Annotated in this window: 49 protein-coding genes and 1 pseudogene (1 of these 50 running past the window's edge); 25 read left to right on the top strand and 25 right to left on the bottom strand. The window is 60.6% G+C overall.

The features are described from left to right. A protein-coding gene (locus PMI35_RS24385) for a glucosyltransferase domain-containing protein (protein ID WP_008056661.1) crosses the window boundary here: on the top strand, window positions 1-1,467 show its 3' portion. The gene continues 42 nt to the left of window position 1, outside the view; 1,467 of the gene's 1,509 nt are visible here — the last part of the coding sequence; the start codon falls outside the window, past its left edge; it ends in the stop codon at window positions 1,465-1,467. A 24-nt stretch (window positions 1,468-1,491) separates the two neighbouring features. Here the strand turns inward: PMI35_RS24385 and PMI35_RS24390 are convergent, their stop codons facing one another. Both PMI35_RS24390 and PMI35_RS24395 read right to left on the bottom strand, forming a co-directional pair. Further along, complete coding sequence (locus PMI35_RS24390; protein WP_008056660.1) at window positions 1,492-3,111, bottom strand: FMN-binding glutamate synthase family protein; 1,620 nt, start codon at window positions 3,109-3,111, stop codon at window positions 1,492-1,494. 160 nt (window positions 3,112-3,271) lie between these two features. Beyond that, window positions 3,272-4,072, bottom strand: a complete 801-nt coding sequence (locus tag PMI35_RS24395; RefSeq protein ID WP_008056659.1) for a helix-turn-helix transcriptional regulator — start codon at window positions 4,070-4,072, stop codon at window positions 3,272-3,274. Between the two features lie 118 nt (window positions 4,073-4,190). Between PMI35_RS24395 and PMI35_RS24400 the strand changes: the two genes are divergently transcribed. The 4 genes from PMI35_RS24400 (at window position 4,191) to PMI35_RS24415 (ending at window position 6,796) form a co-directional block, all read left to right on the top strand. Further along, window positions 4,191-5,012 carry a carbon-nitrogen hydrolase family protein gene (locus PMI35_RS24400; protein ID WP_008056658.1) on the top strand — a complete coding sequence of 274 codons (822 nt, stop codon included), beginning with the start codon at window positions 4,191-4,193 and terminating at the stop codon, window positions 5,010-5,012. A 186-nt stretch (window positions 5,013-5,198) separates the two neighbouring features. Further along, window positions 5,199-5,633, top strand: a complete 435-nt coding sequence (locus PMI35_RS24405) for an NUDIX hydrolase (RefSeq protein ID WP_008056657.1) — start codon at window positions 5,199-5,201, stop codon at window positions 5,631-5,633. Between the two features lie 24 nt (window positions 5,634-5,657). After that, window positions 5,658-6,296, top strand: coding sequence for a LysE family translocator (locus PMI35_RS24410; RefSeq protein ID WP_008056656.1), 639 nt, complete (start codon window positions 5,658-5,660; stop codon window positions 6,294-6,296). A gap of 2 nt (window positions 6,297-6,298) precedes the next feature. Further along, window positions 6,299-6,796, top strand: coding sequence for a GNAT family N-acetyltransferase (locus PMI35_RS24415; protein WP_008056655.1), 498 nt, complete (start codon window positions 6,299-6,301; stop codon window positions 6,794-6,796). Window positions 6,797-6,915: 119 nt separating this feature from the next. Here the strand turns inward: PMI35_RS24415 and metR are convergent, their stop codons facing one another. Beyond that, entirely contained in the window at window positions 6,916-7,833 is a 918-nt protein-coding gene (gene metR / locus PMI35_RS24420) for a transcriptional regulator MetR (RefSeq protein WP_008056654.1), read from the bottom strand. A 108-nt stretch (window positions 7,834-7,941) separates the two neighbouring features. On the opposite strand from metR, the gene metE reads away from it, so the two are divergent. After that, the gene (gene metE, locus PMI35_RS24425; protein ID WP_008056652.1) at window positions 7,942-10,254 is read left to right on the top strand and encodes a 5-methyltetrahydropteroyltriglutamate--homocysteine S-methyltransferase; all 2,313 of its coding nucleotides are present in this window, start codon (window positions 7,942-7,944) and stop codon (window positions 10,252-10,254) included. A 41-nt stretch (window positions 10,255-10,295) separates the two neighbouring features. Here the strand turns inward: metE and PMI35_RS24430 are convergent, their stop codons facing one another. Continuing rightward, window positions 10,296-15,455: a dermonecrotic toxin domain-containing protein gene (locus PMI35_RS24430; RefSeq protein ID WP_238543149.1), complete on the bottom strand. Its 5,160-nt coding sequence runs from the start codon at window positions 15,453-15,455 to the stop codon at window positions 10,296-10,298. Between the two features lie 254 nt (window positions 15,456-15,709). On the opposite strand from PMI35_RS24430, the gene PMI35_RS24435 reads away from it, so the two are divergent. Next, window positions 15,710-16,744: an alpha/beta fold hydrolase gene (locus PMI35_RS24435; protein WP_008056649.1), complete on the top strand. Its 1,035-nt coding sequence runs from the start codon at window positions 15,710-15,712 to the stop codon at window positions 16,742-16,744. 25 nt (window positions 16,745-16,769) lie between these two features. Here the strand turns inward: PMI35_RS24435 and PMI35_RS24440 are convergent, their stop codons facing one another. The 11 genes from PMI35_RS24440 to PMI35_RS24490 form a co-directional block, all read right to left on the bottom strand. Further along, window positions 16,770-17,099 (bottom strand): GlpM family protein, encoded by a 330-nt coding sequence (locus PMI35_RS24440; protein WP_177325069.1) that lies wholly within the window; start codon window positions 17,097-17,099, stop codon window positions 16,770-16,772. Window positions 17,100-17,107: 8 nt separating this feature from the next. After that, window positions 17,108-18,436, bottom strand: coding sequence for a sigma-54-dependent transcriptional regulator (locus PMI35_RS24445; RefSeq protein ID WP_008056647.1), 1,329 nt, complete (start codon window positions 18,434-18,436; stop codon window positions 17,108-17,110). Continuing rightward, window positions 18,433-20,334: a sensor histidine kinase gene (locus PMI35_RS24450; protein WP_008056646.1), complete on the bottom strand. Its 1,902-nt coding sequence runs from the start codon at window positions 20,332-20,334 to the stop codon at window positions 18,433-18,435. The genes PMI35_RS24445 and PMI35_RS24450 overlap by 4 nt, the downstream gene beginning before the upstream one ends. A gap of 167 nt (window positions 20,335-20,501) precedes the next feature. After that, entirely contained in the window at window positions 20,502-21,236 is a 735-nt protein-coding gene (locus PMI35_RS24455; RefSeq protein ID WP_008056645.1) for an amino acid ABC transporter ATP-binding protein, read from the bottom strand. Further along, window positions 21,233-21,904, bottom strand: a complete 672-nt coding sequence (locus tag PMI35_RS24460; protein WP_032831453.1) for an amino acid ABC transporter permease — start codon at window positions 21,902-21,904, stop codon at window positions 21,233-21,235. The genes PMI35_RS24455 and PMI35_RS24460 overlap by 4 nt, the downstream gene beginning before the upstream one ends. Then, entirely contained in the window at window positions 21,904-22,650 is a 747-nt protein-coding gene (locus PMI35_RS24465; protein WP_008056637.1) for an amino acid ABC transporter permease, read from the bottom strand. The genes PMI35_RS24460 and PMI35_RS24465 overlap by 1 nt, the downstream gene beginning before the upstream one ends. Before the next feature lie 193 nt (window positions 22,651-22,843). Continuing rightward, window positions 22,844-23,758 carry a glutamate/aspartate ABC transporter substrate-binding protein gene (locus PMI35_RS24470; protein ID WP_008056636.1) on the bottom strand — a complete coding sequence of 305 codons (915 nt, stop codon included), beginning with the start codon at window positions 23,756-23,758 and terminating at the stop codon, window positions 22,844-22,846. 326 nt (window positions 23,759-24,084) lie between these two features. Further along, on the bottom strand, window positions 24,085-25,623 hold the full coding sequence (glpD, locus tag PMI35_RS24475) for a glycerol-3-phosphate dehydrogenase (protein WP_008056634.1): 1,539 nt from the start codon (window positions 25,621-25,623) through the stop codon (window positions 24,085-24,087). Between the two features lie 320 nt (window positions 25,624-25,943). Next, a complete protein-coding gene (locus PMI35_RS24480; protein WP_008056633.1) occupies window positions 25,944-26,699 on the bottom strand; it encodes a DeoR/GlpR family transcriptional regulator in 756 nt (251 codons plus the stop codon). A 95-nt stretch (window positions 26,700-26,794) separates the two neighbouring features. Beyond that, the gene (gene glpK / locus PMI35_RS24485) at window positions 26,795-28,300 is read right to left on the bottom strand and encodes a glycerol kinase GlpK (protein ID WP_008056630.1); all 1,506 of its coding nucleotides are present in this window, start codon (window positions 28,298-28,300) and stop codon (window positions 26,795-26,797) included. A gap of 91 nt (window positions 28,301-28,391) precedes the next feature. Further along, window positions 28,392-29,243 (bottom strand): MIP/aquaporin family protein, encoded by an 852-nt coding sequence (locus tag PMI35_RS24490; RefSeq protein ID WP_008056629.1) that lies wholly within the window; start codon window positions 29,241-29,243, stop codon window positions 28,392-28,394. A gap of 351 nt (window positions 29,244-29,594) precedes the next feature. Between PMI35_RS24490 and ybaK the strand changes: the two genes are divergently transcribed. Beyond that, window positions 29,595-30,065, top strand: coding sequence for a Cys-tRNA(Pro) deacylase (gene ybaK / locus PMI35_RS24495; protein ID WP_008056627.1), 471 nt, complete (start codon window positions 29,595-29,597; stop codon window positions 30,063-30,065). Window positions 30,066-30,072: 7 nt separating this feature from the next. On the opposite strand, the gene PMI35_RS24500 is transcribed toward ybaK, so the two are convergent. Together PMI35_RS24500 and argF are read right to left on the bottom strand one after the other, a co-directional pair. Next, window positions 30,073-31,182: an ABC transporter ATP-binding protein gene (locus PMI35_RS24500; RefSeq protein WP_008056626.1), complete on the bottom strand. Its 1,110-nt coding sequence runs from the start codon at window positions 31,180-31,182 to the stop codon at window positions 30,073-30,075. Continuing rightward, complete coding sequence (argF, locus tag PMI35_RS24505; RefSeq protein ID WP_032831452.1) at window positions 31,179-32,099, bottom strand: ornithine carbamoyltransferase; 921 nt, start codon at window positions 32,097-32,099, stop codon at window positions 31,179-31,181. The genes PMI35_RS24500 and argF overlap by 4 nt, the downstream gene beginning before the upstream one ends. 407 nt (window positions 32,100-32,506) lie before the next feature. On the opposite strand from argF, the gene PMI35_RS24510 reads away from it, so the two are divergent. The 8 genes from PMI35_RS24510 (at window position 32,507) to PMI35_RS24545 (ending at window position 39,636) form a co-directional block, all read left to right on the top strand. Beyond that, window positions 32,507-32,797 carry a hypothetical protein gene (locus tag PMI35_RS24510; RefSeq protein ID WP_008056623.1) on the top strand — a complete coding sequence of 97 codons (291 nt, stop codon included), beginning with the start codon at window positions 32,507-32,509 and terminating at the stop codon, window positions 32,795-32,797. 134 nt (window positions 32,798-32,931) lie between these two features. Next, on the top strand, window positions 32,932-35,040 hold the full coding sequence (locus PMI35_RS24515) for a molybdopterin oxidoreductase family protein (RefSeq protein ID WP_008056621.1): 2,109 nt from the start codon (window positions 32,932-32,934) through the stop codon (window positions 35,038-35,040). Between the two features lie 97 nt (window positions 35,041-35,137). Beyond that, window positions 35,138-35,479 carry a Grx4 family monothiol glutaredoxin gene (gene grxD / locus PMI35_RS24520; protein WP_007938922.1) on the top strand — a complete coding sequence of 114 codons (342 nt, stop codon included), beginning with the start codon at window positions 35,138-35,140 and terminating at the stop codon, window positions 35,477-35,479. A 254-nt stretch (window positions 35,480-35,733) separates the two neighbouring features. After that, on the top strand, window positions 35,734-36,393 hold the full coding sequence (locus PMI35_RS24525; protein ID WP_008056620.1) for a FadR/GntR family transcriptional regulator: 660 nt from the start codon (window positions 35,734-35,736) through the stop codon (window positions 36,391-36,393). Continuing rightward, window positions 36,383-37,690 carry a CynX/NimT family MFS transporter gene (locus PMI35_RS24530; protein WP_008056619.1) on the top strand — a complete coding sequence of 436 codons (1,308 nt, stop codon included), beginning with the start codon at window positions 36,383-36,385 and terminating at the stop codon, window positions 37,688-37,690. Before PMI35_RS24525 ends, PMI35_RS24530 begins: the two co-directional genes overlap by 11 nt. 100 nt (window positions 37,691-37,790) lie before the next feature. Then, complete coding sequence (locus PMI35_RS24535; RefSeq protein ID WP_008056618.1) at window positions 37,791-38,261, top strand: nuclear transport factor 2 family protein; 471 nt, start codon at window positions 37,791-37,793, stop codon at window positions 38,259-38,261. Between the two features lie 40 nt (window positions 38,262-38,301). After that, a complete protein-coding gene (locus PMI35_RS24540; RefSeq protein WP_008056617.1) occupies window positions 38,302-38,613 on the top strand; it encodes a GIY-YIG nuclease family protein in 312 nt (103 codons plus the stop codon). A gap of 87 nt (window positions 38,614-38,700) precedes the next feature. Next, on the top strand, window positions 38,701-39,636 hold the full coding sequence (locus tag PMI35_RS24545; RefSeq protein WP_008056616.1) for a glutathione S-transferase family protein: 936 nt from the start codon (window positions 38,701-38,703) through the stop codon (window positions 39,634-39,636). A gap of 8 nt (window positions 39,637-39,644) precedes the next feature. Here PMI35_RS24545 and PMI35_RS24550 read toward each other — a convergent pair whose 3' ends face one another. Beyond that, window positions 39,645-39,995, bottom strand: a complete 351-nt coding sequence (locus PMI35_RS24550) for a glutaredoxin family protein (protein WP_008056615.1) — start codon at window positions 39,993-39,995, stop codon at window positions 39,645-39,647. Then, a complete protein-coding gene (gene yejK / locus PMI35_RS24555) occupies window positions 39,995-40,999 on the bottom strand; it encodes a nucleoid-associated protein YejK (RefSeq protein WP_008056614.1) in 1,005 nt (334 codons plus the stop codon). The genes PMI35_RS24550 and yejK overlap by 1 nt, the downstream gene beginning before the upstream one ends. Window positions 41,000-41,394: 395 nt before the next feature. Between yejK and PMI35_RS24560 the strand changes: the two genes are divergently transcribed. Next, complete coding sequence (locus tag PMI35_RS24560; RefSeq protein ID WP_007905514.1) at window positions 41,395-41,676, top strand: HU family DNA-binding protein; 282 nt, start codon at window positions 41,395-41,397, stop codon at window positions 41,674-41,676. Between the two features lie 62 nt (window positions 41,677-41,738). Here the strand turns inward: PMI35_RS24560 and rlmF are convergent, their stop codons facing one another. The 5 genes from rlmF to PMI35_RS24585 form a co-directional block, all read right to left on the bottom strand. Beyond that, on the bottom strand, window positions 41,739-42,770 hold the full coding sequence (gene rlmF, locus PMI35_RS24565; protein ID WP_008056613.1) for a 23S rRNA (adenine(1618)-N(6))-methyltransferase RlmF: 1,032 nt from the start codon (window positions 42,768-42,770) through the stop codon (window positions 41,739-41,741). 231 nt (window positions 42,771-43,001) lie between these two features. Further along, window positions 43,002-45,848 (bottom strand): valine--tRNA ligase, encoded by a 2,847-nt coding sequence (locus PMI35_RS24570; RefSeq protein WP_008056612.1) that lies wholly within the window; start codon window positions 45,846-45,848, stop codon window positions 43,002-43,004. 222 nt (window positions 45,849-46,070) lie between these two features. Beyond that, window positions 46,071-46,460 carry a hypothetical protein gene (locus PMI35_RS24575; RefSeq protein ID WP_008056611.1) on the bottom strand — a complete coding sequence of 130 codons (390 nt, stop codon included), beginning with the start codon at window positions 46,458-46,460 and terminating at the stop codon, window positions 46,071-46,073. An 8-nt stretch (window positions 46,461-46,468) separates the two neighbouring features. Then, the gene (locus PMI35_RS24580) at window positions 46,469-46,897 is read right to left on the bottom strand and encodes a DNA polymerase III subunit chi (RefSeq protein WP_008056609.1); all 429 of its coding nucleotides are present in this window, start codon (window positions 46,895-46,897) and stop codon (window positions 46,469-46,471) included. A gap of 60 nt (window positions 46,898-46,957) precedes the next feature. Next, a complete protein-coding gene (locus PMI35_RS24585; RefSeq protein WP_008056608.1) occupies window positions 46,958-48,448 on the bottom strand; it encodes a leucyl aminopeptidase in 1,491 nt (496 codons plus the stop codon). Window positions 48,449-48,756: 308 nt separating this feature from the next. Here PMI35_RS24585 and lptF point away from each other — a divergent pair, with 308 nt between their 5' ends. The 8 genes from lptF (at window position 48,757) to pdxJ (ending at window position 57,174) form a co-directional block, all read left to right on the top strand. Continuing rightward, window positions 48,757-49,875: an LPS export ABC transporter permease LptF gene (lptF, locus tag PMI35_RS24590; protein WP_008056607.1), complete on the top strand. Its 1,119-nt coding sequence runs from the start codon at window positions 48,757-48,759 to the stop codon at window positions 49,873-49,875. Further along, a complete protein-coding gene (lptG, locus tag PMI35_RS24595) occupies window positions 49,868-50,929 on the top strand; it encodes an LPS export ABC transporter permease LptG (protein ID WP_008056605.1) in 1,062 nt (353 codons plus the stop codon). Before lptF ends, lptG begins: the two co-directional genes overlap by 8 nt. Window positions 50,930-51,100: 171 nt before the next feature. Then, window positions 51,101-52,900 (top strand): translation elongation factor 4, encoded by a 1,800-nt coding sequence (gene lepA / locus PMI35_RS24600; RefSeq protein ID WP_008056601.1) that lies wholly within the window; start codon window positions 51,101-51,103, stop codon window positions 52,898-52,900. 5 nt (window positions 52,901-52,905) lie between these two features. Further along, window positions 52,906-53,760, top strand: a complete 855-nt coding sequence (gene lepB, locus PMI35_RS24605; protein WP_008056599.1) for a signal peptidase I — start codon at window positions 52,906-52,908, stop codon at window positions 53,758-53,760. A gap of 184 nt (window positions 53,761-53,944) precedes the next feature. Further along, a complete protein-coding gene (gene rnc, locus PMI35_RS24610; protein WP_008056598.1) occupies window positions 53,945-54,634 on the top strand; it encodes a ribonuclease III in 690 nt (229 codons plus the stop codon). Further along, on the top strand, window positions 54,627-55,529 hold the full coding sequence (era, locus tag PMI35_RS24615; protein WP_008056597.1) for a GTPase Era: 903 nt from the start codon (window positions 54,627-54,629) through the stop codon (window positions 55,527-55,529). The genes rnc and era overlap by 8 nt, the downstream gene beginning before the upstream one ends. Window positions 55,530-55,694: 165 nt before the next feature. After that, window positions 55,695-56,378: a DNA repair protein RecO gene (gene recO, locus PMI35_RS24620; protein ID WP_008056596.1), complete on the top strand. Its 684-nt coding sequence runs from the start codon at window positions 55,695-55,697 to the stop codon at window positions 56,376-56,378. A 49-nt stretch (window positions 56,379-56,427) separates the two neighbouring features. Further along, complete coding sequence (pdxJ, locus tag PMI35_RS24625) at window positions 56,428-57,174, top strand: pyridoxine 5'-phosphate synthase (RefSeq protein ID WP_007973957.1); 747 nt, start codon at window positions 56,428-56,430, stop codon at window positions 57,172-57,174. Between the two features lie 125 nt (window positions 57,175-57,299). Here the strand turns inward: pdxJ and PMI35_RS34575 are convergent. Next, window positions 57,300-57,473, bottom strand: a pseudogene (locus PMI35_RS34575) (membrane-bound lytic murein transglycosylase MltF); the annotation flags it as partial.

The following is a 57,473-nucleotide window of genomic DNA, read 5'->3' as shown; positions in this document are numbered from 1 at the left end:
CGCCAGGCCTGGCTGTTTATTCTGCCCGCGACTTTCATGTACGTCCTGCCGATCATCCTCGCGGATTTTCCCTACATCGATGACAACTGGCGCTCGCTGTCGGCCGGCATGGCCTGGGCACAGGAAGGGCGGTTGTTCGCCGAGTTGTTCTACAACGCGCTGACCTTCAGCACTGGTGCACCGAACATCTTTCCACTGCCGCTGTTGATCGCCACTCTGGCCATGTCCTGGGCACTGACCAGCCTGACCTTTCATCACTTCCGCGCGCCGACCATCAGCTGTTGCCTGGTGCTTTTGCCGCTGTGGTACAGCCCGTTCTTCCTGCAAAACCTGACCTATCAATACGACGGCCCGGTCATGACCCTGAGTGTGGTGGCGGTGATCTTCGCCATCACCTTTCATCACCCTTCACGCATTCTGCAATGGCTGGTGCCTTCCTTGCTGATTGCGCTGGCGCTGGGCCTTTATCAAATCAGCATCAATGTATTTCTCGGCCTGTGCTGTCTTGAAGTATTCAGGGCGGTCAATAACCAAGTGGCCTGGTCGCGGTGGGGCGCTTTGATCGGCTGGCGTATCGCTCAGGTGTTTCTCGGGTGGCTGATCTACTGGGTTAGTGCATTCCCTTTTATGGGACAAGGTCGAACGGTGTTGCTTAACTGGGCGGCGCAGCCTTTGCTGCAAATCCACATCAACATCAGGCGAGTCCTGGAAAAAGTCGTGCTGCTGTTCCATGGCGGATTCGCCTGGGTGTCCGTCGGGTTGCTGCTATGTGCCATTGCCGGTGCCGTTTGCCTGGGACTGAAGATTGTCGAGCGCACGGACAGCGGGCCGAAGAAACTCCTGATCGGCCTGCTGTGTCTGCTGACAGTGCCGGTGGTGGTGGTGTTGGTGTCCGGTGTCGCGCTGTTCTTCCGCGACTTCAATGAAGGCGCCAGGACCCTGATGGGGTTCGCGGTGTTGCTGGTGCTGTTGTTCTATTTGAGTCATCTGGCACTGGCAACGCTCCACCAACGCTTGCCGCTGCTGTTGCTGATACCGCTGCTGGCCATGTTGTCGTTGTGTTTTGCCTATTGCCGGGTCCTGACGGTGCAGAAAGCCTTCGCCAGCAGTGCGCTGAACAGCCTTGAACGTGACATCGCCAGCCATCAACCCTTGCGTGACGCCAAGCGCATCTACATGTCGGTGACCTACTCCGATCACTGGCTAATGGGGGCCGCGGGTTCGTTCAAGCAGCTGCCGGTGTTGCATTATCTGCTGAACGTCGACTTCTACATACTGGCGGAAAGCCTGCCGAAAGCCGGCATCACCAACGTGGTCGCGGAGAAGGAGCGACGCAACGCGACACGGGTGGGTTATCTGGACTACCCGCCACTGGTAGAGACCCAGTTCTACCGGATTTACCTGATTGGCGATTACGGATTCATCGTCATGAAAGAACCGGCCCCGATCAAATCGCTGCGTTGGTGACACGCAATGTCGGGGCCGTGACGGTCAGGCCGCCGCCACTTCATTGGGCTCGAAACTGTCCGCCCGCGCCATCTGCCACATCCGCGAGTAGAACTCGCCATTGATTTCACCGGTCAGCAATTCCCCTGGTTTGAGGAACACATGCAGCTGTGAGAACAGTTTGATCTCGGTCGCGGACATGCGTCGCACCAGGTGCTTGGCCGACAGTTGCGATGGGTGTTCAAGGCCCGCGGCGGCGAGCATCTCGGCCAGGCCCTTGAGGGTGTTGCGGTGGAAGTTGTAGACGCGCTGGGCCTTGTCTGGCACCACCAGCGCGCGCTGGCGCAGGGTGTCCTGGGTGGCGACGCCGGTCGGGCATTTGTTGGTGTGGCAGCTTTGCGACTGGATGCAACCGATGGCGAACATGAAACCGCGCGCCGAGTTGGCCCAGTCGGCGCCGATGGCCAACACGCTGGCGATATCGAACGCGCTGACAATCTTGCCGCTGGCGCCGAGCTTGATTTTGTCCCGCAGGTTCAAGCCCACCAAGGTGTTGTGCACGAACAACAGGCCTTCGCGCATCGGCACGCCGATGTGGTCGGTGAACTCCACGGGCGCGGCGCCGGTGCCACCTTCCTTGCCGTCGACGACGATGAAGTCCGGGAGGATGCCGGTATCCAGCATGGCCTTGGCGATGCCCATGAACTCCCACGGATGACCCAGGCAAAATTTGAAGCCCACCGGTTTGCCGCCGGACAGCTCGCGCAATTGCTGGATGAAATGCATCAGCTCGATCGGCGTGGAGAAGGCGCTATGGCGTGACGGCGAGATGCAGTCTTCGCCCATGCTGATGCCGCGGGTGTCGGCGATCTCCTGGGTGACCTTGTGCTTGGGCAGGATCCCGCCGTGGCCCGGCTTGGCGCCCTGGCTCATCTTGATTTCGATCATGCGCACTTGCGGTGTCTGTGCTTGCGCGGCGAAGCGTTGCGGGTCGAAGCGTCCGTCGGCAGTGCGGCAACCGAAATAGCCGCTGCCCAGTTCCCAGGTCAGATCACCGCCGTGTTCGCGGTGATAGGGGCTGATGCTGCCTTCGCCGGTGTCATGGGCAAAGTTGCCGAGCTTGGCGCCCTGGTTCAACGCGCGGATGGCGTTGGCGCTGAGCGAGCCGAAGCTCATGGCCGAGATGTTGAACACCGACGCCGAATACGGCTGGGTGCACTGCGGGCCGCCGACGGTGACACGGAAAGAGCTCGGGTCGCTCAAGGGGGCCGGGCGCATCGAGTGGCCGATGAATTCGAAGCCGGACTGGTACACGTCGATCAAGGTACCGAAGGGTTTATCGGCGCTCTCATTCTTGGCCCGGGAATAGACCAGCGAACGCTGGGCGCGGGAGAAGGGCAGGGCGTCGCTGTCGGATTCGAGCAGGTACTGGCGGATTTCCGGGCGGATGGCTTCGACCAGGTAGCGGATGTTGCCCAGGATCGGGTAGTTGCGCCGTACCGCGTGGGGGCTTTGCAGCAAGTCGCCGATGCCGATCAGGCTGAGGACGCCGGTGACGGCGGTGAATGGCCACAGCCAGTCGTGTTCGAGAAAGGGCAGGCTGGCGAGGGTGAAGATCACGCAGGCGGCAAAGAAGGCGTAGCGGCTCAGGAGTGACAGGCTCATACGGTTTCCTTGGGTTCGGACGGGCTAAAGGCACAACACTGTAGGAGCGAGCCTGCTCGCGATGGTCTTCAACGATAACGCGTGCTATCTGAATGCTCGCGTTGTCTTGGCGTTTTTCGCGAGCAGGCTCGCTCCTACAGAAAGGCATTTCAGCGCTATGTCAGGCGTTTTGTGCCTGGAGAAAAATCGAAAACAGCTCGGACTGGGACTTGATCCCCAGCTTGCTGTACATGTGTTTCTTATGGACTTTCACGGTCTCGATGGAAATTTCCAGTTTGCGGGCGATTTCCTTGCTGGAGCAGCCGCTGAGCATCAAGCGCCCGACATCCAGCTCCCGCGCGGTCAATTGCGCGCCCATGAGTTGCTGCACCGAGGCTTCCAGTTGCACTCGCCAGTCACCTTGTACCGGCACTGGGGCAAGGGCCACCCCTTGGTTGATCTCGTAGGGCAGGCGCTGGCGCAACAATCCGAGCACCCACGGCTGGATCAGCGAAAGCAGGGCAATCTGCTGGGCGCTGAAGCGTTGCTGGCTGCCCAGTGACAGGCACAACGTGCGGTCGCCCTCCAGTTGGCAATTAAACTGTATTTCGTCGGCCACGACATTTACACGAAAGTATCGTTGATAGTACTCGGTGAGTTCGAAATGCTCCGGCGCCACTTCCGACAGGCGATACAAACCGCTGCGCGACTGCTCGCGGCAGGCGATGTAGAACGGATCGAGCAGGTACAGGCCGCGCAGGTAATCCTGGAACAGCGGGTCGGGGCCGCCGTCAATGCCTGGGCATTCGGCGAATACTTGCGGGTGCTGATCGGCGCTGAACAGCAAGGCCACCCAGCTGTCGCAGGGCACGTATTGATCCAGCAGGCGCACCAGCTGGGTCCAGAAATTGGGCTTGTCCAGGGCATCGATCAATTGCCCGACCGAACGGTGCCAGGCGATGTCGTCCAGCGAGAGTGTCATGCCTCTACCCCTATCGTGTTACCCCAGCGGCGTGATTTCAGGCCGCGTGCTTGCTGCGCATACTGGCTCACACACAACCACCGGGCAATCTTTCCGGTGCGCCGAACAAGGACTATTCATGAAAGTCGAACTCGCCCAATTGGCGGGCCGTGACAACGACACGGCCTACAACCTCGAACGCGCCCTGGCGGCGATTAACGCCTGCGCTGCCGACACGCAACTGATCATGTTCCCGGAAAGCCAGCTGATGGGCTTCCCCTCTGCCGAGTCCGTGGCCGAGGTCGCCGAGCCGCTGGACGGTCCGACCGTCAGCGCGATTGTCGCCGCCGCCCGTGAACGCAATATCGCCGTGGTCATCGGCACCAGCGAGAACGACAACGGCCGCTTCTACAACACCACGTTGCTGATCACCCCCGAGGGTATCGCGCTCAAATACCGCAAGACGCACCTGTGGGCGTCGGATCGTGGCGTGTATGAGGCTGGAGATCGCTACGCCACCTGTCTGTGGAACGGGGTGCGCGTCGGCCTGCTGATCTGCTACGACATCGAGTTCCCGGAAACCGCCCGCGCCCTGGCGCAACTGGGTGCCGAGTTGCTGTTGGTGACCAACGGCAATATGGACCCCTACGGTCCGACCCACCGCACCGCGATCATGGCCCGCGCCCAGGAAAACCAGGCGTTTGCGCTGATGGTCAATCGTGTGGACGCGGGGGATGGCGGGTTGTGGTTCGCCGGTGGCAGCGCGTTGGTCGATCCCTTGGGCACGCTGTTGTTCGAGGCCGGGCGTGACGAGGGGCAGTTTGCGGTGGAACTGGATCTGAAACGGTTGACGGCGGCGCGTCAGGATTATCGATACCTGGATGATCGGCGGCTGAAGTTGCCGGGAGAATGGGTTGAGCATGCGAGCGGGCTTCGGGAATTGCTGATTCCTGCGCGTTAAGTGATCGTTCCCATGCGCAGCAAAGGAATGCATCAACGGACGCTCTGCGTTCGGCTCTTGATTTTGGGACGCGGAGCGTCCCTGGCTGCATTCCCACGCGGAGCATGGGAACGATCAGTGCGGGGCCTTTGATCATCGGTGGCGGACATGTGATCCTTGCCGCTTTTGAGTCAAAGGCCTTTGTTCATGTCGACGTTTACAGCCCAACCCACCGGACTTATCCACATCGCCGCCGCCCTGTTGATCGGCCCCGACGGCCGTACCCTGCTGGTGCGCAAGCGCGGCACCCAGGCGTTCATGCAGCCGGGGGGCAAGATCGAAGCCCATGAACAACCGGTCCACGCTTTGGCCCGTGAGCTGGAAGAAGAGTTGGGGCTGGTCATCGACCCGGCGCATGCCACCTTTCTCGGCCAGTTCTCGGCGCCGGCCGCCAATGAGCCGGGTCATGTGGTGAAAGCCGAGATTTTTCTGCTGGGCATTGATTCAGACGTCACCCCGGCCGCCGAGATCGAAGAGGTGCTCTGGATCGATCCGAACACCGACGGTGGTGTCGTTCTGGCGCCATTGACACGGGACCTGATCCTGCCGTTTTATCGAGCTTCGCTGACTGCGACCGCCTGATCATTCACGCAAAGGACTTCGCCCATGATCCCGCTTCAGGACCTGCTGATTTTCGCCGCTGCCGCATTGTTGATGGTGCTGACGCCGGGGCCGAACATGATTTACCTGATCTCTCGTTCGATCTGCCAGGGGCGCAAGGCCGGGGTGACATCGTTGCTCGGCGTGGTCGCGGGGTTCTTCGTGCATCTATTCGCCGCGGCGGCCGGTTTGACCGCTGTGTTCCTGGCGGTGCCGATGGCTTATGAAGTGTTGAAGTGGGCCGGTGCGCTGTACCTGTTGTGGTTGGCCTGGCAGGCGGTCAAGCCGGGTGCGCGGTCGCCGTTCGAAGCCCAACAATTGCCACCGGATTCGTCGCGCAAGCTGATCACCATGGGTTTTCTCACCAGCGCCCTGAACCCGAAGATTGCGGTGTTCTACCTGTCGGTGTTTCCGCAGTTCATCACCCCCGAGCACGGTTCGGTGTTCACGCAAAGTATCGTGCTGGGCCTGACCCAGATCAGCGTCAGTTTCTGCGTGAATCTGATGATCGCCCTGTTCGCGGCGGGCATCGCTTCATGGTTTGTCAGCAATCCGGCCTGGCTGGCGATGCAGCGTTATTTCATGGGTTTTGTGTTGTCGGCGCTGGCGCTGCGCTTGATGCTCGAGCAAAAACGGATGGCCTGAACATGTGGATTCAGCGGCTGGATGCCAGCCATGCGCTGGACTATCGGGCGATGACGCTGGAAGCCTGTGACCTGCACCCCCAGGCGTTCACCTCCAGCGTGCGCGAGCGCTCGGCAATGCCCTTGAGCTGGTGGGAGTCGCGCCTGACCGGCAAGCTCGAAGTAGTGCTCGGTGCTTTCGACGAGGACCGGTTGGCGGGCATCGCCGGGCTGGCCTTCGAGCCCCGGGAAAAGGCCCGGCACAAGGCGACGTTGTTCGGCATGTACGTGTCCGCCAACGTGCGCCAGCGTGGGCTTGGATATCAATTGGTGCAAGCGGTGCTGGCCGAGGCGCGGACCCACCCGCATCTGCGGCTGGTCAAATTGACCGTCACCGCCGGTAACGATGCGGCGTTCAACCTCTATCGGCGCTGCGGCTTCGTCCAGTTCGGCCGGGAGCCGATGGCGGTGCGGGTGGGGGAGCAATACTTCGACAAGATCCACATGTGGCGCGAAATCTAAAGATCACTGGGTTACTTGTGGGAGCGGGCTTGCCCGCGATGGCGGCGGTAGATTCAACATTGATGTATCAGTTATACCGCTATCGCGGGCAAGCCCGCTCCCACAGGGGATGTGTTCTCCTAACGAACGGCGCTGACCCCATCCAGCGTCGAAAACGACGTGTCCTTGGCCGTCAGCAAAAAGTCGCGCATGTACGGCGCATCGAGCATGTCGGCGCGAATGGCCGCGTACAGCGTCGCAAACAAGCCTTTCTCGCCCAGACGCTTGGCCTTCACGTAGCCCCGTGAGCTGTATTCATGCAACGCCCAATGGGGCATGCCACACACACCGCGCCCGCTGGCCACCAGTTGCATCATCATCACCGTCAGTTCCGAGGTGCGGACCTGGGCCGGTTCGACGTCGGCAGGTTCCAAAAAGCGCGTGAAGATATCCAGCCGGTCACGTTCCACCGGGTAGGTGATCAGGGTCTCGGTGAGCAAGTCCTGCGGGACGATGTAGGCCTTGCTGGCCAAGCGGTGCTGGTTTGCCACCGCGAGCATCGCTTCATAGGTAAACAGCGGCACGTAGGTGATCCCTACCAACTCCACCGGGTCGGACGTCACCACCAGGTCCAGGTCGCCACGGGCCAGGGCGGGCAGTGGGGCGAACGAGAAGCCCGAAGCCAGGTCCAGCTCGACTTCCGGCCAGGCGTCGCGGAACTGGTCGATGGTCGGCATCAGCCACTGGAAGCAACTGTGGCATTCGATGGCCATGTGCAGGCGCCCGGCGGTGCCGCCGGCCAGTCGCGCGATGTCGCGCTCGGCGGCGCGCAGCAGCGGCAAGGTGGCATCGGCCAGTTGCAGCAGGCGCAAGCCGGCGCTGGTGAAACGCACCGGCTTGGTCTTGCGCACGAACAACGGCATGCCCATGCGTTCCTCAAGCTCCTTGAACTGATGGGACAGCGCCGACTGGGTCAGGTGCAGGCGGTCGGCCGCATCGACCAGGCTATCGGCTTCGCGCAAGGCGTGCAGGGTCTTCAGGTGACGGATTTCAAGCACCGGGGGCTCCATGAGGAAAACTTGTGATCAACACGAAAAGGTTGAGTTTGTCTCATGATGGGTCGGATGTCGACAATAGCGCCATCTTTTACCCAGGAGCAATTCGACATGGCCGTAGCCCACACCCTTGGTTTTCCCCGCATCGGTGCCGACCGCGAACTGAAAAAAGCCCTCGAATCCCACTGGAAGGGCGACCTTGACCAGCAGGCGCTGAAAAGCGTCGGTCGCCAATTGCGCGCCACCCATTGGCAATTGCAGAAAGACGCCGGCATTGACCTGTTGCCGGTCGGCGACTTCGCCTGGTACGACCAGGTCCTGACCCATTCCCTGGCCTTTGGCGTGATCCCCGAACGCTTCGACGGCACCCGGGACGCGTGTGGCCTGCCAACCCTCGACACGCTGTTCGCCATGGCCCGTGGCGCCACGGCTAGCTGCTGCGGTGTTGAGCATGGCCAGGCGCAATACGCCCAGGAACTGACCAAGTGGTTCGACACCAATTACCACTACCTGGTCCCGGAATTCAGCGCTGATCAAAATTTCAAGCTGAGCTGGGAACAGCTGTTCGATGAAGTCGACGAAGCCAAGGCATTGGGTCACACCGTCAAACCGGTGATCATCGGCCCGCTGACTTACCTGTGGCTGGGCAAAGTCAAAGGCGAGGAATTCGACAAACTCGACCTGTTGGAACGCCTGCTGCCGGTCTACAACGAAATCCTCGTGCGCCTCGCTGCCCAAGGCGTGGAGTGGGTACAGATCGATGAACCGATCCTGACCCTCGACTTGCCTCAGGAATGGAAAAACGCCTTTGAGCGCGCCTACCACATCCTGCAGTACTCGCCGCTGAAAAAGCTCCTGGCCACCTACTTCAGCGGCCTGCAGGACAACCTCGGCCTGGCCGTCGGCCTGCCGGTGCAAGGCTTGCACATCGATGCGGTGCGTGCGCCGGATCAACTGCTGCACGTGCTCGATCGCCTGCCAACCTACAAGATCCTCTCGGTGGGTCTGGTCAACGGCCGCAACGTCTGGCGCTGTGAGCTGGAACCGGTGCTGGCGCAACTGCAATTTGCCCAGGAGCGTTTTGGCGACAACCTGTGGGTCAGCAGTTCCTGCTCGCTGCTGCACAGCCCGGTGGACCTGGAGCGCGAAGACAAGCTCGACCCGGAACTGAAAAGCTGGCTGGCGTTCGCGGTGCAAAAGTGTGGCGAAATCGCCGTGCTGCGCGATGCCCTGAACGACCCGCAAGCGCCCAAGGTGCAAGCCGCTCTGGCCGAAAGCCGCGCCATCGCCGCCAGTCGCGCCGAATCGCCGCGCATCCACAAAATCGACGTGCAAGCGCGCATCGATGCCATTGGCACAGCCGACAGCCAACGTCATTCGCCGTTCGCCAAACGCATCGAGCAGCAGCGAGCGCGCTTGAAGTTGCCCGCGTTCCCGACCACCACCATCGGTTCTTTTCCGCAGACCGGTTCGATTCGCCTGGCGCGCCAGGCCTTCAAGCAAGGCAAGCTGTCGGCCAACGATTACACCGATGCCATGCACCACGAAATCCGCCACGCCGTGCAGATTCAGGAGCGCCTGGGTCTGGACGTGCTGGTGCACGGCGAAGCCGAGCGCAATGACATGGTCGAGTACTTCGCCGAGCAGCTTGATGGGTATGCCTTCACCCGCTTCGGCTGGGTGCAGAGTTACGGTTCGCGTTGCGTGAAACCGGCGATCATCTACGGCGACCTGAGCCGTCCCAAAGCCATGACGGTCAACTGGATCAGCTATGCGCAGAGCCAGACCGACAAGGTCATGAAAGGCATGCTCACCGGTCCTGTGACCATGCTGATGTGGTCTTTCCCCCGCGAAGATGTGTCGCGCAAAGTCCAGGCGCAGCAACTGGCCCTGGCCCTGCGCGATGAAGTGTTGGACCTGGAAGCCGCCGGCATCAAGATCGTGCAGATCGACGAAGCGGCGTTCCGTGAAGGCCTGCCGCTGCGTCGGGCGCAATGGCAGGAATATCTGGACTGGGCGGTAGAGGCGTTCCGCTTGAGCGCCAGCGGTGTGCGCGATGAAACCCAGATCCACACCCACATGTGCTACAGCGAGTTCAACGATGTGATCGAGGCCATCGCAAAGATGGATGCCGATGTGATCACCATCGAAACCTCACGCTCGGACATGGAGTTGCTGCAAGCCTTCGAAGCCTTCGATTACCCGAACGACATCGGCCCGGGCGTCTACGACATCCACTCGCCACGGGTGCCGGACACCGCCGAGATGGTCAAGTTGATCAGCAAAGCCGTGAAACGGATCCCGGCCGAGCGGCTGTGGGTCAATCCCGATTGCGGTTTGAAGACCCGGGCGTGGCCGGAAACCGAGGCCGCCCTGGTGAACATGGTTGCCGCGGCACGACAACTGCGCAGCCAACTGGCTTGAGATTGCAAACGGGAGTGGGTCAACCGCTCCCGTCTTGCCTGTCAAAGTTGCTCGAAATGGCGCAATGCCGGTGACCTTTTGCCGATGTCGGCATAGGGAAGGGCGGCATCATCGGCGTGGGTCAGATAGCGGTACTGCGGCAGCTTCAGGTGCGCCTTTTCGAACTCGGCGAAGGCAGGTGCCGCCTTGGTGTAATGAAAATGGGCGTACCACAACACCTTGGGTGGGACCTCGGTCTGGTCCCAGATTTCGTATTCCTGCAGGTAATCGGTTCGTCCGTCAGAACGTTTATTCAGACGTTTGATCGGGCTGGTTTTACGTATCTCCACGGCGTTTTGGCTGATCAGATCGTCAAGCATTCCATCCGTAGGGTTTTTGCTGCGCAGTGACTGCCGCGTGCGCATCTGCCGTCCGATGGCAATCAGTTCCGTGGCCTTGTTGCGCAGTTGCTCGATGACGGTGCTCTGCGGGGCAACGACTTCGATATCGAGCGCCCGGCGCATCAGTTCGCTGGCCTCGGTGACCATCATGTGCTCCAGGTCGACCGGGAGCATGTCCTGCGCTGCATAGGCTTGTATCTTCGACTGGTAGGCGGGCTGCGCCTGCAGGCGGTTACGCGCGTCTGCAATCATGGCAGTCGGGTCCCTTTGCGCGGGGCGAGCGCTCGGCGCGGGTGGATTGAGCAAGCGAAACTTGCCGTTTGCACCCTGTTCCCATATTTCCTCGACGCCGCCGCGACCGGTCAGGATGTATTGCTGCTTCTGCGTCGTCGGTTCCCAGCGTTCCACCCCGATCAGCAAGTGGTCGTCTTCAGTGGTGAAAACTTTCTTGCTGCGTTGCCCGCCTGGCATGGCTGGGGCTGGCAGGTCGATGGTCTTGCGGGCCCGTTCGGCCATTTTCTCGATACCCTCCAGCAAGGGCGCTACGGCGTCGAGATGAAAGTGCTGGGGATAGCTGGCGGTCCAGGCATTCATGCCGCGCCGGAATTGCCAATAGTGCTCAAGGCACTCCTGAAGAATCTGATTGCGCTGGGCTCGGGTGACAGTGACCTCCGGCAGGCTGTATTGGACGAGCATTGCGCGGTAGACCTCGGTGCGCAGGTTATACGCTTGGGCCTGCAGGTCGAACCAGGAGAGATCCTTTGTCGTGTCGAAGCGGTTGACGGCTTCCAGCAGATGACCGGTTTTCAGGTAAAGCAAATTGGTTTCGCTGAGGCGTCCGTTCAACATCGTTACGTCGGCTGTCAGTTCTACCCTGTCGGCCCTGACCGTAATGCGTTCGTACCATAGATTGAGATCGCGCATTGCCGTTTCTATCTGTTCCAGGTGGCCGATGAGTTCCTCGCGCAGCTTGCGGATGTCGTGCAGGGTCTGAATGCGTTGGGCGAGCGCATCGTCCGGTAGTCTGTCCAGTTGGTCGACCAAAGCGTCGATCCGATCCACGAGCGGATCAGCCCGATGGTTGGCAAAATACACACGGTGCTTTTGCCTGTCGGCGATAACCTGTGCGTCATGACTTTGCATTCTCCTGATTTTTTGCAGTTTGTTGCCATGGCTCAGTGGCGCCAGTTCGGCCAGCGTCTGATATTGCATGCTGACCAGTTTGATGTCGCCGATGCAGGCTGCTTCGGTGGCCGATAGCAGGGCCGGACGGGCTGCTATGGAACTATCGTTGTACGCTTGCAGGGCTGCGTCGGTGCGCAGGACCCGGGCATCGACTTGCGGCGCAAAGTTGTCGGCGGCTGCAGTCAAAGCTTGCTGATGGCGAAACACCCGATCGCCCCACCACCGTGGCAATCGTTCGCGAATGGCGACCGGCCAGATCGGGTCGAGGGTGTCCGCCAGATGCCCGAGCACGCCACCGCCACCCAGCCCGCCGCCTTCGAAAGTCGACCCGTAGACACCGAACCAGGTGTCCCAGCGACCTGCTTCATCGAGAGCGATGGGTTGCTTGTAGGTTTTTTGATGGGTGCCGCTCAGGCGCCAGCCGCGTGAGTCCGTGCTCGGTTCAACCTGGAAGATGCGGCCCTGGCGGGTGATGAAATCACCATCGGCATGCCGGTAGACATTGCGATAGACACCGTGCTCGACCGGTTGCAACAAGGCGAGGGAGATCGGTTTTTCATACTCGTAACCGGCGAAGCGTTCGGCGATGTGCCGCGCCTGGTATTTAGAGGTCGGCGGCAAGGCCTGGGCGCCTTTGCCGAGCGCCCGCAGCTGACGAGCACGGGTCAACGCGCGTGCACCCGTGGCGGATTTGCTGCCCACGGCAGCGGGAAGTAGGTCCATGGCGGCATCGATCAGGGACAATAGCACCGACTCTATCTCTGTCAGGCCTTCACCCACGTCAGCGCGTAACAGCGCTGCGACGGCCCGATTGGCACTGCTCCAGGCATCGTGCAGGGCAATGCCTGCGCCAACGAAGGGCACAAGCCCCATGGCCATTTTTATGTAGTTCAACGCTTTCGGTCCGCTGAGCGCGTTGCGTTCCAGGAATAACGCGGCGTTGGAGCGCGATGTGCCGCGATGGGCTTCGATCAGGCGTCCCATCTGGGTATTGAGCAGGTGCGCGGCCAGCGAAGTGATGGCCGGCCAGCGCACCCCGACACCGATCATGGCGTCGAAGTGTTTGAGGACAGCCTGGTTGATCCGGCTTTCATGCGCCCGCACGTCTCCCTGCAAAGCGCGACCGGCCAGGTAGCTGACCATCTCGCTGCGCAGGCACAGATTGAACAGGGCCATGCGCGCTTCTTCGAGGCTGTCGTAGCGGCGCAGGGACTGACCATCGGGACTGTCCGGCAGGTACAACAACGTCATGCCGCCGACCTGTTCCTGAATGAACGTCACGCCGGACAACGTCACCGGGCCTTCATTGGGCGTGTCCGTGCCGCCCGCGCTCAGGTAGGCCGGCAGCAGCTCGATGCGCTTGCCGCCCGCTTGCCAGGCTTGCGCGGTAGTGGCGTCGATGGCGGTGTTAAGCACTTGCAGGTCGTCGAGGCTGATCTGCCTTTGCAGGCGCGCGCACTCACCTTGCAGTTGGAGGGTCAGGCGCCAAGGCTCGATCAGGCATTCCCGGCGATGCTCCCGTACAAACAGCGGTTCGCCTTGATCGCCCATGAAGGTGTCGTAGATGAGCTTTTCGTAGGCCTTGGGCAGGTCCAGCTGTGGCAGCGTCTTGCGCAGGTAGGCAGGGGTGATGCCGGATGTCAGGGCCTGGCGTTCGCGGTCGTCCGCCGTCGTGACTTCCACGCGCATGAAGCCAAGGCGCAGGGACAAGGGCTCAAGCTGCATCGACGGCGTGTTGTCGATATTGAGTTGGGCCAGCTCCTGGAGTGACATCTTGCTTCTGGTGGTACTGGGCACTGCCACCAGTTTTTGCGGGGTGCCGGGGGCTGCACCGTCGGAGAGTTGTTTTTGCAGCGTGACGGAGTCGGGCAGGTCCAACTGGATGTCAAAGTCGCCTTTGAGTGAGAAGTCTTCGCGAAGCTGGGCTTGAAGGTGTCGACGGGTGAACACATCGCGGGGCACCAGGGTTGTTTGCAGTTGCTCATGGCTGCGCTGCATGGCCTGGATGTAGGCGCTGGTCAGGCTTTTGAGCCTGGCACCATCGGGCGCTGCCAAGGTGGCCAGCCAGGTGGGAAGACGGCCAACCATCGAGGCACTCAGGCGTTGTTCCTGTAAGTGCATGAGGGCCAGGCTTCTCGCTGGGTTCACCGGGACCTGCAGCAACGCCTGGGTTTGTCTGCGCAGCTTTTCCAGTTGCTGCGCACGTTGTGACGCTTGGGTGTCGTCAGGATAGCGCTGGCGTATTTGCGCGGCCTGTTCTTCGAAAAGGCGGGTCTGTTGATTGAGGCTGTATAGCAAAGGATCAGTGGTGATGGCCTGCAGTTGCAGGATCAGCACGGGGTCCTGTCCCTGGATTTTCAACAACTGCTGTTCCAGGTCTTTGCGGTTGGCGAATCGCTGCAAGCCGCCGCCGATGCCGGGCCAGTAAAGCAGCAGACTGTCAGCTGAGCCTGGATCGGACAGCGCTTGCGGTCGGGCGATGACAAACACCCCGTTGAGCTCCTGGCCCAAGGTTTCGCCAGTGTCTGTTTTCATGCTCAACGACAGGCTGGCGAAGGCAACCTCAGCGGCGTGCTCGGTGGCGTCAGGCGGGTCCAACAAGACCTTGAGCAAATCAAGTTCCGTGCTATCGAGCGGGTTGAGCGTGCGTTGAAGTTCAACCTCGGCCTTCAATCCGTCCTTGTGTGCCTGGTAAAGCGCGTTGAAAGCACGATTGAACGTTTCCAGGTCCAGCGTGCGCGATCGGTAAACCAGGTTGGAGGCGGCCGTGTCTGCAGCAAGCTCAGCGGTTTCCAGCGCCTTGAGTGTGTCGTCGAGCGCCTTTTGACGGTCACTGTCCGGTTCCTCACCCAGCAGCGTTTCCAGCGCCGCGCGTTGTTTGCCGAGCGAAGCCTTGCGCAACGCCAGTGGAATATCGGCAGCCAGGCTATCGAACAGCGATGATTGACCTTCATCGGCAAAGCCTTCGGTCAGCTCCAGGTCCTCAAGGGTGGGCGCCGGGGCAAACACCTCGGCGGGGCGGGCTTGCAGTGCGGGCGAAAACAGCGCCTCGATGCCTGTCGTCAACGACCCGGTCTTGCCCGTGTATTCAAAACTGTAATGGCTGGGTAGCGCTGGCGGAGCGAGTAATTGCGTGGATAACCAATGCTCCATGTCGCGACGTTCTTTGAAGGCCTGGATGGCAACCGGTCGAGAGGGCAAATACAGCAATTGCGTGACCGGTTGCTGGTTGCCCGCGCTGATCACCCAGGCCGCCGGGAGTTTCAGGATGCTGTTGTCGCTCAACTTCAGCGCCAGCTGTTCGCAGTGGATCGGCTGATCGTCCAGGCGCACTCCCACAGTCCCGGAATCCAGAACCAACCACAGCGGTTTCAATTGTTCGGCGTTCAGGGTTCCCAGGGCGAATGCCACTTGAGCCGTCGCTTCGATATGCCCGCGGTACAACTGCGTGGCCCGATCACGGCGCGACAGCGGTGTACCGGGGGCGCGGGCATCCCAATAGGCATTGGTGTCTTCGTTTAACGGCTTGCCTGTGAACAGCGCCTGCACACTTTCCTGGCAGGCTTGCCAACGGGTCAAGGCGCTTTGCAGCAGGCTCTGATCGATGTTGTTTGGCAGCGTTGAAAACTCAGGCATGTCGATTAGCGAGGGAGCGGGGAGGGTAGGGAGCAGTCTTTCGGTCATGGTGATGGGGCTCATCCAAAGGGAGCGGCGGGTCCACTCCTGATCAAGCGCCATTTAAAAAAAATCCCCTTTGCCTGTGGTACTACATAGTTATCGCACCGACCACTGAGCGGCATTCATGAAACTGTCATGCAACTGTGGCAGCGCGCTTGAACAAACTTCATCAGACTCGCGCTCTACTGGGGTTCTGCGTTTCGGTGTTTTTCATGTGTGCACGATTTTTATCGACAGCGGTCTTGTTGATCGCGTTGTTGTTTGGTTTTCCCTCTTTTTCGGCGTCTCGCTGTGACGTCAATGTGGCGACCGAACGGGTCGACCTGGATCAGGTAAGCCTGGCGTACCAGAGCATCGGTCGTGCCTCCGACCCGGCGTTGCTGCTGGTGATGGGCCTGGGTGGGCAGTTGATTCACTGGCCTGACGAAGTGGTGGTCGCGCTGTGCCAGCAAGGGTTTCGGGTGATTCGCTACGACAACCGCGACGTTGGCCTGTCGACCTGGCGGCAAGCCCCGGTGGAGGCCAACCTGACGTTTGAGGTGTTGCGCTACAAGCTGGGGTTGCCGGTCTCGGCCCCCTACTCATTGACCGATATGGCGGACGACGGGCTGAGCCTGATGGGCGCACTGCACATCGAGCAATTCCATGTGCTGGGCGCCAGCATGGGTGGAATGATCGCCCAACACATGGCGGCGATGGCGCCACAACGGGTCGAGAGCCTGACCCTGATCATGAGCACTTCGGGAGCCGAAGGTTTGCCCGCGCCGAGTGCGGCGCTGCTGCAATTGCTGGCGCGTCGGGGTGCACCCAACCGTGAAGTCGCACTGGAACAGCAGGCTGACCTGCTGGCGGCACTGGGCAGTCCGGCGGTGACTGACGATCGACAGGCATTGCTGCAGCAGGCGGCCGTGGCGTATGACCGGGCCTTCAATCCCGAGGGGGCCAAGCGGCAGATCCTGGCGATTTTGGCCGAGCCGAGCCGGGTGGCATTGCTCAACCAACTGCGGGTGCCGGCGCTGGTGGTGCATGGCACGGCCGACCCGTTGTTACCGGTGATGCACGGCGTACACCTGGCGGCGCATCTGCGAGGCAGCCAGTTGAAGTTGATACCGGGCTTGGCGCATCGTTTCCAGGAAGCGTTCAAGGCGCCGTTGCTGGCGGCCGTATTGCCGTACCTGCGAGCCCATCGAGAGGACACTTCGCATTGGGCGCAGATTGAGCCCGTGGCTGAACACAACCTTCTTTAACGCACGGGCATTCAGGGGATTTTGCTCAGCCGTGCAGGCGAACCCAGACACTGACCAGCGCCGTCGCCGCGATCAACCATGCCACCGCCGCCACGGCCAGCGATGCCTCGAGGCGCATGCGGTCGACCATCACATAGAGGGTCGCCAAGTAGATGAAGTACGGAATGATCGACCACATGCCAAACACGATGGTGGTCTTCAAGTCATCCAGCGAACGGCCCTTGCCGACGATGTAATGCGCAATCAGCGCAAAGGTCGGAAACAGCGGCACCAGTCCGGCAATGTAGTAGTTCTTCGTCTTGGCCAGGGCGGCGAGGATCACCACCACCGCCGCGCCCAGGGTTGCTTTGAGAATCAGATCCATCAGTGGCTTAGCCCATACTTTTTCACTTTGTCGAACAGTGTGGTCTTGGCCATGCCCAGTTCCTGGCTGGCCTGGGTCAGGTTGCCGCCGCTGCGTTGCAAGGCGTCGCTCAGCAGGTTGCGCTCGAAAGCCTCCACCGCTTCAGCGAAGGCCAGGCCTTGGGCGCTGCCGCCAGCACCCGCTTTCTTGAACGCCGGCAGGCCCAGGGCAAATCGCTCGGCGACGTTGCGCAGTTCGCGCACGTTGCCTGGCCAGTCGTGGCTCATCAGGTTCGACAGGGTCTGGTTATCCAGTTCCGGTGCGGCGCGGTCGAAACGCAACGACGACTGCTGCAAGAAGTACTCGAACAATTGCAGGATGTCTTCGCGGCGCTCGCGCAGGGGCGGCAGTTCCAGGGTCACCACGTTGAGGCGGTAATACAGGTCGCTGCGAAATTCACCGGCCTTGCTCGACTCGTCGAGATCGGATTTGGTGGCCGCGATCACCCGGCAGTCCACCGCCACGCTCTGGTTCGAACCGAGGCGTTCGAGGGTGCGTTCCTGCAACACCCGCAGCAGTTTGATCTGCAGGGGCAGGGGCATGCTTTCCACTTCGTCGAGGAACAGCGTGCCGCCATCGGCGTGCTCGATCTTGCCGATCCGCCGTTTACCCGCGCCGGTGAAGGCGTTGGCTTCATGGCCGAAGATCTCGCTTTCGAAGAGGTTTTCCGGCAGGCCCCCGCAATTGAGCGCGACGAATTGCCGGGTGTGCCGACGACTGAAGTCGTGCAGGCAGCGCGCGACCAGTTCCTTGCCGGTGCCGGTTTCGCCTTCGATCAGCACGTTGGCCGACGTATCGGCAACATTGGCGATCAGCTCGCGCAGGTTCTGCATGGCGGGCGAGCGGCCGATGATCCGGCCTTCGAGGGAGTCGCGCTCGGCCAGCTGCCGGCGCAACGACGAGACTTCCCGTGCCAGGCTGCGCTGCTCCAGGGCTCGGCGGGCTACATCCACCAGGCGTTCGGGCGAGAAGGGTTTCTCCATGAAGTCGTAGGCGCCTTTCTGCATGGCGCCGACGGCCATGGAAATGTCGCCGTGGCCGGTGATCAGCACCACCGGCAGGCTGCGATCGCGGGCCTTGAGTCGGTTCAGCAGTTCCAGGCCATCGATGCCCGGCAGGCGAATGTCACTGATGACGATGCCGGCGAAGTTCTCGCCCACCCGTTCCAGGGCTTCCTCGGCACTGCCGACACCGATGCAGGGAATGTCCTCCAGGGTCAGCGCCTGCTGGCATCCGAGCAGCACATGGGGGTCGTCTTCGACGATCAATACACTAAGGTCGTTGTTCATATTGGCTCAGCGGAAATGGGGCTTACCAACGGTAAACTGAGGACGAAAGCGGTACCACCGCTGGCCGGGTGCTCGACACCCAGGTGACCGCCAGTGGCGGCGGCCAGGCTCGCGGAGAGGGTCAGGCCCAGGCCCAGGCCTTGTTCGCCGGGTTTGGTGGTGAAAAACGGTTCGAACAGGTGCTTGCGCGCTTCGGCGTCGATGCCGTGGCCGTTGTCCCGAACACGCAGTCGATACTTGCCATCGTCCGTTTCGCCTTCGAGCCACAACACCGGCTGCGGCTGCGCCTGCATGGCATCGAGGGCGTTGCCGATGAGGTTGACCAGAATCTGTTCCAGGCGGGTCTGGTCTATCTGCACCTGGACATCCTTGAAGTGGCGGTGCAGTTGCAGATGCGCGGTTTCCACCCGGGCGCCGAGCAATTGCAAGGCCGCCTCCACGGCTTTACCGAGACAGGCCTGGCCCTTGTCGTCACCGCGCCTGGCGAAGGAGCGCAGGCTGGCGGTAATCCGGCCCATGCGGTCGATCAATTCGTTGATGGTCTTGAGATTGGTGCTGGCCACGTCCAGTTGACCGCGCTCGAGAAAACGCACGGTGTTGCCGGACAGGGTGCGCAGCGCCGCCAATGGCTGGTTCAATTCATGGGCGATGCTGGTGGACATCTGGCCAATCGCCGCGAGTTTCCCGGCCTGCACCAGTTCATCCTGGGCGCGGCGCAGCGTCTCTTCGGCGTGCCGGCGTTCGCGGATCTGCCCCTTGAGCCGCTCGTTGCTGGCGCGCAGGTCGGTGGTGCGTTCGGTAATCCGACGCTCCAATTGGTTGTTGGCTTCCTGCAAGGCTTCGCGGGCAGCGAGGCGGGTGGCGATCACTTTGCGCCGCTCGTTCCAGGCGATCAGCAGGAACGCCACGAGGGCAAAGGCCACGGCGACCAGGATCCCCTGGTTGATCGCTTCGCGGCGCAGATCCTGCAGTGGCGTGAGCAGGGTGAAGTTCCACGGGGTATCGCTCAAGGGGCGGGTTTGCGACAGGTAGCTGATGTTTTCGTCATCGGAAACCAGTTCGCTATTGGCGGGGAAGGTGAGTTTTTCCACGCCTTCGGACAGGGTTTCCCGGGCCAGCGGTTGCAGTTCGTTGAGCGGGAACCAGTAGTACTGGAGACTGCGGGCGAGCTTTTCCTTGGTTTCTTCGCTCAGCGGCACCACCGATTTCAGGCGTCGCGCGGGGTCACTGGAAAGGATGATGATGCCGTTCTCGTCACTGACGAAGGCTTCCAGACGCGCGCGCTGCCAGCGTTCTTCCATGGCTTCGAGGCGGACCTTGACCACTGCGACGCCGATGATCTTGCCGTGTTCTTCCAGGCCGTGGGCCAGGTAGTAACCGGGTTCGCCGTTGGTACTGCCGATGCCGTAGAAACGCCCGGGCTGGCCACGCACGGCGTTCTGGAAATAGGCACGGAAGGACAGGTCTTCACCCAGGTAACTGTCGACATCGCGCCAGTTGCTGGTGGCCATGACACGGCCGGTGGTGTCCATCACGTAGATGGCCCGGCTGCGGCTACGCCGGTTCAGGCCTTCGAGGTAATCGTTGACGGTCTGCCGGTGTTCCGGCGTTGGGTCGGCCAGCAGTTTCGAAACACTGGTTTCGAGTTCCAGCAGGCTGGGCAGGTAGGTGTATTTGCTGATTTCGCTTTCGACGGCGCGAGCGTGCAGTTCCAGCTGGCGCTGGCCGTTTTCGCCGAGACTGCGGATTCCATAGTGCTCACTGGTCCAGAAGCCGATGTAACCCAGTCCGATCATCAGGGCGATGATCAGCGGCGGCAGGAACAGATGGCGAATCAGGCGAGGTTTCACGGCGAGTGATGGCGACGTGGCGCGATAGAGAGTGGGGTCGCATTTCATCACAGATGCCTTGGGTCAACCACAACACTTGCAGGTGAGTCACCGCGGGCCCCTGTGGGAGCGAGCCTGCTCGCGATAGCGGACTGACATTCAACATCGCTGTTGACTGTCAGGGCCTCATCGCGAGCAGGCTCGCTCCCACAGTGGATTGGGGCGGCTTCGAGCTGTCAGTGCTGTAGAATCTTGTTGAGGAAGTGCTGTGTACGCTCGGCACGGTGGCTGATGTCGCCGAAGAACTCCTCTTTCTTGCAGTCCTCGATGATCTTGCCCGCGTCCATGAAAATCACCCGGTCGGCCACTTTACGGGCGAAGCCCATTTCGTGGGTTACGCACATCATGGTCATGCCTTCGTGGGCGAGTTGCACCATCACGTCCAGCACTTCGTTGACCATTTCCGGGTCCAGCGCCGAGGTCGGTTCGTCGAACAGCATGACGATCGGGTCCATCGCCAGCGCACGGGCAATCGCCACACGTTGCTGCTGGCCACCGGACAATTGGCCCGGGTGCTTGTGGGCGTGGGCCGAGAGGCCGACACGTTCCAGCAATTGCAGGCCTTTCTTGGTGGCCTCTTCCTTGCTGCGGCCCAACACCTTGATCTGCGCGATGGTCAGGTTTTCGGTGATGGTCAGGTGCGGGAACAGTTCGAAATGCTGGAACACCATGCCCACGCGCGAGCGCAGCTTCGGCAGGTTGGTCTTCGGGTCGGCAATGGAGGTGCCGTCGACCACGATGTCGCCTTTCTGGAACGGTTCCAGGGCGTTGACGCACTTGATCAGGGTCGATTTGCCGGAACCGGACGGCCCGCACACCACGATCACTTCGCCTTTTTTGACCTCGGTGCTGCAATCAGTCAGCACCTGGAAGTCCCCATACCACTTGTTGATGTTTTTGATAGAGATCATACGGCGAACCTTTTTTGCAGACGCTTGACCAGCTGCGAGGCGGCAAAGCTGATGATGAAGTACACGAGACCTGCGAAGATCAGGAACTCATTGGAGCGACCAATGATGTCGCCACTGGCGCGCGAAGCGTTGAGGAAGTCCACCAGGCCGACGGCGTAGACCAGCGAGGTGTCCTGGAACAGGATGATGCTCTGTTGCAGCAACAGCGGGGTCATCTTGCGGAACGCTTGCGGCAGGATGATCAGGCGCATCATCTGGCCATAGTTCATGCCCAGCGCTTGCGCGGCACCCATCTGGCCCTTGGGAATCGACTGCACGCCAGCGCGGACGATTTCACAGAAGTACGCCGCTTCGAACATCATGAACGCCACGATGCACGAGGTGAACGCGCCGATCGGTGTGTCTTCGCCGGTGATCCAGCGCAGCACGAACGGTACCGCCAGGTAGAACCAGGTGATCACCAGCAGCAGCGGGATCGAGCGGAAATAGTTGACGTACGCGCCGGCCAGGTTCGACAGCAGTTTGTTGTGCGACAGGCGGCACAGCGCCAGGATGGTGCCGAGGATTATCCCGCCGACCACGCCCATGGCCATCAGCTTGAGGGTCATGATCATGCCGTTCCACAGGCCCGGCAGGGACGGGATGATGCCCGAGAAGTCGAATTCCATCATTTACCCCCTACGGAAATCAGGCCCGGTACAGCGACTTTCTTCTCGACCATGCGCATCAGCAGCATCAGGCTCATGTTCAGGGTGAAGTAGATCAGCGTGGCCAGGGTGAACGCTTCGAACAGGTTGGCGGAGAACTCAGCGGTCTGTTTGGTCTGCGCGAGCAGCTCCATCAGGCCGATCAGCGAAGCCACGGACGAGTTCTTGAAGACGTTGAGGAATTCCGAGGTGAGCGGCGGAATGATGATCCGGTACGCCTGGGGCAGCAGCACGTTCCAGTAGATCTGCGGCAGCTTGAAGCCCATGGCGCGGGCCGCGGATTCCTGGCCTCTTGGCAGCGCCTGGATACCGGTGCGCACCTGTTCGCAAACACGCGCGGCGGTGAACAGGCCCAGGCACACGACGACGCTGAGGAAGGCCGAGGTGGTGGGGTTCAGGTCCTGCTTGTACCACTCTTGCAGATCCGGCGGCAGCAGGTCGGGCACCAGGAAGTACCAGATGAACAGCTGAACCAGCAGCGGCACGTTACGGAAGAGTTCGACGTAGCAGGTGGCGATGCCCGATACGATGCGGTTCGGCACGGTGCGCATGACGCCCAGGATCGAGCCCAGTATCAGGGCGATGATCCAGGCCACGACGGCGATGCCAATGGTCCAGCCAAGTCCCGAGATGAACCAGTCGAGATAAGTCTCGCTGCCCACGCCAGTGGACTTGAAAAACACGCCCCAGTCCCAGTTGTAATTCATTAGGGTCTCCCCTCAGATCGATCGATGTACAGGTACCCGCTTGGGGGAAGCTCCGTTCCCGCCTGAACGTGATGCTCAGGCACACGCGATCGGCTCGACAGCCACCGGTCCGAGTGTTTCCAAAAATGCCAGCAGGGAGTGACAACCTCCCGAGAGGGCATGGGCCCTCTCAGGAGATAAGGTTAGTCAGAAATCAGGATTTCTTGTCGTCAGCCGCTTTATCGGTCGGATTGGCGATCAGGGCCTTGAGCTCGTCGCTCATCGGGAAGTTCAGGTTCAGGTTTTTCGGCGGGATTGGCTGCATGAACCATTTTTCGTAGATCTTGTTGATCTCGCCCGATGCGTAGGTGGCCTTGATGGCGTCATCCACAGCCTTTTTGAACGGCTCGTCGCCTTTGCGCACCATGCAGCCGTAGATTTCGTAGGACTGTGGGGTACCGGTCACGGCCCAGTCACTGGCTTTCTTGGCCTTGGCTGCTTCACCGGCCAGCAGGGCGTCGTCCATCATGAAGGCTACGGCGCGGCCGGTTTCCAGCATCTGGAAGGACTCGCCGTGGTCTTTGGCGGAGATGACGTTCATGCCCATCTGCTTGTCGGCGTTCATCGCCTTGAGGATGCGCTCGGAGGTGGTGCCGGCGGTGGTCACGACGTTCTTGCCGGCCAGGTCCGGGAAATCCTTGTACTTGGAGTCTGCCTTGGACAGCAGGCGCGTGCCGATTTCGAAGATGCCAACGGAGAAGTCAACTTGTTGCTGGCGCTCGACGTTGTTGGTGGTGGAGCCGCACTCCAGGTCCACGGTGCCGTTCTGCACCAGCGGGATACGGGTTTGCGAGGTGACCAGGTTGTACTTGACCTGCAGGTTCGGCAGGTCCAGGTCTTTTTTCAGGGCTTCGACGACTTTCAGCTGGATGTCGTGGGAGTAGCCGACCGGTTTGCCGGAAGCGTCCGCGATGTAGGAGAAAGGAATGGAAGCGTCACGATGCCCGAGGGTGATGACACCGGACTCTTTGATCTTCTTCAGGGTGCCGGTGAGTTCGGCGGCGAACACTGGCGTGCTGATCAGAGCGGCAGCAATGGCTGCGCCCAGGATATGGGGAACGATGCGCATCAAATTTTCCTCGACATTGTTTTTTTTATGGAGCCAGTTCGTCGGCCCTTTTGTGCTTCGAATGCCCTGACGGCTCCTGAAGTGTCGTGCAACAGGCATTCGTCCAAGAGTGTAGAGCATGACTCGTGCCAGGCCAGGCTGAATGGCACAATCTATTGATATATAAGGATATTAAATATTTATTGAGGTTTTTTTTGGCAGAAGAAATCCGGTTAACCGAATCGACCAGCAAGTCGCGTTCGGAAAACCGAATGCCGCCGGCGGCGCAGAATGCAAAATGCCCCTGAATCGGAAGATTCAGGGGCATTGCATTACCTGGGTGGAGATCAGGCCGCTTCGATCTTGCTGCGGTTCTGCTCGACCTTGCTCAAGTAATCGGCGAGCCGTTGCTGTTGCTCGGGGGTGGTGAACAAGCCGAGTTTGCTGCGACGCCACAGGATGTCGTGGGCGCTGGTTGCCCACTCTTCGCTGCACAGGTAATCGACCTCACGGGTGTAGAGGCCGCCGCCGATGTGTTCGCCCATGTCGTTGAGATTCTGCACGCCTTCGAGCATGCGCCAGGTGCGACTGCCGTAGGTGGTGGCCCAGCGGCGCGAGATTTCGCTGGGGATCCAGTCGAACTTGTCGCGGATCAGCGAGCTCAAGGCCTGTGGTGTGCTCATGTCTTCGCCGCCCGGCAGGGTGGCGTTGGCAGTCCAGCTTGGCAAAATATGCGCGAAGTGCGACGCCAGTTGCGCCAGTGCCGATTCGGCCAGCTTGCGGTAGGTGGTCAGTTTGCCGCCGAACACCGACAACAGGGGCGCTTCCTCGCCGCTGCCCGACAGCGCCAGGGTGTAGTCGCGGGTGACGGCCGACGGGTTGTCGGATTCGTCGTTGCACAGCGGGCGAACGCCGGAATAGCTGTGCAGGATATCGTCACGGCCGATCTGCTTCTTGAAATGGGCGTTGACCACTTGCAGCAGGTAATCGGTTTCGACCTCGGTGATCGCCACTTTTGCCGGGTCGCCTGTGTACTCACGGTCGGTGGTGCCGATCAGGGTGAATTGATTGAGGTAAGGAATGGTGAACACGATGCGCTGATCTTCGTTTTGCAAGATGTGCGCGTGATCGCCTTCGTACAGCTTGGGTACGATCAGGTGGCTGCCCTGGATCAGGCGGATACCGTAGGGCGACTCCATCTTCAGGTCGTCACGAATGAACTTGGCGACCCAGGGGCCGGCTGCGTTCACCAGCGCCTTGGCGCGGATCGAAAACAGGCTGCCATCGGCGCGTTCCAGGTGCAGGTGCCACAGGCCTTTGGTGCGACGCGCGCTGACGCAGCGGGTCTGGGTGTGAACGTGGGCGCCTTTTTCCCGGGCCGCCATGGCGTTCAATACCACCAGGCGCGCATCGTCGACCCAGCAGTCGGAATACTCGAAACCCTTGGTGATTTCGCTTTTCAGCGCGCTGTCGGGGCCGAACTTGAGGCTTTTGGAACCGGCCAGTTTTTCCCGTTTGCCCAGGTTGTCATAAAGGAACAGGCCGGCGCGAATCATCCAGGCCGGGCGCAGGTGCGGGCGATGCGGTAGCACGAAGCGCATGGGCTTGACGATGTGCGGGGCCTTGGCCAGCAGCACTTCGCGCTCGGCCAGGGCTTCGCGTACCAGGCGGAATTCGTAATGTTCCAGGTAGCGCAGGCCGCCGTGGATCAGCTTGCTGCTGGCCGATGAGGTGTGGCTGGCCAGGTCATCCTTTTCGCAAAGGAACACCGAGAGGCCGCGACCGGCGGCATCTGCCGCGATCCCTGCACCATTGATGCCGCCACCGATGACGGCGATATCGTAGACCTCGGCGAGAGGTGGCGTAGGTGAAGTAGAAGTGGGCATCGGCTAAGGCCTCGGAATTCTTTGATTTTCTGTATTTGAATTCGAACATTAATGTTCATTTGCGAAAATCTTAGCCCATAAAGACGCGCACAGCCAGTCGACTTCGATTGAAAAAACTCATCGAAGGGCGGTTAAAGGAAAATATTCGAACATTTAATGCGCGGTAGACCGCAAGGAAGATGTTCCCTGTGCTGACGCCTTCGCGGGCAAGCCCGCTCCCACAGGTTTTGCGACCGCCACCAAACTTGTGGCGGTCATCAATCACTGTGGGAGCGGGCTTGCCCGCGAAGGCGTCGGTACAGGCGACGAAGATATGAGGGTTAAACGACCTCGAGCCGAATCTTGTGCTGATTCAACAACTGCGTCAGCGCCGGCACCGGCTGCTGGTCGGTGACCAGGCAATCGATCAGGCTGATCGGCCCCAGGCGGATCATGGCGTTGCGCCCGAACTTGCTGGAGTCGGCGGCGAGGATCACCTTGCGGGCGTTGGCGATGATCGCCTGGGATACCCGCACTTCCTGATAATCGAAATCCAGCAGGCTGCCGTCTTCATCGATGCCACTGATGCCGACCAGGGCAAAGTCGACCTTGAACTGGTTGATGAAATCGACGCTGGCCTGGCCGACCACGCCACCGTCACGCCGCACATTGCCCCCGGTCAGCAGGACGTCGAAGTCGTCCTTGGCGCTGAGCATCGAGGCCACATGCAGGTTGTTGGTGATGATCTTCAGGTGATTGTGGTTGAGCAGGGCGCGGGCAATCGACTCGGTGGTGGTACCGATATTGATGAACAGCGAGGCGTGGTCGGGGATCTGCGCGGCAATGGCTTCGCCGATGCGCTGTTTCTCATCGCGCATCTGGTCGGCGCGCATGGCGTAGGCGGTGTTTTCAACACTGGAATCGTAAGCCGCGCCGCCGTGGTAGCGGCGCAACAGATTGGCTTCCGCCAGTTGATTGATATCGCGGCGGATGGTCTGCGGAGTGACAACGAACAGCGTGGCCATTTCCTCGATGCTGACATAACCGCGTTCACGGACCAGTTCGAGGATTTGCTGCTGACGGGGAGGCAGATTCATGGGGCGTCCTTTGGGCTGCCGTGCAAAATTTGCCCATGATGCCGCAGGAATCTGCTCCCTACCAGTTACATACAGATACGAGCTCGTATCCCGGTTTATTCGGCCTCGTCTTCAGCTGCCCAATCGCGGGTACGGCTGACCGCTTTTTTCCAGCCGGCGTAGAGTTTTTCTTTCGCCGTTTCATCGAGTGTCGGTTCGAACTGGCGTTCGATCACCGCCTTGCCGCGCAACTCGTCCAGGCTGCCCCAGAAACCGCAGGCCAGGCCCGCCAGGTAAGCGGCGCCCAATGCCGTGGTTTCACGCATCTGCGGACGCTCGACCTGGGTGCCGAGAATGTCGGCCTGGAACTGCATCAGGAAGTTGTTTGCGACTGCACCGCCGTCGACGCGCAGGGCCTTGAGGCGTTCGCCAGCATCCTGCTGCATGGCGTCGAGCACGTCGCGGGTCTGGTAGGCAATCGATTCCAGCGCAGCGCGGATGATGTGGTCGACACGCACGCCACGGGTCAGGCCGAACAGCGCGCCACGGGCGTAAGGATCCCAGTACGGTGCGCCAAGTCCGGTGAAGGCCGGTACCAGGTACACGCCGTTGCTGTCCTTGACCTTGTTGGCGAAGTATTCGGTGTCGTGGGCGTCGTTGATGATCTTCAGTTCGTCACGCAACCATTGCACGGTGGAGCCACCGTTGAATACCGCGCCTTCCAGCGCGTAGGCCACTTCACCACGTGGGCCGCAAGCGATGGTCGTGAGCATGCCGTGGTTGGACTTCACGGCTTTGTCGCCGGTGTTCATCAGCAGGAAGCAACCGGTGCCGTAGGTGTTTTTCGCTTGGCCGGCTTCGACGCACATCTGGCCGAACAGGGCGGCCTGCTGGTCGCCGGCGATACCGCCGATGGCGATGCCGCTTTTGGTGTGCCCGTAGATTTCCGAGGAGGATTTCACCTGGGGTAGCATTTCCCGCGGGATATCCAGCAGCTCCAGCATCTTCGCGTCCCACTCCAGTGTGTGGATGTTGAAGAGCATCGTGCGCGAGGCGTTGGTGTAGTCGGTGACGTGCACCTTGCCACCGGTAAATTTCCAGATCAGCCAGCTGTCGACGGTGCCGAACAATAGCTCGCCGTTGCGTGCGCGTTCGCGGCTGCCTTCGACGTTGTCGAGGATCCACTTGAGCTTGGTGCCGGAGAAGTACGGGTCGGTGACCAGCCCTGTGGTTTCGCTGATGTATTGCTCATGGCCATCGCGCTTGAGCTGTTGGCAGATCTCGGTGCTGCGTCGGCACTGCCAGACGATCGCGTTGTAGATCGGGCGACCGGTGTTCTTGTCCCAGACCACGGTGGTCTCACGCTGGTTGGTGATGCCGATGGCCGCGACCTGGTCGTGATGCAGGCCGGCTTGCGCCAGGGCCTCGACCATCACCGCGCTCTGGGTGGCGAAGATTTCCATCGGGTCGTGTTCGACCCAACCGGCTTGCGGATAATGCTGCGCGAACTCGCGCTGTGCGGTGCAGACCACATTGGCGTCGCGGTCGAAAATGATCGCGCGGGAGCTGGTCGTACCCTGATCGAGGGCAATGATGTAGTTCTTGTTCTGTGTGTCGGTCATGTCGATTGCCTTGGACGAAAAAGGGGGGGTGGGGGGTTGAGGGATGAAGCCTGGTGCGCGAGCAAACGGGCAGGGTCGCGCACCAACGCTATCAAGAAATTCTGGGCTTGCCGTCAATGGCAGGTAGTGCATCCTTTGTAGCAGGTGCGGCGCCAGGCAGGTGACGGGCAATCAAGCCGCGGTAGGCAGCAGCACCCAGGCAGGCACCGACAATCGGTGCAAAAACCGGAACCAGGAAGTACGGAATATCGCGGCCGCCAGTGAAGGAAATTTCACCCCAGCCAGCGAAGAAAGTCATCAGTTTGGGGCCGAAGTCCCGTGCCGGGTTCATCGCGAAGCCGGTCAGCGGCCCCATCGAACTGCCAATCACCGCAATCAGCAGGCCGATCAGGATGGGCGCCAGCGGGCCGTTGGGCAGGCCATTGTTGTCGTCGGTCAGCGACATGATGACGCCCATCAGGATGGCGGTGATGATCACCTCGACCAGGAACGCTTGGGCCGTGGACAGGCTTGGGTTGGGGAAGGTAGAGAACACCGACGCCAGTTCAAGGCTGGCTGTGCTGCCGCGAACCATTTGGTGAGTTTGTTCGAAATCGAAGAATAGGTTGCTGTAAAGCGTGTAAACCAACAAGGCGCCGCAAAAAGCACCCGCCACCTGCGCGAAGATATAGAAAGGCAGTTTGCGCTTTTCGAAGTCGGCAAAAATGCTCAGCGCGATACTGACGGCAGGGTTCAGGTGGGCGCCGGAAACCCCGGCGGTCAAGTAGATCGCCATGCTCACGCCGACACCCCAGATAATGCTGATTTCCCAGAGGCCAAAGCTGGCACCCGCGACCTTGAGCGCGGCAACGCAGCCCGTACCGAAGAAGATCAGCAGCGCAGTGCCCAGGAACTCGGCCATGCATTGGCTCGACAGTGACGGTTGTTGTAAAGCAGTTGTCATTGAAACCTCATTGTTTTTCTTGTGTGACGCTTCCATTCCATCATGGTCAAAGCGCGTTTCTCATTGAGCCAGGATCCCCATCCTGTTCCCGTTTTACAGCAGGGCACTGCGGTAAGACATTTCATACAGTTTCAGAAACGAAAAAATATAGACAAGAAACGCTGCTGTCAAAGGTCGAAAGTGAACCGTTGGTCACAAATAAACTATTAGTCACGTGAATGATCGCGCGTCGCAGGGGGTGAAGGCGGGAGCTGGGCGCCTTTTGAATCGGCGCCGCGATAGAGCCTTTTGTGGGTCAATGTCCTAGAATCCGCCGCAGGATTTTCTATTGCCACCCAGTCTGGAGCTGTTATGACACCCGCATTGGATCTGCTGAAAAAGGTTCGGGCCGAACACCGTGTGCACAGTTATGAACATGACCCGAAGGCAGCGTCCTATGGGCTGGAAGCCGCGGAGAAGCTCGGACTGGACCCGGCGCAAGTGTTCAAGACCTTGCTGGCGGCCAGTGAAAAAGGCGAGTTGCTGGTGGCGGTGGTGCCGGTTGGCGGCAGCCTGGATCTGAAGGCCTTGGCCCAGGCGGCCAAGGTGAAGAAAGTCGAAATGGCCGATCCTGCGGCGGCCCAGCGCTCCACCGGGTATCTATTGGGCGGTATCAGCCCGCTGGGGCAGAAGAAGCGCTTGCGGACGTTTATCGACAATTCGGCTCAGCCGTTTGCGAGCATTTTTGTCAGCGCGGGACGGCGGGGCCTTGAAGTCGAATTGGCCCCCGCCGTGCTGGCCGAACATACCCAGGCGACATTCGCCGATATCGGCCGTCCCTAGGGGTTGATCAGTGCGCGCTGCTGTAGCGCCGAACACCTGATTCAACCACCGGAATCTGCGCCGCCATGCTGCCGGATGCCTGGAACAGCACCAGGTGTTCCGCCGCGACACGAATGCCGACTTCCGCGCCGATCAGGTGATCGACATGGCTCGGGAAAATCGCTTCCAGTTGCGCGCCAGTGAGCATTTGCAGGCGATAAAGCGTCGAGGCGCCCTGGAAAGACTTGCCGACGATCCGCGCCTTCAATGCACTGTCTGGCGCATAAACGATATCGTCCGGACGCAGCAAGACATCCACCGCACCGCCGACCGGCCAGGTGTAGGCGCGGTTGCCGCGCAGTTCACCCAATTCGGTCTGCACCGACTCCGGGCTGCTCAGCTGGCCGCGAATGAAATAACCCTGGCCGATGAAGCTGGCCACATAGGGTGTCAGTGGTTCGTGATAGAGGTTGTAGGGCGTATCCCATTGCTCAAGCCGGCCTTCCTTGAACACGCCGACGTGATCGCTGACCGCGAAAGCTTCTTCCTGGTCGTGGGTCACCAGAATCGCACTGGTGCCGCGGGCCTTGAGGATGTCGCGCACCTCGTGGCTGAGCTTGCGGCGCAATTCACCGTCGAGGTTGGAGAACGGTTCGTCCAGCAGCAGCAATTGCGGTTCCGGCGCCAGGGCGCGAGCCAGGGCGACCCGTTGCTGCTGGCCGCCGGAAAGCTCGTGTGGGTAACGCTTGCCGAGGTTTTTCAGGTTGACCAGTTCGAGCAACTCTTCGGTGACACGATCCTTGTCCGGATGTTTGCGAATGCCGAAGGCGATGTTGTCGGCCACGCTCAAGTGCGGAAACAGGGCGTAATCCTGGAACACCATGCCGATGCGACGTTTCTCCGGCGCGAGGGTGAAACCGGCGCTGGAGATGGTCTCGCCAGCCAGCTGGATGTCACCTTCGTGCACCGGTTCGAAGCCGGCAATGGCGCGCAGGGTGGTGGTCTTGCCGCAGCCTGAAGAGCCCAGCAGGCAACCGATGTCACCGGCGTTCAGATGCAGGTTGAGGTTTTGCACCACGCGCTGGTCTTGATAGCCGCAGGCGAGGTTGCGCAGGTTAAGCAGTAATGGCTGGCTCATGCGTGGTGATACGCCGCTTCGACCAAAAATTCGAGCAGGGCCTTTTGTGCGTGAAGCCGGTTTTCAGCCTGGTCCCAGGCCACCGAGCGCGGGTCGTCGAGCAGGTCGAGGCTGATCTCTTCGCCGCGGTGAGCCGGCAGGCAATGCATGAACAGAACGTCCGGAGCGGCCAGGTCGAGCAGGGCGCGGTTGACCTGGTACGGAGCGAACAGCTGCAGGCGCTTGGCGGTTTCTTCTTCCTGGCCCATGGAGGTCCAGACGTCAGTGCTCACCAGATGCGCACCGCGCACGGCGTCCTGCGGATCACGAACGATGGTCACCCGATCCCCGGCCTTGGCCACGAATTCAGGATTGGGTTCGTAACCTTCCGGGCAGGCGATGCGCAACTGGAAGTCGAACTGGATCGCCGCTTCTATATAGCTGTTGCACATGTTATTGCCGTCGCCGATCCAGGCCACGGTCTTGCCCTGGATGGAGCCACGGTGTTCGAGGAACGTCTGCATGTCGGCCAGCAACTGGCACGGGTGCAGGTCGTCGGACAAGCCGTTGATCACCGGCACGCGGGAGTTGGCGGCGAATTCGGTCAGGTTGCTGTGGGCAAAGGTGCGGATCATCACGGCGTCGAGCATGCTCGACATGACGATCGCGCAGTCGCCGATCGGCTCGCCACGGCCCAGCTGGGTATCGCGGGGCGACAGGAAGATCGCCTGGCCACCGAGCTGGATCATGCCGGCTTCGAAGGAAATTCGGGTGCGGGTCGAGGATTTTTCGAAAATCATCCCGAGCACGCGGTTTTTCAAAGGCTCGAACAGTACGCCGCGGTTACGCAGGTCTTTGAGCTCAACGCCTCGACGGATCACGCTGACCAGCTCTTGGGGCGTGCAATCCATCAGGGAGAGAAAGTGCCTTGCGCTCATCATTGACTACCTTTTTGCTACAAACCGCAGATGCTCAAAGCCTTGTTTAACGGAACAACGGGCGAGACCTGCGGCGTAAGCCGCACGGGGCGACGAAATAGGGGAAGGCGCGATCTTATAATTAAATGTCGCGTCTTACCAATAGGGCTACGGTTATTAGGGGATTTCAGAGAGGCTATCGGATGACTGCGATAACGCTTTTTGAAGCCTTTTTCCTGACAGCAGCCAGGCATTTGTACACCGGCGCCGTGGAACTTGGCAATCCAGCGGGGCGGGGATGGCGAGCAGACAGTCGGTTTTCGACCTGTCGTTCCGGGTCTTGGCGCCGGGCGCAGCCGATCTGAAATACTTGCGAATGCAAAGTGCTGGGTTATAACTAATTCACGAGTGACGCAGGAAGCTCAGCGATGGAATCGAAAGAACAGCAGCTTATGGAATTGCTTGGCCTCACGGCCCGCTCCCTGACTCACCTGACCGCCTCCATGACATCGATGTCTTTCGAACTGCTGCGCAGTGACGACCAGGTTACGCGGGATGCAGGACGGCGCATGATCGACCGCATGGTCACCATCAGTGCCGGGCTTGACGAACACTGGCGCCTGATCGGCGAGCTGACCGGTGTGAACGGCACCCATGGGCCGGTCGAACCCCTCCAGGAAATCCAGTTGCACACGCCGCCGAGGCTGCCTTCGAGCTGATCGTGCGCGGTTATCGGCAAGCCTGATGGCCACCGATTCACAAGACGAACGTCGCTGGCGCGGTGGTAGGGCAGGCGCCATAGTTTTGTTCCCGCGGTCGCTATTGTCCGCCCAGAACAAGACAGAGACTGGCCATGACCAAGACTCTCCATCACCGTGCGTGCCATTTGTGTGAGGCCATTTGTGGCCTGACCATCGAAACCACCGAGCTCGAAGCCGGTAATCTGCAGATCACCTCTATCAAGGGTGATTCCCAGGACACCTTCAGCCGCGGGCACATCTGCCCCAAGGCGGTTGCCCTGCAAGACATCCAGAACGATCCGGATCGCCTGCATCAGCCAATGCGGCGGGTGGGCAGCGAATGGCATCCCATCGAGTGGGAAGACGCCTTCAACCTGGTCGCTGAACGCCTGACCGCGATTCAGGAGCGCCACGGGCAAAACGCGGTGGCGGTCTATCAAGGCAATCCCAGCGTGCACAACTATGGGCTGATGACCCACAGCAATTATTTTCTCGGCCTGCTGAAAACCCGCAACCGGTTTTCCGCGACGTCGGTCGACCAGCTGCCCCATCACCTGACCAGTCACTTGATGTACGGCCACGGTTTGCTGCTGCCGATACCGGACATCGATCACACCGACTTCATGTTGATCCTGGGCGGCAATCCGCTGGCCTCCAATGGCAGCATCATGACCGTGCCGGATGTGGAAAAACGCTTGAAGGCGATCCAGGCCCGGGGCGGCAAAGTCGTGGTGGTCGACCCGCGTCGCAGCGAAACGGCGGCGATCGCCGACCAGCATCTGTTCGTGCGCCCCGGTGGCGATGCGGCGCTGCTGTTTGGTCTGCTCAATACCCTGTTCGCCGAAGGCCTGACCCGCGACAGTCATTTGCCAGTGGACGGCCTGGATCAGGTGCGCGAAGCCGTGGCCGCTTTCACCGCCGACGTCATGAGCCCATTGTGTGCGGTGCCGGCGGAACAAATCCGCCAATTGGCACGGGATTTTGCCGCCGCACCCACCGCGGTTTGCTACGGCCGCATGGGTGTCTCGACCCAGGCATTCGGCACGCTGTGCCATTGGCTGGTGCAGTTGATCAACCTGGTCACCGGCAACCTCGACCGCGTCGGCGGCGCCTTGTGCACAGAGCCTGCGGTTGACCTGGTGGCTTCGACGTCGGGCGGGCATTTCAATTTGTGGCAGAGCCGGGTGTCCGGGCGCCCTGAGTACGGCGGCGAACTGCCGGTCTCGGCGCTGGCCGAAGAGATGCTCACCGAAGGCGACGGACAAGTTCGTGCACTGATCACCGTGGCGGGCAACCCGGTGCTGTCCACACCCAATGGCCGCCAGCTGGAGCAGGCGCTGGACGGGCTGGAGTTCATGGTCAGTGTCGACCTGTACATCAATGAAACTACGCGCTATGCCGACCTGATCCTGCCGTCTACCTCGGCGCTGGAAAACGATCATTACGACACCACCTTCAATATGTTTGCGGTGCGCAACGTCAGCCGCTTCAACCGCGCCATCCTGCCCAAGCCAGAAGGTGCCTTGCACGACTGGGAGATTTTCGTCGGGTTGGCCAAGGCGTTCGCGACGAAGACTGGCAAGGAGCTGAAGCCCACCATCGCCCCGGCGCAGATGATCGACCGCGGTTTACGTATGGGACTGTACGGCGACGTATCGCCGCATAAGCTATCGCTCGCAACCCTGTTCGATCATCCCCACGGGGTTGACCTCGGCGCCCTGAAACCCAACCTGGCGCCCCGTCTGAAAACCGCCAATCAGCGCGTCCAGGCTGCCCCCGCCGCGATCCTCGCCGACCTGGCGCGCTTCGCGGCGTTGCAGGCGCCGGCCAGCGATGAGTTGTTGATGATCGGCCGGCGCCATGTGCGCAGTAATAACTCGTGGATGCATAACTATCACCGTCTGGTGAAGGGCAAGCCCCGTCACCAGTTGTTGATGCACCCGGATGATCTGGCCAGTCGCGAGTTAAGCGACGGGCAAAAAGTGCGGGTCAGTTCGCGGGTCGGGGTGATCGAAGTGGAAGTGCTGGCCAGCCCGGATATGATGAAAGGTGTGGTCAGCCTTCCGCACGGTTGGGGCCATGCCCGGCCGGGTGTGCACATGAGCATCGCCAGTGGTCAGCCAGGCGCCAGCGCCAACGACCTGACCGACGAATGTCAGCTCGATGAATTGTCGGGTAACGCGGCGTTGAACGGCGTACCGGTGACTGTGGAAGCGGCCTGATCGCATCTGACGGAGAGACCGAGCAGGGCGCTCGGCTTTCCGTTACAATGCGCCACCGTGCCGACCCATGAGTCGGAAAGTTCAGCCGAGGTGCTCCATGGATATCATCGAAACGATTAAAGAGCAGATTGCCAACAACACCATTCTGCTTTACATGAAAGGCTCGCCGAATGCCCCGCAGTGCGGCTTCTCCGCGAAAGCCGCGCAGGCCGTGATGGCGTGTGGCGAAAAATTTGCGTACGTGGATATCCTGCAGAACCCGGAAATCCGCGCCAATCTGCCAAAATACGCCAACTGGCCAACCTTCCCGCAATTGTGGGTAGCTGGCGAGCTGGTTGGCGGTAGCGACATCATGACTGAAATGTCCGCTGATGGTTCGTTGCAGGCGCTGATCAAGGATGCCGCGGCCAAGGCAGCAGCAGCCAAGACCGAAGCCTGATACTCGGGCGTCAAAAAAGGCCCTTCACGGCAAACCGTGAAGGGCCTTTTTTTTCGCCTGAACATTAACTGTGTAGGAGGAGCATGCTCGCGATGAACCTGAGAACCCCGCGGGGCGTCAGGCCTCCAGCGTTATCGTTGACGACCATCGCGAGCAGGCTCGCTCCTACAGGTTACGGGGAGGTTGTCCTTTGGCGTGAAGCTGACTAAGATGTCAGAAAATTCATCCTATGATTGGATGAAAGGACGAATCCCATGTCAGACACTTCTCCGTTAATCAAGCGTTCCCTGGTCGATCAGGCTCTGGAGCAGTTGCGACTGCGCATTAACCAAGGCGCCTGGGCGGTAGGGCAGCGCTTGCCCACCGAGCCCGAGTTGTCCGCAGAACTGGGCATCAGCCGCAACACGGTGCGCGAAGCCATGCGCGTGTTGGCGTTTTCCGGGTTGATCGAAATCCGTCAGGGCGACGGCAGTTACCTGCGCGCGGTGGTCGATCCGCTGGACACCCTCAAGGCATTGTCCCGCTGCTCACTCGAACAGGCCCGCGAGACCCGGCACATCCTTGAAGTCGAGGCCATCGGCCTGGCGGCCATGCGCCGTACCGATGAAGACCTGGTGGCCTTGCGTGAGGCGCTGGGCGTCAGCGGCAGCCACTATCACGGCGATCTCGACACTTATATCGCCTGTGATCTGGTGTTCCACCGCCGCCTTGTGGACGCCGCGCACAACTCGACCCTCAGTGAGCTGTATCGCTATTTCTCCAGTGTTGTCGGTGAGCAATTGCGCCACTGTCTGAACATCACCCCCCGGCGCCAGGAGGTCTTCGACCTGCACGTCGAGCTGCTCGATGCCGTCGAGCAACGCGACCCGGAGCGGGCCAAAGCCCTGTCGAGGCAGTTGATCAATGAACCTTGAAACCGAGAACACCATGTCCAGCCAGCCCACCGATGTCACCTCACCCAAGCGCACGGCGGAGCTGGAAGAGCTGCTGATCGACGCCGAGGCCGATGACGAACAGGTCCAGCAGACCCAGCCGATCCTGCGGCGACCGTGGTTGTTGCTGCTGGGCCTGATCCTGGTGGCATTGAACCTGCGTCCGGCGCTGTCGAGCATGGCGCCGATGCTGAGCGAGGTGTCGAAAAACCTGGGATTGTCGGCGTCACAGGCCGGTTTGCTGACCACGTTGCCGGTGCTGTGCCTGGGCCTGTTCGCCCCGCTGGCACCGGTGCTGGCGCGCCGCTTCGGGGCAGAGCGCGTGGTGTTGGGTATTCTCCTGACGCTGGCGGGAGGGATCATCCTGCGCAGTTCCTTCGGCGAAATCGGTCTGTTTGCCGGCAGTGTGCTGGCAGGTGCCAGCATTGGCGTGATCGGCGTGTTGCTGCCGGGCATCGTCAAGCGCGACTTCGCCAAACAGGCCGGGACCATGACCGGTGTCTATACCATGGCCCTGTGCCTGGGCGCGGCCATGGCGGCGGGTGCCACGGTGCCGCTGAGCGAACACTTCGACAACCGCTGGAGCCTCGGCCTCGGGTTCTGGGTGATTCCAGCCTTGATCGCGGCGATGTTCTGGTTGCCGCAAACCGGGCAGAAACATGGCGCGCACAACGTTGCCTATCGTGTGCGGGGGTTGCTGCGCGACCCGCTGGCCTGGCAAGTCACCTTGTACATGGGCCTGCAATCGTCCCTGGCCTACATCGTGTTCGGCTGGTTGCCGTCGATCCTGATCGGTCGTGGCTTGAGCGCAACCCAGGCCGGCCTGGTGTTGTCGGGTTCGGTGATCGTGCAATTGATCAGCTCCCTCGCCGCGCCATGGCTGGCGACGCGCGGCAAGGATCAGCGCTTGGCGATCGTGATCGTCATGGTGCTGACCCTGGGTGGTTTGTTCGGTTGCCTGTACGCCCCGATCGAAGGCTTGTGGGGGTGGGCGATTGTATTGGGGCTGGGGCAGGGCGCTACTTTCAGCCTGGCATTGACCCTGATCGTATTGCGCTCGCGTGATTCCCACGTGGCGGCGAACCTGTCGAGCATGGCCCAGGGTTTCGGCTACACCCTGGCATCCATGGGACCGTTCGCGGTCGGCATCGTGCACGACTGGACCGGCGGCTGGAGCGCCGTGGGCTGGATCTTCGGAGTGATCGGCCTGGGTGCGATCATCGCCGGGCTCGGTGCGGGGCGGGCACTCTACGTACAAGTCGAAAGCGAAAAGGTCTGACGCTTACGCACTGTCGGTATTCGCCCTGCGAATGCCGATAGTGTTCGGCGTCTTTGGAGACTATCGTGCAGGCAATCCAACAATCGTACGGAGCCTGCCCATGAGTGATGCCCATAACGCATTGATCACCCAGTTCTACCAAGCCTTCCAGCGGCTGGATGCCGAGGCCATGAGCGCCTGCTATACCGATGATGTGGTGTTCAGTGACCCGGCGTTTGGCGAGTTGCGTGGCCAGGAGGCTGGCGACATGTGGCGCATGCTCACCACCCGGGCAAAGAGTTTTTCCCTGACATTCGACAATGTGCGCAGCGATGAACGCACCGGCGGTGCCCATTGGGTAGCGACGTATCTGTTCAGCCAGACGGGCAACACCGTGGTCAACGATATCCAGGCGCGTTTTGTCTTCCGCGACGGCAAGATCTGCGAGCATCACGACAGCTTCGATCTATGGGCCTGGTCACGCCAGGCGCTGGGTTTCAAAGGCCTGTTGTTGGGCTGGACGCCACTGGTGAAGAACGCTGTTCGCGCTCAAGCCTTGAAGGGCCTGAAGGCTTTCCAGGCCAGTCGCTGATAAGATCGCCGCTTGTTTCCTTTCAAGTCTTGATCGTGACGTGAGCACCCTCAACGAAAAACCTGCCGACGCCGAGTCACAGGTGACCAAGCCGTGGTTCGTCTATCTGGTTCGCGCGGCCAATGGTTCGCTCTACTGCGGAATCAGCGATGATCCTGTGCGTCGCTTTGCCACTCATCAAAGTGGCAAGGGCGCGCGGTTCTTTCTTTCCAGCCCGGCCGTCGCGCTGGTCTACACCGAACTCTGCCGCGATAAAAGTGAAGCGCTGCGTCAGGAACGGCTGATCAAAAAACTCAGGAAGAGCGCCAAGGAATGCCTGGTGGCGAGCGCGGCTGCCGGCTTATCAATCTGACTGATCAGTTCCCATCAGGCAGATCGGTAGGCTGCCTGCCGATTGCGCGTTAAGCTGAGGGTTCCTATTCGCGCGGCGGAGCCGAGCATGTCCGAGTTGATCCTGCATCATTACCCGACGTCCCCTTTCGCCGAAAAAGCCCGTTTGCTCCTGGGTTTCAAAGGGTTGTCCTGGCGTTCGGTGAAAATCTCACCGGTGATGCCAAAGCCTGATTTGACGGCGTTGACCGGCGGCTATCGCAAGACGCCGGTGCTGCAGATCGGTGCGGATATCTATTGCGACACGGCCTTGATTGCCCGCCGTCTGGAACAGGAAAAAGCCCTGCCGGCGTTCTTTCCGGAAGGCCAGGAAATGGTCGCCGCGACCTTCGCGGCCTGGGCCGATTCGGTGGTGTTCCAGCATGCGGTCAGCCTGGTGTTCCAGCCGGAATCGGTAGCGGTGCGTTTCGCCAATTTGCCCCCCGAGGCGATCAAGGCGTTTATCGCCGACCGGGCCTGCTTGTTCAGTGGTGGCAGTGCTACAAAGTTGTCGGCTGAGCAAGCGCGACATCAGTGGCCAACGATCATGACGCGCCTGGAGCAACAACTGCAACGCGAGGAGGGCGATTTCCTGTTCGGCGAACCGTCGATTGCCGACTTCGCCCTGGCTCACCCGCTGTGGTTCCTCAAGGCAACGCCGGTCACTGCACCGCTGATCGATGCTTATCCGGCGGTTGCCGCGTGGCACGCGCGGGTATTGGGCTTCGGTCACGGTGCCTTCAGCGATATGACGTCCGAGGAAGCGTTGGAGGTTGCGCGCAATGCCACGCCAGCCGCATTGCCGGATGAGCAGTTCGTCGACCCGAACGGTTTCAAGGCCGGCCAGCAAGTGCTGATCGCGGCCACGGACTATGGCGTTGATCCGGTGGTGGGGGAGTTGCTGTTTGCCGGTGTCGAAGAGTTGATTGTGCGCCGTGAAGACGAACGTGGCGGTGTGGTGCATGTGCACGTTCCGCGATTCGGTTTCCGCATCGAAGCACAGTAGCTTTCAGATTATTTCAGGGCAGCCAGGATCGCATCCGGGTCATACCCGCGAATCAGCGTCCCGTTCACATCGATGATCGGAATCCCGCCGCCGCCCAAGGCCTCATAGGCCTTGCGCGCCACGGCATCCTTCTCGATATCGAATTCCTTGTACGGGATGCCTTTCTGGTCGAGAAAGCGCCGGGTCAGCTTGCAGTAGCCACACCACTCGGTGGCGTAAAGCACGACGTTGGCCTTGGCTTGGGTCTGCTCCGACACCACTTGCGACGGGTTGAACACCCGCTCGATCTTGCCCCAGTGCTGATAGACCACGACCACCAGCAGGATCAGCAGGAACTTCTTCAGTACGTTACCGAGCATCAGTTGCGGCGCTTGAGCTGGTCGGTGAGCGAGGTCGGCAGGCCTTTGATGATCAGCGTGCCGGCGTCTTCGTCGTATTCGATCTTCGAGCCCAGCAGGTGCGCTTCGAAGCTGATGGACAGGCCTTCGGCGCGGCCGGTGAAACGGCGGAACTGGTTCAAGGTACGTTTATCGGCCGGGATTTCCGGCGACAGGCCGTAGTCCTTGTTGCGGATGTGGTCGTAGAAGGCTTTCGGGCGGTCTTCGTCGATCAGTCCAGACAACTCTTCCAGGCCCATCGGTTCGCCGAGCTTGGCCTGGCTGCTGGCGTAATCCACCAGGGTCTTGGTTTTCTCGCGGGCGTCCTCTTCGGGCAGGTCTTCGCTTTCGACGAAGTCACTGAATGCCTTGAGCAGGGTGCGGGTTTCACCCGGGCCGTCGACGCCTTCCTGGCAGCCGATGAAGTCGCGGAAATACTCCGAAACCTTTTTGCCGTTCTTGCCTTTGATGAACGAAATGTACTGCTTGGATTGCTTGTTGTTCTGCCACTCCGACACGTTGATCCGCGCCGCCAGGTGCAACTGGCCCAGGTCCAGGTGACGGGATGGGGTCACGTCGAGCTGCTCGGTCACCGCGACGCCTTCGCTGTGGTGCAGCAGGGCGATGGCCAGGTAATCGGTCATGCCTTGTTGATAGTGGGCGAACAGGACGTGACCGCCGACCGAGAGGTTGGACTCTTCCATCAGCTTCTGCAGGTGTTCCACCGCCACGCGGCTGAAGGCGGTGAAGTCCTGAGCGCCATCGAGGTATTCCTTCAGCCAGCCGCTGAATGGAAAGGCGCCGGACTCTGGATGAAACAGACCCCAGGCTTTACCTTGTTTGGCGTTGTAGTTTTCGTTGAGGTCGGCAAGCATGTTCTCGATGGCTGCAGACTCCGCCAGTTCAGAGTCGCGAGCGTGGAGAACCGCTGGAGTGCCGTCGGGTTTTTTGTCGATCAGGTGGACGATGCAATGACGGATCGGCATGGGCTTCTCGGCTGGTTGGAGAGAGCAGGGCGAGCTCCCCGAAAAAGCGCCCAGTGTACCGCAACCACTGGTTTTGGCGCGGGGCGAACGGCATTTGCGGGGCGACCGGGGGTGCTTATGCGTTTTTTTCCCGATTTAGAGCAATAAAGCTGACCAATTGGGTAGCTAGAGGCGGATATTTCCCCGCCTCTGTGCTAGTTTTGCCCGGTCTTACGCGTAGTCACTGCGTTAAGCGTGCATTCAGCATTTGTCAGGTCGAACCAAACCCTGATTTCGGAATCTATAACCCCGATCCCGTGGTTATTTGGCCGAGGGTGCCGGATCCAAAAGATCGGGCTCGATGGCTGACACTGCACTCTGCAATCCATATGAATTTGATAGGGAAGGAACACTACATGGCTCTTACTAAAGACCAACTGATCGCCGACATCGCTGAAGCTATCGACGCGCCGAAAACCACCGCGCGTAACGCTCTGGACCAACTGGGCCAAATCGTTGCCGATCAGCTGGAAAACGGCGGCGAAATCACTCTGCCAGGTATCGGCAAACTGAAAGTGACTGAGCGTCCTGCCCGTACTGGCCGTAACCCATCGACTGGCGCTGCCATCGAAATCGCTGCCAAGAAAGTGATCAAGCTGGTTGTGGCTAAAGGCCTGACCGACGCTGTTAACAAGTAAGACTTGTTAAAAAAAAACCGTGCGCCGGAGTGATCCGGGCACGGTTTTTTTGTGTCCGCAGCTTATTGCGCTGAAGGTTTCACCCAGCGCGCCTGACGCCAGGCCTGTTGTTGCGCTGGGGTCTGGAACGTCCAGGCCACGAAGCGACTCTGTTTCTGGCCCTGGGACATTTCCACCACCTGGCTTTGCAGTGCCCCGGCTTTTTTCAGCGCGGTCTGGATTGCTGGCAGGTTCGAAGCTTTCGATACCAGTGTGCTGAACCACAGCACCTGTTGCCCCACCTGCGCGCTTTCGCTGATCAGTTGGGTGACGAATCGCGCTTCACCGCCCTCACACCACAACTCCGCCGCCTGGCCGCCAAAATTCAGCACTGGCAGTTTGCGTTTTGGATCGGCCTTGCCCAGCGCGCGCCACTTGCGCGTGCTGCCGCGCGTAGCTTCGTCCAGCGAGGCGTGGAACGGTGGGTTGCACATCGTCAGGTCAAAGCGCTCGGCGCTCTCCAACAGCCCCAGCAGGATCTGCCTGGGATTGCTCTGCTGGCGAATCTGGATGGCTTTGTTCAGGCCATTGGCTTGAATGATGGCTTTGGCCGCAGCGATGGCGGTCGAATCAATTTCTGAACCGAGGAACTGCCAGCGGTAGTCGCTGTGACCGATCAGCGGGTACACGCAGTTGGCGCCCATGCCGATGTCCAGCACCTTGACCGCGGCGCCCCGTGGAATCACGCCTTCATTGGCGCTGGCCAGCAGGTCGGCGAGGAAGTGCACGTAATCCGCACGACCCGGAACCGGCGGGCACAGGTAGTCGGCCGGAATGTCCCAATGGGCGATGCCGTAGAACGACTTGAGCAGTGCCCGGTTGAACACCCGTACCGCGTCCGGGCTGGCGAAGTCGATGCTTTCCTTGCCGTACGGGTTGATGATCACGAACTTCGCCAGTTCCGGCGTGGTCTTGATCAGCGCCGGGAAGTCGTAACGACCCTGATGGCGATTGCGCGGATGCAGGCTGGCCTTCTCGCGCGGTTCCACGGCTTTGGCCGGGGTCGCGGGTACGGGCTTTTTACGCGCAGGTTTTGGGGGGCGGGGGGCGGTCATGGGCGTGTCGATTCGGGTATGGCTAAAAGTGGCGGGCATTGTCCCACATCTGTGGGGCAACACCGACCAATTGTAGGAGTGAGCCTGCTCGCGATAGCGGTGGATCAGTCGATGACGATCGCGACTGGCATACCGCTATCGCGAGCAGGCTCACTCCTACAATGGATGTTGGTGTTTCTGGAATAAAAAAGGGAGGCCACCTGGGCCTCCCTTTCTTATTGCGATCTGCCGTTACAGGCTGGCAATCCGCGCATGCTGCTCGGCCAACTTGCCCAGAGCCTGTTCGGCTTCGGCCAGTTTGGCGCGTTCCTTGTCGATGACTTCGGCTGGCGCCTTGTCAACGAACCCGGCGTTGGACAGCTTGCCGCCGACGCGCTGCACTTCGCCTTGCAGGCGCTGGATTTCCTTGTCCAGACGCGCAAGCTCGGCGCCTTTGTCGATCAAGCCGGCCATTGGCACCAGCACTTCCATCTCGCCGACCAATGCGGTGGCGGACAGCGGTGCTTCTTCACCGGCGGCCAGTACGGTGATCGATTCAAGGCGTGCCAGCTTCTTGAGCAACGCTTCGTTCTCGCTCAGGCGACGCTGATCTTCTGCACTGACGTTTTTCAGGAACAGCGGCAGCGGTTTGCCCGGGCCGATGTTCATTTCGCCACGGATGTTACGCGTGCCGAGCATCAGGCCCTTGAGCCATTCGATGTCGTCTTCGGCGGACTGGTCGATGCGTGCTTCATTGGCCACAGGCCAAGGTTGCAGCATGATCGTCTTGCCTTCGATACCGGCCAGCGGCGCGAGGCGCTGCCAGATTTCTTCGGTAATGAACGGCATGAACGGGTGCGCCAGGCGCAGGGCGACTTCCAGTACGCGTACCAGGGTGCGGCGGGTGCCGCGCTGGCGTTCGACCGGTGCGTTTTCGTCCCACAGCACAGGCTTGGACAGTTCCAGGTACCAGTCGCAATACTGGTTCCAGATGAACTCGTACAAGGCTTGCGCGGCCAGGTCGAAACGGAACTGGTCGAGCTGGCGGGTCACTTCGGCTTCGGTGCGTTGCAGCTGCGAAATGATCCAGCGATCAGCCAGCGAGAGCTCGTAGGCTTCGCCGTTCTGACCACAGTCTTCGCCCTTGTCCAGCACGTAGCGCGCCGCGTTCCAGATCTTGTTGCAGAAGTTGCGATAGCCTTCGACGCGGCCCATGTCGAACTTGATGTCGCGACCGGTGGAGGCCAGCGAGCAGAAAGTGAAGCGCAGGGCGTCGGTGCCGTAGCTGGCGATGCCCTCGGCGAACTCATCGCGGGTCTGCTTCTCGATCTTCTTCGCCAGTTTCGGCTGCATCAGGCCGGAGGTGCGTTTCTGCACCAGCTCTTCCAGCTCGATACCGTCGATGATGTCCAGCGGGTCAAGGACGTTGCCCTTGGACTTGGACATCTTCTGGCCCTGGCCATCACGCACCAGGCCGTGCACGTACACGGTCTTGAACGGCACCTGCGGCGTACCATCCTCGTTCTTGATCAGGTGCATCGTCAGCATGATCATCCGGGCAACCCAGAAGAAAATGATGTCGAAGCCGGTGACCAGCACGTCGGTGGAGTGGAATTTCTTCAGGAACTCGGTCTTTTCCGGCCAGCCGAGCGTGGAGAAGGTCCACAGGCCCGAGCTGAACCAGGTGTCGAGTACGTCGTTGTCCTGTTGCAGCGCGACGTCCGGGCCGAGGTTGTGCTTGGCGCGCACTTCGGCTTCGTCGCGACCGACGTAGACTTTGCCCGACTCGTCGTACCAGGCCGGAATCCGGTGGCCCCACCACAGCTGACGGCTGATGCACCAGTCCTGGATGTCACGCATCCACGAGAAGTACATGTTTTCGTACTGTTTCGGCACGAACTGGATGCGACCGTCTTCGACGGCGGCAATCGCAGGCTCGGCCAACGGCTTGGTGGAAACGTACCACTGGTCGGTCAGCCACGGCTCGATGATGGTGCCGGAGCGGTCGCCTTTCGGCACTTTCAGGGCGTGATCGTCGACGCTGACCAGCAAGCCGGCGGCCTCGAACGCTGCAACGATCTGCTTGCGCGCTTCGAAGCGGTCCAGGCCGGCATATTCAGCCGGGATCTTGCCGTCGATGGTTTCGTTCAAGGTGCCATCGAGGTTGAACGCCTGAACGGCAGGCAGGACGTTGGCGTTCTTGTCGAAGATATTCAGCAGCGGCAGGTTGTGGCGCTTGCCGACTTCGTAGTCATTGAAATCGTGGGCCGGGGTGATTTTCACGCAGCCGGTGCCGAATTCAGGATCGCAGTAATCGTCGGCGATGATCGGGATGCGGCGGCCGACCAGCGGCAGCTCGACAAATTTGCCGATCAGGGCTTTGTAGCGCTCATCGTTCGGGTTAACCGCGACGGCGGAGTCGCCGAGCATGGTTTCCGGACGGGTGGTCGCGACGATCAGGAACGCGTTGCCTTCAGCGGTCTTGGCGCCATCGGCCAGCGGGTACTTGAGGTTCCACAGGAAACCTTTCTCGTCGTGGTTTTCCACTTCAAGGTCGGAAATCGCCGTGTGCAGCTTGGTGTCCCAGTTGACCAGGCGCTTGCCGCGGTAGATCAGGCCGTCTTCGTGCAAGCGTACGAACGCTTCCTTCACGGCTTCCGAGAGGCCGTCGTCCATGGTGAAGCGCTCGCGGCTCCAGTCCACGGACGAGCCGAGGCGGCGGATCTGACGGCTGATGTTGCCGCCGGACTGATCCTTCCATTCCCAGACTTTCTCGAGGAACTTGTCGCGGCCCAGGTCGTGGCGATTCTGGCCCTGGGCTTCGAGTTGACGCTCCACCAGCATTTGCGTGGCGATACCGGCGTGGTCGGTACCCGGTTGCCACAGGGTGTTGCGACCCTGCATGCGGCGGAAACGGATCAGGGCGTCCATGATCGCGTTGTTGAAGCCATGCCCCATGTGCAGGCTGCCGGTGACGTTCGGCGGCGGGATCATGATGGTGTAGGACTCGCCCGCGCCTTGCGGGGCGAAGTAATTCTCTGACTCCCAGGTGTTGTACCAGGAAGTTTCAATGGCGTGCGGCTGGTAGGTCTTATCCATGCGCGGCGGGACCCTATTGGCATTTGTTCAGGAAAAGCCGGCAAGTATAGCGGGGCATGGGGCGCAGGGCGAGCGAGTGCGGACGGCGCGCCTTATTAACGGCGCGGCAGATACCTTGTAGGAGTGAGCCTGCTCGCGATGGCGGTGTGTCAGTCGACTTGAATGGTGACTGGTACACCGCCATCGCGAGCAGGCTCACTCCTACAGGGGGCGGTGTTTGGTTCAGTCGTTGTACTGGCTCAGTAACCGCTCCATCCGTGCACTGAGGCGGCGTTTGATTTCGGTTTCGATGTGCGGCGCGAAGTCGTCGATCACGTCTTGCATGATCAATTGCGCGGCGGCGCGCAGTTCGCTGTCCAGGTAAAGCAACGCGTCGGCGTTCTGGTGGGTGCTCGGCGCGGGCTCGGTAGCGGGCTTGGGCGGTGTCGGTGCGACGGCCGGCGTGGGTTCGCTGACGGTGTCGAACAGCATCGGAATCTGTTCCTGGTCACCTTCTTCAACGGTGTCGGTCAGAAGAGGCGGTTGCAGGTTGTCATCGCCGAGCAATTGGCGGATCGATTCGAGGTCGTCCAACAAGTGCGCGGATTGTTGCAGCGGTTTTGGAGTGTCCATCGGAATGCTCAGAGTCGCTGTAAACGGTGATCTTGCAGAGGATAGCCCTGTTCGCGGTAGAAACGGAAACTCTCCCGCGCAGCTGTACGTATGACCGGATCTTCGACCACCACTTCCGCCACGCGGGCGAAACGCTGGGCAAAGGCCGGCACTTTCAGGTCGAGATTGACCAGCAGGTCCTGATGCTGACCGCAGTCATCGCCAAAGCCCAGCACGATCAGGCTGTCCGGTTCGCTTTCGGCAGGGCCGTGGGGCACGAAGCTTTCGCCCTTGAAGGCCCACAGGCGCGCATCGAGATCGTCACGCTGGGTCGCATCGCTGCAATGCAGATAGACGCGATGGCCCATGCGCCAGGCTTTTTCGGTGAGCTTGCAGGCGAAATCCAGCCGCGCCGAAGGATCGGCGCTGGGCAGGATATAGAAGTCGACTTTGGTCATTGTGGTTCCTGACCCTTGTGCGGCGTCACCCGAAAGTGACGCCGCCCGGGATCATTGGTTTCAGGCTTTGGCGCGGTCCAGCAGGTATTGGGTCAGCAGGGGAACCGGACGGCCAGTGGCGCCCTTGTCCTTGCCGCCGCTGGTCCATGCGGTGCCGGCGATGTCCAGGTGCGCCCAGTTCAGGTTCTTGGTGAAGCGCGACAGGAAGCAGGCCGCCGTGATGGTGCCGGCTTTCGGACCACCGATGTTGGCGATGTCGGCGAACGGGCTGTCCAGCTGCTCCTGGTACTCATCGAACAGCGGCAGTTGCCAGGCGCGGTCGTCGGCCGCCTTGCCGGCGCTCAGCAGTTGGTCGATCAATTGCTCGTTGTTGCCCAGCAGGCCCGAGGTATGGGAGCCCAGTGCAACCACGCAGGCGCCGGTCAGGGTGGCGATGTCGATCACCGCTTGCGGCTTGAAACGCTCGGAGTAGGTCAGGGCGTCGCACAGCACCAGACGGCCTTCGGCGTCGGTGTTGAGGATTTCAACGGTCTGGCCGCTCATGGTGGTGACGATGTCGCCCGGACGCGAAGCATTGCCGCTTGGCATGTTCTCGGCGCAAGCCAGGATGCACACCAGGTTGATCGACAGCTTCAGTTCGAGCACGGCACGCAGGGTGCCGAACACGCTGGCAGCGCCGCCCATGTCGTACTTCATTTCATCCATGCCGGCGCCTGGCTTGAGGCTGATGCCGCCGGTGTCGAAGGTGATGCCCTTGCCGACCAGGGCGTAGGGTTTCTCGGACTTCTTGCCACCGTTGTATTGCATGACGATCAGGCGTGGCGGCTGGGCGCTGCCCTGGCCGACGGCGTAGAACGAGCCCATACCCAGGGCCTTGATCTTTTTCTCGTCGAGGACTTCGACTTTCAGGTCCTTGAATTGCTTGCCCAGGTCTTTGGCTTGCTCGCCGAGGAAAGTCGGGTGGCAGATGTTCGGCGGCAGGTTGCCCAAGTCACGGGTCAGGGCCATGCCGTTGGCAATGGCGGTGGCGTGGGTCACGGCGCGTTGCACTTCAGCCTCGGCAGCCTTGATGGTCACCAGGGTGATTTTCTTCAGGGCGCGCGGCTCGGCTTTCTGGCTCTTGAACTGGTCGAACTGGTACTCGCCATCCACCAGGGTTTCGGCCAGCAGGCGGGTCTTGCCATAGCTGTCGCGGCCCTTGACCACGATTTCGTCCAGGGCCAGCACCGCGTCGCTGCCTCCCAGGCCTTTGAGCGTGTTGAGGATGCCGGTAATGATTTTGCGGAACGGGCGGTCACCCAGTTCTTCGTCCTTGCCCACGCCGACCAGCAATACGCGTTCGGCTTTCAGGTTCGGCAGGCTGTGCAGCAAAAGGCTCTGGCCAACCTTGCCGGCCAGGTCACCGCGCTTGAGTACGGCACTGATGGCGCCAGCGCAGAGTTCGTCGAGCTGTTTGGCAACGGCGCCGAGCTTGCGGCCTTCGCCGACGGCAACTACCAGCGTGGCGGTTTTCAACGTTTGCGGGTTGACGCTTTTTACAACCAGTTCCATGTCCGGGTCCCTGAATTGGTGGTCAATAGGCAAGCGCTCGACAAGGTGCGGGCAGCGCTTGCTTATAAATAGAAAGGCGCCAGGATCGACCGGCGACGAAGGCGGCAGTTTGAACCTCGCCAACGGCGCCTGACAACCCTCGGTTGTACGATCTTCAATGCTTTGACAGTCTGGGTTAAGCATGCGCAGTGACAGGCGCACCCAATCACAGGATAATGCGCCATCTTTTTCGACGGCCCTGCCTTGCGGGCTGTCTGATGTGTTTGCTTGTTTGGCCGCCATAGCCTGACAACCCTGGAGTGTCTGGTTTGATTGTCTTCCGTTATCTATCCCGCGAAGTCCTGTTGACCTTGAGCGCCGTCAGTGCGGTGCTGCTGGTCATCATCATGAGCGGACGCTTCATCAAGTACCTCGCGCAGGCCGCTTCCGGTCAACTGGATCCGGGCTCGCTGTTCCTCATCATGGGTTTTCGCCTGCCGGGGTTCCTGCAGCTGATCCTGCCGCTGGGCCTGTTTCTCGGGATCCTGCTGGCGTACGGTCGCCTGTACCTTGAAAGCGAAATGACCGTGCTGTCGGCCACCGGCATGAGCCAGCAACGCCTGTTTCGCATGACCCTGTTCCCGGCCACCCTGGTTGCACTGCTCGTTGCCTGGTTGAGCCTGAGCCTGGCGCCACAGGGCGCCAATCAGTTCCAGTTGCTGCTGAACAAGCAGGATGCCCTGACCGAGTTCGACACCCTCGAGCCTGGCCGCTTCCAGGCCCTGCGCGATGGCACGCGGGTGACCTATACCGAGCAGCTGTCCGACGACCGCATCAATCTGGCGGGGGTCTTCATTTCGCAAAAGAACATCAGTTCCGACAAGAAGGATCGCGGGATCTCCGTGCTGGTGGCGGAAAAAGGCCGACAGGAAATCCGCCCCGACGGCAACCGCTACCTGATCCTCGATAACGGCTACCGCTATGACGGCAACCCTGGGCAGGCCGATTACCGGGCGATCAAGTACGACGAATACGGCGTGCTGCTGCCCAAACCGGATGTCAGCGACGAAGTGACCGACCGTGACGCCATGACCACGGCTTCCTTGCTGGGCAGCGAAGACATCCGTTCGCGCACCGAACTGCAATGGCGCCTGTCCCTGCCTTTGCTGGTGTTCATCGTCACCTTGATGGCGGTGCCGCTGTCGCGGGTCAACCCGCGCCAGGGACGTTTCCTCAAGCTGTTGCCGGCAATCCTTCTCTATATGGCCTACCTGACTATCCTGATTGCCGCTCGCGGCGCCCTTGAAAAGGGCAAGATCCCGCCAGCGCTGGGCTTGTGGTGGGTGCACGGGATATTCCTGGCCATTGGCCTGGGCCTGCTCTACTGGGAGCCTTTGCGCTTGAAGATGGCGAGTCGCCGCAGCGCGCTGGAGGTGGCCCGTGGTTAAGCTCGATCGCTATATCGGTAGCAGCGTGTTCGTGGCGATCCTGGCGGTTCTGGGGATCATTCTCGGCTTGGCCACGTTGTTCGCGTTCATCGACGAGATGGGCGACGCCAGCGATACCTACACCCTGGTCGACGTCCTGAGCTACGTGTTGCTGACCGCGCCACGCCGGCTCTACGACATGCTGCCGATGGCGGCCCTGATCGGTTGCCTGATCGGTCTCGGCAGCCTGGCCAGCAACAGCGAGCTGACCATCATGCGTGCGGCCGGCGTGTCCATCGGGCGGATCGTCTGGGCAGTCATGAAGCCGATGCTGGTGCTGATGGTGGTGGGGGTGCTGATTGGTGAGTATGTGGCGCCAGCGACTGAAAGCGCCGCCCAGGCCAACCGCTCGCTGGCCCAGGGCAGTGGCGACGCGCAAAGCGCCAAGCACGGCCTGTGGCATCGCCAGGGTGACGAATTCATCCACGTCAACTCCGTGCAACCCAATGGCCTGCTGTATGGCGTGACCCGCTATCACTTCGACAAAGAGCGGCACATGCTGTCGGCGAGCTTCGCCAAGCGTGCCGAGTTCGACAAGGATCACTGGCAGTTGTCCGATGTCACCACCACGGTATTCCACGAAAAGAGCACCGAAGTGGTGGCTGCCCCGGTCGAGCGCTGGGACGTGGCATTGAGCCCGCAATTGCTGAGCACGGTGGTCATGGCACCGGAATCGCTGTCGATCTCGGGGCTGTGGGGCTATATCCACTATCTGGCTGACCAGGGGCTGAACAATGGCCGTTACTGGCTGGCATTTTGGGTCAAGGTGTTGCAGCCGCTGGTCACCGCTGCCCTGGTACTGATGGCAATCTCCTTCATCTTTGGTCCGCTGCGCTCGGTGACCCTCGGTCAGCGGGTGTTTACCGGTGTGCTGGTGGGCTTCACCTTCCGTATTGCCCAGGATCTGCTGGGGCCTTCAAGCCTGGTTTTCGGTTTTTCGCCCCTGTTTGCGGTGCTCGTGCCAGCCAGTGTCTGTGCCCTGGCCGGGCTGTGGTTGTTGCGTCGCGCCGGTTGATGGCGGCCAATTCCTCGCTTCGCTGCTGATAAAAAACGCCCCTGTCGCAAGACTGGGGCGTTTTTGTACGGGCCGTCTGGCCTGCAAACGTGACGCTTGCGCCGTGGATCAGGTACAATTCCCGGCTATTTTTCGGCGGGCTATGCCTGCAGCCTTTTTGAGTGTTGATCCGTGAGTGATTTGAGTCATATCCGCAATTTCTCCATCATCGCCCACATTGACCATGGCAAGTCGACGCTGGCCGATCGCTTCATCCAGATGTGCGGCGGCCTGGCCGAGCGTGAAATGGAAGCCCAGGTACTGGATTCCATGGATCTTGAGCGTGAGCGCGGGATCACCATCAAGGCGCACAGCGTTACGCTGTATTACAAGGCTCGCGATGGTATCAACTACCAGCTGAACTTCATCGACACCCCCGGTCACGTTGACTTCACCTATGAGGTGAGCCGTTCTCTGGCTGCCTGTGAAGGCGCGCTGCTGGTGGTCGATGCCGGTCAGGGTGTTGAAGCGCAGTCGGTTGCCAACTGCTACACGGCCATCGAGCAGGGCCTGGAAGTGATGCCGGTGCTGAACAAGATCGACTTGCCACAGGCCGATCCGGACCGCGTCAAGGAAGAAATCGAGAAAATCATCGGCATCGATGCCACCGACGCGGTCACGTGCTCTGCCAAGACCGGCCTGGGCGTCGATGAAGTGCTTGAGCGCCTGGTCACCACCATTCCTGCACCGACCGGCAACATCGAAGATCCGCTGCAAGCGTTGATCATCGACTCCTGGTTCGACAACTACCTGGGCGTCGTGTCTCTGGTACGCGTGCGCCACGGTCGCGTGAAGAAGGGTGACAAGATCCTGGTCAAGTCCACCGGCAAGGTCCACCTGGTGGACAGCGTCGGTGTGTTCAACCCGAAACACACCGCTACCGTCGACCTGAAGGCCGGTGAAGTAGGCTTCATCATCGCCGGTATCAAGGACATTCACGGTGCGCCCGTGGGTGACACCCTGACTTTGAGCTCGACGCCGGATGTCGATGTACTGCCAGGTTTCAAGCGCATCCAGCCGCAGGTCTACGCCGGCCTGTTCCCGGTCAGCTCCGACGACTTCGAAGACTTCCGTGAGGCCCTGCAAAAGCTCACCCTGAACGATTCGTCGCTGCAGTACACCCCGGAAAGCTCCGACGCCCTGGGCTTCGGCTTCCGTTGCGGGTTCCTCGGCATGCTGCACATGGAAATCATCCAGGAGCGCCTGGAGCGCGAGTATGACCTGGACCTGATTACCACGGCGCCGACGGTAATCTTCGAACTGCTGCTCAAGACCGGTGAGACGATCTACGTCGATAACCCGTCGAAGCTGCCGGACCTGTCTACCATCGAAGACATGCGCGAGCCGATCGTGCGCGCCAACATTCTTGTGCCGCAAGAGCACCTGGGTAACGTCATTACGCTGTGCATCGAGAAACGTGGTGTGCAGGTCGACATGCTGTTCCTTGGCTCCCAGGTACAAGTGACCTACGACTTGCCGATGAACGAAGTGGTCCTGGACTTCTTCGATCGCCTGAAATCCACCAGCCGCGGCTATGCTTCGCTGGATTACCATTTCGATCGTTACCAATCGGCTAGTCTGGTGAAACTGGACGTGCTGATCAACGGCGACAAGGTCGACGCCCTGGCGTTGATCGTGCACCGTGACAATGCGCACTACAAAGGTCGCCAGTTGACCGAGAAGATGAAAGAACTGATTCCGCGGCAGATGTTCGACGTGGCAATCCAGGCCGCCATTGGCGGGCAGATTGTGGCGCGTACAACCGTCAAGGCGCTCAGAAAGAACGTATTGGCCAAATGCTACGGCGGTGACGTAAGCCGTAAGAAAAAGCTGCTGGAAAAGCAAAAGGCCGGTAAAAAACGCATGAAGCAGGTCGGCAACGTGGAAATTCCACAGGAAGCCTTCCTTGCCGTGCTCAGGTTGGATAGCTAGGTCCTATGTCACTAAATTTCCCGCTGTTGCTGGTCATCGCCGTGTTCGTCTGCGGCCTGTTGGCGTTGCTTGATCTGTTGATCCTGGCGCCGCGTCGGCGTGCTGCCATCGCTTCCTATCAGGGCAGCGTCAGCCAGCCTGACGGGGTGGTGGTCGAGAAGCTGAGCAAGGAACCCTTGCTGGTCGAATACGGCAAGTCGTTCTTCCCGGTGTTGTTCATCGTGCTGGTGCTGCGTTCGTTCCTGGTGGAACCGTTCCAGATCCCTTCCGGCTCGATGAAACCGACCCTGGACGTCGGCGACTTCATCCTGGTGAGCAAGTTTTCCTACGGGATTCGCTTGCCGGTGATCGACAAGAAAGTCATCGAAGTCGGTGAGCCGCAGCGTGGCGATGTGATGGTGTTCCGTTATCCGAGCGATCCGAACGTCAACTACATCAAGCGTGTAGTGGGGCTGCCGGGCGATACGGTGCGGTACACCGCTGACAAGCGTCTGTTCGTCAACGGTGAGTCGATTGCCGAAAAGCTGGTCGGCTCCGAGCCGGGCACGCTGGGCAGCGCCGAGCTCTACAAGGAAAAACTCGGTGTCGCCGAGCACCTGATCCGCAAGGAAATGAGCCGTTACCGCGCAGCGCCGGACCGTACATGGACGGTGCCCGCCGGGCACTACTTCATGATGGGCGACAACCGCGACAACTCCAACGACAGTCGCTATTGGGATGATCCAGCCATTCCCAAGGATCTGCTGGGCATGGTTCCCGACAAGAATATCGTCGGCAAGGCCTTCGCGGTCTGGATGAGCTGGCCGGAACCCAAACTCAGTCACCTGCCGAATTTCTCGCGGGTTGGCCTGATCCAGTAATCAGACACGGCGCTGTTGAACACAGCGCCGAATGCATTTCTGGAGTCGGCACAATCGGCGACAGAGGCATGAAAACAACGATATTCAGGACGTTATTTTTGAACACAGCGTTAATTGTCCCAAGCCTGCGCCGACTCCCGGCGATGGCGGTGGAATCCAACCACGAACTCAGCGTGGGTAAACCGTGAGCGTCTCCTTAAGCCGTCTCGAGCGTCAGCTCGGCTACACCTTCAAGGACCAGGAACTGATGGTCCTGGCCCTGACTCACCGCAGTTTTGCCGGGCGTAACAACGAACGCCTGGAATTCCTCGGTGATGCCATCCTCAACTTCGTTGCCGGCGAGGCGTTGTTCGATCGCTTCCCGCTGGCCCGCGAAGGCCAGCTGTCGCGTTTGCGCGCACGCCTGGTCAAAGGTGAGACCCTGGCCGTACTGGCCCGTGGTTTCGATCTGGGCGAATACCTGCGCCTGGGCTCCGGTGAACTGAAAAGCGGCGGTTTCCGTCGCGAGTCGATTCTGGCCGATGCCCTGGAGGCACTGATTGGCGCGATCTACCTGGACGCCGGCATGGAAGTGGCGCGCGAGCGCGTGCTGGCCTGGCTGGCTGGGGAGTTCGAAGGCCTGACGCTGGTCGACACCAACAAAGATCCAAAAACCCGCCTGCAGGAATTCCTGCAGTCCCGTGGTTGCGAGCTGCCGCGTTACGAAGTGGTGGATATCCAGGGTGAACCGCATTGCCGGACGTTCTTCGTCGAATGTGAAATCACCCTTCTGAATGAAAAAAGCCGAGGTCAGGGTGTGAGCCGTCGTATTGCCGAACAGGTAGCGGCCGCCGCAGCACTGATTGCCCTGGGTGTGGAGAATGGCAATGACTGATACAAACGCAACGCGCTGTGGCTATGTTGCCATCGTCGGCCGTCCGAACGTGGGCAAGTCCACGCTGCTCAACCACATCCTCGGCCAGAAGCTGGCGATCACCTCGCGCAAGCCGCAAACCACCCGTCACAACATGCTCGGCATCAAGACCGAGGGTGATGTACAGGCGATCTACGTCGATACGCCCGGTATGCACAAGGGCGGCGAAAAGGCGTTGAACCGCTACATGAACAAGACCGCTTCGGCGGCGTTGAAAGACGTCGACGTGGTGATCTTCGTGGTCGACCGTACCAAGTGGACCGACGAAGACCAGATGGTCCTCGAGCGCGTGCAATACGTGACCGGTCCGCTGATCGTGGCGCTGAACAAGACCGATCGTATCGAGGACAAGGCCGAGCTGATGCCGCACCTGTCCTGGTTGCAGGAACAGCTGCCGAACGCACAGATCATCCCGATTTCCGCGCAGCACGGGCACAACCTCGATGCGCTGGAGCGGGTGATCGCTGACCATCTGCCGGAAAACGATCACTTCTTCCCGGAAGACCAGATCACCGACCGCAGCAGCCGTTTCCTCGCCGCCGAGCTGGTACGCGAGAAAATCATGCGCCAGATGGGCGCCGAGCTGCCGTACCAGATCACCGTCGAAATCGAAGAGTTCAAGCAGCAGGGCAAGACCCTGCACATCCATGCCTTGATCCTCGTCGAGCGTGATGGCCAGAAGAAGATCATCATTGGCGACAAGGGCGAGCGTATCAAGCGCATCGGCACAGAAGCGCGCAAGGACATGGAGCTGTTGTTCGACTCCAAGATCATGCTCAACCTGTGGGTCAAGGTGAAGGGCGGCTGGTCCGACGACGAACGCGCCTTGCGTTCGCTGGGTTACGGCGACCTGTAAACCCGGTTTGCGCTGCACCGTATAACCTTGTGGGAGCGGGCTTGCCCGCGATGAGGATGTAATATTCAGCAGAGATGTTGAATGTGAATCCGCCATCGCGGGCAAGCCCGCTCCCACAGTGGTTTTGGGTGGTCAGTAAAATCGCGATCCATCATTGAGAGCTCCATGTCCCAACCCATCCCGCAACCCGCCTACGTCCTGCATTCCCGAGCCTACCGCGAAAACAGCGCCCTGGTGGACTTCCTCACGCCGCAAGGGCGGCTGCGGGCGGTGTTGCGCAGTGCGCGGGGCAAGGCCGGGACGCTGGCGCGGCCGTTCGTGCCGCTGGAGGTCGAATTTCGCGGGCGGGGCGAGCTGAAGAATGTCGGACGCATGGAAGGTGCCGGCATCGCTACCTGGCTCAGCGGCGAGGCACTGTTCAGCGGTCTTTATCTGAATGAACTGTTGATTCGCCTGTTGCCCGCCGAAGACCCTTTCCCTTCGGTGTTCGATCACTATGCCGCGACCTTGCTCGCCCTGGCCGAAGGTCGGGCGCTGGAGCCGCTGCTGCGTTCGTTCGAATGGCGCTTGCTGGATGACCTGGGCTACGGCTTTTCATTGACGGCCGATATCCACGACGAACCCATTGCACCAGACGGTCTATACCGTCTGCAGGTGGACGCGGGACTGGAGCGGGTCTATCTGCTGCAGCCGGGGTTGTTCAGCGGCGCCGAACTGCTGGCCATGGCTGAAACCGACTGGAGTGCGCCGGGTGCGTTGTCCGCGGCCAAGCGTTTGATGCGCCAGGCATTGGCCGTTCACTTGGGCGGTCGTCCCCTGGTCAGTCGCGAGCTGTTTCGCAAGCCGTAGTCTCCCCGTATGCTGTGCACCGAACTTTTCCTTATTCTGGAGCGCTTCCGTGACCACCAGCACCCGCATTCTTCTTGGCGTGAACATCGACCACGTTGCCACCCTGCGTCAGGCCCGGGGCACACGCTACCCGGATCCGGTCAAGGCAGCACTGGATGCGGAAGAGGCGGGCGCGGACGGCATCACCGTGCACCTGCGCGAAGACCGCCGACACATCCAGGAGCGCGACGTGCTGGTGCTCAAGGACGTTCTGCAAACCCGCATGAACTTCGAAATGGGCATCACCGAGGAAATGATGCAGTTCGCCGAGCGCATCCGCCCGGCGCACATCTGCCTGGTGCCGGAAACCCGTCAGGAGCTGACGACCGAAGGTGGGCTGGACGTGGCAGGGCAGGAGGCGCGGATCAAGGCCGCCGTGGAGCGCCTGTCGAAGATCGGCTCTGAAGTGTCGCTGTTCATCGACGCCGACGAACGGCAGATCGAAGCCTCACGCCGTGTGGGTGCACCGGCGATCGAATTGCACACCGGTCGTTATGCCGATGCCGAGACGCCGACCGAAGTGGCTGAAGAGCTCAAGCGCGTCGCCGACGGCGTAGCGTTCGGCCTGGCTCAAGGCCTGATCGTCAATGCCGGCCACGGTCTGCACTATCACAACGTCGAGGCGGTGGCCGCGATCAAGGGCATCAACGAACTGAACATCGGCCACGCGCTGGTGGCCCACGCGCTGTTCGTGGGGTTCAAGTCGGCTGTTTCGGAGATGAAGGCGCTGATTCTGGCGGCTGCCGCCAAGGCCTAAGATCCAATACAAAACCCTGTAGGAGTGAGCCTGCTCGCGATAGCGGAGTGTCAGCCAGCAGAAATGTTGAGTGATAAACCGCTATCGCGAGCAGGCTCACTCCCACATTTGATGGGTGGTGGCGATTAGAGCGGGGCAGGTTCCTGGGCCGGCTTGCTCTTGTCGATCCCCGGCACGTGCAATTTGCCCTCGGCCACCTGTTCGCCCTCAAGCTGTGGCTGCGTCACCCAGGTCAGGATGTCGTAGTAGCGACGGATGTTCGCCACGAAATGCACCGGCTCCCCCCCACGGGCGTAGCC

Source organism: Pseudomonas sp. GM78 (assembly GCF_000282475.1).
Classification (GTDB): Bacteria; Pseudomonadota; Gammaproteobacteria; order Pseudomonadales; family Pseudomonadaceae; genus Aquipseudomonas.
This window is presented reverse-complemented; position numbering and strand designations above follow the sequence as displayed.

What these genes read in the sequence shown, in the direction of transcription:
- PMI35_RS24390 (WP_008056660.1), bottom strand. Translation starts at nt 3,111, where the DNA reads ATGAGCCTGTCACTCCTGAGCCGCTACGCCTTCTTTGCCGCCTGCGTG.
- PMI35_RS24395 (WP_008056659.1), bottom strand. Translation starts at nt 4,072, where the DNA reads ATGACACTCTCGCTGGACGACATCGCCTGGCACCGTTCGGTCGGGCAA.
- PMI35_RS24400 (WP_008056658.1), top strand. Translation starts at nt 4,191, where the DNA reads ATGAAAGTCGAACTCGCCCAATTGGCGGGCCGTGACAACGACACGGCC.
- PMI35_RS24405 (WP_008056657.1), top strand. Translation starts at nt 5,199, where the DNA reads ATGTCGACGTTTACAGCCCAACCCACCGGACTTATCCACATCGCCGCC.
- PMI35_RS24410 (WP_008056656.1), top strand. Translation starts at nt 5,658, where the DNA reads ATGATCCCGCTTCAGGACCTGCTGATTTTCGCCGCTGCCGCATTGTTG.
- PMI35_RS24415 (WP_008056655.1), top strand. Translation starts at nt 6,299, where the DNA reads ATGTGGATTCAGCGGCTGGATGCCAGCCATGCGCTGGACTATCGGGCG.
- metE (WP_008056652.1), top strand. Translation starts at nt 7,942, where the DNA reads ATGGCCGTAGCCCACACCCTTGGTTTTCCCCGCATCGGTGCCGACCGC.
- PMI35_RS24430 (WP_238543149.1), bottom strand. Translation starts at nt 15,455, where the DNA reads ATGCCTGAGTTTTCAACGCTGCCAAACAACATCGATCAGAGCCTGCTG.
- PMI35_RS24435 (WP_008056649.1), top strand. Translation starts at nt 15,710, where the DNA reads ATGTGTGCACGATTTTTATCGACAGCGGTCTTGTTGATCGCGTTGTTG.
- PMI35_RS24445 (WP_008056647.1), bottom strand. Translation starts at nt 18,436, where the DNA reads ATGAACAACGACCTTAGTGTATTGATCGTCGAAGACGACCCCCATGTG.
- PMI35_RS24450 (WP_008056646.1), bottom strand. Translation starts at nt 20,334, where the DNA reads ATGAAATGCGACCCCACTCTCTATCGCGCCACGTCGCCATCACTCGCC.
- PMI35_RS24455 (WP_008056645.1), bottom strand. Translation starts at nt 21,236, where the DNA reads ATGATCTCTATCAAAAACATCAACAAGTGGTATGGGGACTTCCAGGTG.
- PMI35_RS24460 (WP_032831453.1), bottom strand. Translation starts at nt 21,904, where the DNA reads ATGGAATTCGACTTCTCGGGCATCATCCCGTCCCTGCCGGGCCTGTGG.
- PMI35_RS24465 (WP_008056637.1), bottom strand. Translation starts at nt 22,650, where the DNA reads ATGAATTACAACTGGGACTGGGGCGTGTTTTTCAAGTCCACTGGCGTG.
- PMI35_RS24470 (WP_008056636.1), bottom strand. Translation starts at nt 23,758, where the DNA reads ATGCGCATCGTTCCCCATATCCTGGGCGCAGCCATTGCTGCCGCTCTG.
- glpD (WP_008056634.1), bottom strand. Translation starts at nt 25,623, where the DNA reads ATGCCCACTTCTACTTCACCTACGCCACCTCTCGCCGAGGTCTACGAT.
- PMI35_RS24480 (WP_008056633.1), bottom strand. Translation starts at nt 26,699, where the DNA reads ATGAATCTGCCTCCCCGTCAGCAGCAAATCCTCGAACTGGTCCGTGAA.
- glpK (WP_008056630.1), bottom strand. Translation starts at nt 28,300, where the DNA reads ATGACCGACACACAGAACAAGAACTACATCATTGCCCTCGATCAGGGT.
- PMI35_RS24490 (WP_008056629.1), bottom strand. Translation starts at nt 29,243, where the DNA reads ATGACAACTGCTTTACAACAACCGTCACTGTCGAGCCAATGCATGGCC.
- ybaK (WP_008056627.1), top strand. Translation starts at nt 29,595, where the DNA reads ATGACACCCGCATTGGATCTGCTGAAAAAGGTTCGGGCCGAACACCGT.
- PMI35_RS24500 (WP_008056626.1), bottom strand. Translation starts at nt 31,182, where the DNA reads ATGAGCCAGCCATTACTGCTTAACCTGCGCAACCTCGCCTGCGGCTAT.
- argF (WP_032831452.1), bottom strand. Translation starts at nt 32,099, where the DNA reads ATGAGCGCAAGGCACTTTCTCTCCCTGATGGATTGCACGCCCCAAGAG.
- PMI35_RS24510 (WP_008056623.1), top strand. Translation starts at nt 32,507, where the DNA reads ATGGAATCGAAAGAACAGCAGCTTATGGAATTGCTTGGCCTCACGGCC.
- PMI35_RS24515 (WP_008056621.1), top strand. Translation starts at nt 32,932, where the DNA reads ATGACCAAGACTCTCCATCACCGTGCGTGCCATTTGTGTGAGGCCATT.
- grxD (WP_007938922.1), top strand. Translation starts at nt 35,138, where the DNA reads ATGGATATCATCGAAACGATTAAAGAGCAGATTGCCAACAACACCATT.
- PMI35_RS24525 (WP_008056620.1), top strand. Translation starts at nt 35,734, where the DNA reads ATGTCAGACACTTCTCCGTTAATCAAGCGTTCCCTGGTCGATCAGGCT.
- PMI35_RS24530 (WP_008056619.1), top strand. Translation starts at nt 36,383, where the DNA reads ATGAACCTTGAAACCGAGAACACCATGTCCAGCCAGCCCACCGATGTC.
- PMI35_RS24535 (WP_008056618.1), top strand. Translation starts at nt 37,791, where the DNA reads ATGAGTGATGCCCATAACGCATTGATCACCCAGTTCTACCAAGCCTTC.
- PMI35_RS24545 (WP_008056616.1), top strand. Translation starts at nt 38,701, where the DNA reads ATGTCCGAGTTGATCCTGCATCATTACCCGACGTCCCCTTTCGCCGAA.
- PMI35_RS24550 (WP_008056615.1), bottom strand. Translation starts at nt 39,995, where the DNA reads ATGCTCGGTAACGTACTGAAGAAGTTCCTGCTGATCCTGCTGGTGGTC.
- yejK (WP_008056614.1), bottom strand. Translation starts at nt 40,999, where the DNA reads ATGCCGATCCGTCATTGCATCGTCCACCTGATCGACAAAAAACCCGAC.
- PMI35_RS24560 (WP_007905514.1), top strand. Translation starts at nt 41,395, where the DNA reads ATGGCTCTTACTAAAGACCAACTGATCGCCGACATCGCTGAAGCTATC.
- rlmF (WP_008056613.1), bottom strand. Translation starts at nt 42,770, where the DNA reads ATGACCGCCCCCCGCCCCCCAAAACCTGCGCGTAAAAAGCCCGTACCC.
- PMI35_RS24570 (WP_008056612.1), bottom strand. Translation starts at nt 45,848, where the DNA reads ATGGATAAGACCTACCAGCCGCACGCCATTGAAACTTCCTGGTACAAC.
- PMI35_RS24575 (WP_008056611.1), bottom strand. Translation starts at nt 46,460, where the DNA reads ATGGACACTCCAAAACCGCTGCAACAATCCGCGCACTTGTTGGACGAC.
- PMI35_RS24580 (WP_008056609.1), bottom strand. Translation starts at nt 46,897, where the DNA reads ATGACCAAAGTCGACTTCTATATCCTGCCCAGCGCCGATCCTTCGGCG.
- PMI35_RS24585 (WP_008056608.1), bottom strand. Translation starts at nt 48,448, where the DNA reads ATGGAACTGGTTGTAAAAAGCGTCAACCCGCAAACGTTGAAAACCGCC.
- lepB (WP_008056599.1), top strand. Translation starts at nt 52,906, where the DNA reads ATGTCACTAAATTTCCCGCTGTTGCTGGTCATCGCCGTGTTCGTCTGC.
- era (WP_008056597.1), top strand. Translation starts at nt 54,627, where the DNA reads ATGACTGATACAAACGCAACGCGCTGTGGCTATGTTGCCATCGTCGGC.
- recO (WP_008056596.1), top strand. Translation starts at nt 55,695, where the DNA reads ATGTCCCAACCCATCCCGCAACCCGCCTACGTCCTGCATTCCCGAGCC.